Consider the following 56619-nt stretch of genomic DNA (forward strand, 5'->3'; position numbering starts at 1 on the left):
CAATGTTTACGTTTGGATTGTGAATCCAAGCAATTTCCGTCAAAAGACGGGGATATGCATGTATCTCATGCACTGGCTTTTAACACACTGTTGAGTTCTCAAGAAACGGACGCGTACTTCCTCACTCGAAACCGTTCAGGCTTTTCGCTCGGAGGCGTTCATTTCGTTGTGTCTTAATTCTTTCAGCCGTTCAAGTCCCTGTCAAATTGACCCGACTTGCTCGATCTGTAGGAATTAATCCGTGCCCCGCTTCCGGGACAACCCCTCTAACTTACCAGCCCATCCGGAGTGATACGAACATCCACCGGAGTGAAGGAGGAGAAGAAGGGTTGCGCCGTACCGCGTCGGCTCTTCAAGATTAGCAGCGCTCCCGACCCCTCGAGCCGGATCGCCGTCTTCAACGGACACAGATCGATCACGACCGAACATAGACTCCCCACGTGAGCAGCAACATGCCGCCAGTGGCGAAGAAGGTTCCGACGAAGCGCACCCACCACGGTGACAGCGTCATCGACGAGTACGCCTGGCTCAGCAACAAGGAAGATCCAGATACCACCGCCTATCTGGAGGCGGAGAACGAATTCCTCAAACAGGAGACCGCTCACCTCTCCGATCTTCAGGAGCAGGTGTTCCAGGAGATCAAGGGCCGCACTCAGGAAACCGACCTGTCCGTGGCCAGCCGCAAGGGCACCTGGTGGTACTTCTCGCGTACGGAGGAAGGCAAGCAGTACTCCGTCTCCTGCCGCGTCCCCGCGGCGGGCGACGCGCCTCCGGAGATCACCCCTGGAGAAAAGCTCGACCGCGAGCAGGTGATTCTCGACGGCAACGAACTCGCCGGCGACAGCCCGTTCTTCTCGATCGGCACCAGCTCCGTCACGCCCGACGGCACGATGCTGGCCTACTCGGCCGACTACAAGGGCGACGAGCGATTCACGCTCAGGTTCAAGAATCTGGAGACAGGCGAGGTGCTCCCCGACGAGATCGAGGACATCTTCTACGGAGGCGCCTGGTCGGCGGACGGCTCGACGTTCTTCTACACGCGCGTCGACGAGGCCTGGCGTCCGTACCAGGTCTACCGGCACACCCTCGGCACCGAGGAGGACGTGCTGGTCTACGAGGAGACCGACGAGCGTTACTGGGTCGGCATCGGGCTCACGCGGAGCGAGAAGTACCTGATGCTCGGCGCGGGCAGCAAGATCACCAGTGAGGTGCGCATTCTCGACGCCACCGACCCCACGGGTGAGTTCAAGGTGGTGCGCCCCAGGAAGACGGGCGTCGAGTACGGCGTCGAGCACGCGGGCGACTTCTTCTACGTGCTCCACAACGAGGACGCCGAGAACTTCGAGCTGGCCACCGCGCCGCTCGACGATCCCGGCAACTGGACCCCGCTGATCGCCCACCGGGACGACACCAGGCTCCTGGAGGTCGACGCGTTCTCCGACCACGCCGTGGTGCACTTCCGCCGCGACGGGCTGACCGGTCTGCGGGTCCTCCCCTATCCGAACCATCCCGACGTGCAGGACTGGCGCGAGCGGGCAGAGGCCGCCGAACGGAACGCGTACGAGATCGACTTCCCCGAGCCGCTCTACGACGTCGGCCCCGCGGGCAACCCTGAGTTCACCACGACCAGGCTCAGGCTCGCGTACACGAGCATGATCACCCCGCCCAGCGTGTACGACTACGAGCTCGACACGCACGAGCTGATCCTGCTCAAGCGGCGCCCCGTGCTGGGCGGCTTCGACCCGGCCGACTACGAGCAGTTCCGCGAGTGGGCCACGGCCGAGGACGGCACGAGGATCCCCGTGTCCATCGTGAAGCGCAAGAACGCCGCCAAGCCCGCCCCGACCGTGCTGTACGGGTACGGGAGCTACGAGACCTCCCTCGATCCCGCCTTCTCGGTCCCGAGGCTCTCGCTGCTCGACCGCGGGTTCATCTTCGCCGTCGCGCATGTCAGGGGCGGCGGCGAGATGGGCCGCCGCTGGTACGAGGAGGGCAAGCTCACCAGGAAGCGCAACACGTTCACCGACTTCGTGGCCGCGGCCAGGCACCTGAAGGCGACCGGCTGGAGCGAGCGGATCATCGCCAGGGGCGGCTCTGCCGGCGGCCTGCTGATGGGCGCGGTGGCGAACCTGGCGCCGGAGGAGTTCGCGGGCGTGGTGGCCGAGGTGCCGTTCGTCGACGCACTGAACACCATCCTCGACCCGTCGCTCCCGCTGACCGTGATCGAATGGGACGAGTGGGGCGACCCGCTGCACAACCCCGACGTCTACGCCTACATGAAGAGCTACACGCCGTACGAGAACGTGGACGACAGGCCGTACCCGCCGATCCTGGCGATCACCAGCCTGAACGACACCCGCGTGATGTACCACGAGCCGGCGAAGTGGATCGCCAGGCTGCGGGCGACGGCGAGCGGCGGGCCGTTCCTGCTCAAGACGGAGATGGGCGCCGGGCACGGCGGCCGCAGCGGGCGTTACGACGCCTGGCGCGAGGAGTCCTTCGCGCTGTCGTGGATCATCGAAAGGGGCACCTCATGACCGTTACAGGGCTTCGTGCCGCTGGAGGTAGGTGAAGGAGGCCCAGCCGGGCAGCACCGGAAGCCAGAACGTGAGGAGCCGGTGCAGCAGCACGGCAGAGGTGGCCAGCTCGGCCGGCACGCCCGCCACGGTCAGCCCCAGCGCGAGCGCGCCCTCGACCGCGCCCAGCCCGCCGGGAGTGGGTGCGGCAGAGCCGATCGCGTTGGCCGTGAGGTAGACGACGGCGACGGCGGTGAAGCTGATGTCACCGCCGAACGCCGCCACACAGGCGTCCAGGCAGACCACGAACGCGATGGTGATCATGAGCGTGCCCGTGCACGCCTCGATCACCTTGCGCGGCGACTGCAGCACGTCGAGCAGCCGCGGCAGCACGTTCGAGAAGAGTTTGCGCATCCGCGAGGTGACGATCCTGCGCAGCGGCGGCACCCCGAGCACCACCACGACCATCACGGCCACTGCCAGCAGCACCAGGACGAGCCCGCGCGACGGCGTGAACGAGGTGTTGGTGTTGGAGCCGGTGATGTAGGCGAACAGCGCCAGCAGCGCGATGTGGAAGACCAGCATGATCAGCTGCGAGGCCCCTACGCTGGCCACCGCGCTGGCCGGCGAGATGCCGCGTTTCTGCAGGTAGCGGGTGTTGATGGCGACGCCGCCGACGGCCGCGGGCGTGACGAGCTTGACGAACGAGGACGCGAACTGCACGAGCACCGTGCGCCAGAGCGGCAGGTGCTCGGGCACGAACCCTCTCAGCATCAGCGCGGCGGCCACGAAGCTGACGAACGACGCGACCAGCGCCAGCCCCGACCAGGCCCAGTTGGCCGTGGTGACGACCTGGTAGACGTTGACCTGGCTGAGCTGGGAGAGCAGGAAGTAAGCGGCCAGCGTGCTGGCGATGATCGTGATCAGGGTGCGCGGCCTGAACCGCTCGAGGCGTACCTCCTCGACCTTGCCCTGCGGCTTGAGCGCGACGATCTGCTCGCGGATGCCGGGCAGCACGTGCTTGGCCTTCGACAGGGCCGCGCGGGTCTCCCGGGTCAGCGCGATCTGCTGGAGCAGCGGCATGGCGGCGGCCAGCGTGTCCGGCCCCATGACGGCCGCCGCGGCCCGCACCGAGCGCTCGGGGCCGACCCGCAGCGCCAGGTAGGTGAGGAGCTGGGCGACGTCGAGCCTGAGCAGCAGGTCTCCGGCGGCGATCTCGCCACTGCGCGCGTCGGTCAGCACGACGCGGCCCGCCCGGTCGAGGTGGACGCTGTCGCCGGTGAGCCGCCGGTGCGCCAGGCGCTGCACGTGCAGCAGCTCGACCTGCTCCCAGATCTGGGCGAGCAGGTCGTCGTCGATCTGCTCGTCGGGCACCTCGTCGAGCGGGCGCGTCTCGATGTGCTCGTACGCGAGCAGCGCCGCCTCGGTGCCGATCTCGCTGGTGCCGAGCAGCCGGGGCGTGCTGGCGCCGGCCGCCTGGGCCGCGTACGCCATGAGCGCCTCCCGTTCGAGCTCGGCGCGCAGCGACCTGATGGCCCTGCGCCGGGTCTCGGAGTGGAGCCTGATGCGCCGCCACAGCCGGTACGGCAGCCCGGCCACCTGCCGGTCGCGGTCGAGCACGGTGACGTCGAGGTGGGCGCCGTCCTTGAGCCCGATGGCGTAGCGGCGGCTGCCCTGGTGGTCGTCCTCGATACGGCGGGCCGAGACCACCGGGAACGACAGCTTGCGGAGCGCGGCCACCACGGCGCTCCCCGCCGGCCTGGTGTTGGGGCTGCCGACGCCGTAGAGGGTGGCGTAGCCGATGGCCATGCCGACCAGCACGGTGACGATGGCGCTTGGCAGGGTGATCTGCCTGCCGGAGAAGAACGCGAGGATGTAGAGGGCGATCGTGGTCCACATCAGCATGCGCCACGTGGGCCGGCGCGAGATGCGGACGGCGGTGGCGTACGCGACGACCGAGGTGAGCAGCGTGTTCAGCGGCTCGATCGTCCTGTTGCCGGTCAGCAGCAGGCGCAGGTCGTCGGCGTTGCCCGCCACGAGCCACTGCCCGAGCAGGAACGATCCGGCCATGCCGACGATCGCGGCGATCAGCCCCTCCGCGACCCGCAGGCCGTCGCGGTGGAAGACCCGCTCGACCGCGAACGCCGCGGGCACGATGAGCACGGCCGCGCCGCCGAGGAACGCGGCGACCCTGCTGAGCAGGGGCACCAGCTGCGCGCCCTCCTTGACGTCCTGCTCGAGCCCGATGAGGGTCTGCTTGGCGACCAGCATGAGCAGGATGGCCGCACCGAGCACGATGAGCGTGGCGAAGAAGCGCAGCAGGTCGGATGGACGGCGTAGACGCTGGGGCAGCAGCGGCTCTACCACGTAGATGTCGCTTTCCGCGCGTGACTCAGCCACGGCTGGATCCCCCTCCGCGAGGTCCTCCGTGTCATCTCGTTCCCTGATTTCGGCCACCGACAGAGATTCTGCACCTTCCCGGCCCGACCGTACGATCTCCAGGATTCCAGTCTGCTAAATCGTCCCCGCAGTCGTCGCACCGGGCAGGCTACACGGATTTCCAGAACGTAGTCTGTGAGCCATGTCGGGCGAGCTGAGGGTTTTGGGGGCGTGTCCGCTGGACTGCCCGGATACCTGTTCCTGGATAGTCACCGTGGAGAACGGCAAGGCCGTCAAACTACGCGGAAACCCCGACCAGCCCTACACCAGAGGCGCCCTATGCGTGAAGGTCAACCGTTATCTGGAGCACGTTCAGGCGGATGACCGCATCCTCTACCCGCTGCGCCGCACGGGCCCCAAGGGGTCCGGCCAGTTCGAGCGCATCACGTGGGAGGAGGCGCTCGACGAGATCTCCGTACGGCTGCGCGGCATCGTCGAGGAGCACGGCGGCGAGGCCATCTGGCCCTACCTCGGCACGGGCACGCTCGGCTACCTGCAGGGCTGCGAGGGCGTGGCCGGCAGGCGGTTCTGGAACGTGCTCGGCGCCTCCAAGCACTGGCTCAACATCTGCTCGGCGGCCGGCAGCAGCGGCCTGACCCGTACGAACGGCACCGCGGGCGGCATGGACCCGGAGAACTTCGCGCTGGCCAAGCTGATCCTGCTCTGGGGCACGAACACGCTGACCAGCGGCCACCATCTGTGGAAGTTCATCCAGGACGCGCGGGCGAACGGCGCGCACGTCGTGGCCATCGACCCGATCCGCACCAGGACGGCCGACCAGGCAGACGAGTACCTGGCGATCAGGCCGGGCACGGACGCGGCGCTCGCGCTCGGGCTGCTCAACGTCGTGCTGGCGGAGAACGCGCAGGACGAGGAGTTCCTGGCCGAGCACACCGAGGGCTGGGAGGACTTCCGCCAGGAAATCCTGAAATATCCGGTCGAGACTGTGGCTGAAATCACCGGCATTCCGGCTGAGGCCATCCACAGCCTGGGGATGCGGCTCGCGCACACCCGCCCCACCGCCATCCGCGCCACCCAGGGCCTCCAGCGTCACGAGGGCGGCGGCACCGCGCTGCGCACGATCGCGGCGATCCCCGGCGTCACCGGCGACTGGCGCCACCCCGGGGGCGGCGTGGCGTACTCGACCAGCGGCCACGTCCACCTCGACATCGACACGCGCGACGACCTGCTGGCCAAGCCGGTCCGCACCCTGGTCATGACCAAGCTCGCGTCCCAGCTGGACGACGTGAAGTGCCTGTGGGTGTACGCGGCCAACCCGGCGGGCTCGAGCCCCGACGCGAACGCGATCAGGCGGCAGCTCGCCCGCGAGGACCTGTTCACGGTGGTCATGGAGCAGTTCCCGACCGACACCGTGGACTACGCCGACATCGTGCTGCCGGCGACCATGCAGACCGAGCACCATGACCTGCACGCCGGGTACGGGCATCTTTACCTGCTGTGGAACGAGCCCGCCGTGGCGCCGCCCGGCGAGTGCCTGGCCACGACGGAGACGTTCCGGCGGCTGGCGGCCCACATGGGGATGACCGAGCCGTCGCTGTTCGACTCGGACCTGGAGCTGGCCGAGCAGCTGCTCTCCAGCGGGCACCCGTCGCTGGAGGGCGTCACGCTCGACCGGCTGCGCAAGGAGGGCTGGGTGCGGATGAACTATCCCAAGCCCTTCACGCCGTTCGCCGAGGGCTTCCCGACGCGGTCCGGCAAGCTGCGCTTCCCTCCGGCAGGCAAGGCGTACACGCCGTCCCACACGACCCTTGCGCGGGGGCGCTCGCCGTACCCGCTGGCGCTGGTCACGCCCGCCTCGCACACGTTCCTCAACACCATCTTCGGCAACAACCCCGAGCTGCGGCGGCGCGCCAAGGACCCGGTGGTGCTGGTCAACCCGGCCGACGCGGCGGCGCGCGGCCTGGTGGGCGGGCAGCGCGTACGCGTGCACAACGACGGCGGGGAGTTCCTGGCGGACGTGGAGATCAGCGACCGTGTGGCGGCCGGGGTGGTGGCCTCCCCGAAGGGCCGCTGGCCGAAGCTCACCCCGGGCGGCGCCAACCCGAACGCGGTCGTGGCGGAGCGGGACGGGGACATGGGCAGGGGCCCCGGCTTCCACGACAACCTGGTCGAGATCAGCCCTTGTGCCGCGGCTCAGCTCAGCGAGAGCTTGTAGCCCACGTGGGAGGCCGTGAAACCGAGGTTGTCGTAGAAGCGGTGCGCGTCCGTACGTGACTTGTCGGAGGTCAGCTGCACGATCGCGCAACCGCGCTCCCGCGCCCTGTCTATGGCCCACTCGATCATCCGGCGGCCGAGACCCTGGCCGCGGGTGGCGGCGGCGACCCTGACGGCCTCGATCAGGCACCGCTCCGCGCCCAGCCGCGACAGCCCGGCCAGGTACGTGAGCTGCATGGTGCCCACCACCTCGCCGTCCTGCTCGGCCACGATCAGCTCGTCGTACGGGTTGGCGTCCACCCGCTCGAACGCCGCCAGGTAACGCTCGTCATGCGGGTCGCCCTCACGCGTGGCGCCGAGATGGTCGTCGGCGAGCATCGCCACGATCGCGGGCACGTCCTCCTTGCGGGCGGGGCGGAAGAGCACTTTCCCTGTTTGCTGCATGTCCGAATGATGTCAGGGACGGCTCAGGGCTCGGGCTACCGCATCGCATCAGGCCTCGCCTCTCCTGCTGCCCTCTCCATCAGCCGAACTGACGCCGGATCTCCTCGGCGAATCCCGGCACACCTGCCCGCTCCAACGCGGTCAACAGCCCCCATATAGACCTCGGCTCTCGCTTGTAGCAGGCGGCCTGCTCGGCAAGAGTGTGCATGACAAGCCGGGGTTCGGCGTCCAACAATCCGAGGAGAAACCCGTCCGGGCTGAGCAGCTCGATGTCATACGGCGCACGAGAGGCGGCCGGGAAATCCTTGACGTTGAAGGTGACCAGTGCATCTGCCCTGGATGACACGGCCGCGGCCAGCACATGCCGATCCTTGGGATCACACGTCATGTCCGGGAGGAACGACTGGTAGCCGACCACGTCTGCTCCCTCGAAGGCGGCCTGCATCTCGGTCAGAAGGCGACGGACCACCTCGGCGGGGATGCCGGCCTCGGTGAGGTTACGGCCCAGCTCTTCAAGGATGTCCTCCGACCACAGCGGACGAAAGAGCGTGGCCTCGGCCAATCGCAGCAGCGTGTCGCGCAGGTAGGCCGGATACAGCACGCAGGTATCGAGAACCACGCTGTAGGACATTGCGTTCTCCGCGAAGTGGGGGTGTCATCGTCAACGGGTGGATCGCGGAGTCGCGGTCACCTCATACAGATCGGCTTCCTCGGAGAATTCCACCATCCGGTCCAGCGCGGCCCTGCGCAGGTGATGCCGCCGCTCGCGATAGGCCAGCACATCGCGCAGCAGGATCCGCCGATGCCGGCCGGGCTGGCTGTAGGGGATCTCGCCGCGTTCCAGCAGCCGCACCACCGTCGGGCGGCTCACCCCCAGCAGGTCCGCGGCCTCCTGAGTGGTCAACGTCTGATGATGCGGGGCAATCGTCACCGCTTGACCTGCCGCCATGGCCAGCACGACCAGCCGCAACACGTCGAAAACCTCATCGGGCAGCACGACCCGCTCCCCAGCCGGACTCACCAGCTCTGCGCGTCCACTCGCCGCATGCCGCACCAAATCGGCCAGGCGGTCCAACGGCACCCCGGGCGGTAGCACGGTTCGCTCGGCCACCTCCACCGTCATGATGTCCCTCCCATCTTCACTGCCCACCTTACCCATGAAACGAACAAAACGAAACACGGCGGAACGAACGATGGGAGGGCTGAGAAATCACGTCATGGACCGCATCGGGCATCGTGGGCAGGGGTGATAGTCCCTCTGGACACATCCCGGAAGGTTACTTCCTTGCTAGAAGGCCTCCTCGGGAAGCTCCATGAGCTCCTGCCCGGTGGAGTCCAGCACGCGCCGCTCGGTGGCCAGCCGGGGCAGCACGGTCTTGGCGAAGAACGAGGCCGCGGCGACCTTGCCGAGGTAGAACGGGTCCTCGCCCTCGGTCAGCTTCTCCAGCGCCACCTCTGCCTGGCGCAGCAGCAGCCAGCCGATCACCAGGTCGCCCAGCGCGAGCAGGAGCCGGGTGGTGTTCAGCCCGACCTTGTAGACCTCGGTGGGCGTCTCCAGCGAGGACAGCGCCCAGCCCGCCATGGTGTCGCCCATGGCCTTGACCTCGGCGACGGCCTCGGCGAGCAGCTTGCGCTCCTCCTTCAGCCGGCCGTTGCCCGCCTCCGAGCCGGCGAACTCGCCGATCTCGGCCAGCAGTGACCCGACCGCTGCGCCCTGGTTGCGCAGGATCTTCCGGAAGAACAGGTCGAGGCCCTGGATCGCGGTCGTGCCCTCGTACAGGGAGTCGATCTTGGCGTCTCGGATGTACTGCTCGATCGGGTAGTCCTGCAGGTAGCCGGAGCCGCCGAGGGTCTGCAGCGAGCGGGAGAGCAGCTCGTACGACCGCTCGGAGCCGACGCCCTTGACGATGGGCAGCAGCAGGTCGTTCATGTCGTGGGCGTGCCGGTCGTCCGGGTTGACGAGGAGGGTGTCCTGGAACGTGGCCGTGTAGAGCACCAGGGCCCGCATGCCCTCGGCGTACGACTTCTGCAGCATGAGCTCGCGCCGCACGTCCGGGTGGTGCGTCACGGTGACGCGCGGGGCGGTCTTGTCGGCCATCCGCGTCAGGTCCGCGCCCTGCACGCGTGCCTTGGCGTACTCCAGCGCGTTCAGGTAGCCGGTGGAGAGCGTGGCGATGGCCTTGGTGCCGACCATCATGCGGGCGTGCTCGATCACCATGAACATCTGCCTGATGCCCTCATGCACGTCGCCCACGAGGTAGCCGACCGCCGGGTGCTTGTCGCCGAACGTGAGCTCGCACGTCGTGGAGACCTTCAGCCCCATCTTCTTCTCGACGTTCGTGACGTAGGCGCCGTTGCGCTCGCCGAGCTCGCCGGTCTCCAGGTTCACGAGGAACTTCGGCACCAGGAACATCGACAGCCCCTTGGTGCCGGGGCCGTGGCCCTCGGGACGGGCCAGGACGAGGTGGAAGATGTTCTCGGCCATGTCGTGCTCGGCGCTGGTGATGAAGCGCTTGACGCCCTCGATGTGCCAGGTGCCGTCCTCCTGCCGCACCGCCTTGGTACGCCCCGTGCCCACGTCGGATCCGGCGTCCGGCTCGGTGAGCACCATCGTGGCGCCCCACTCGCGCTCGATGGCCAGCTCCGCGAAGCGCTTCTGCTCGGGCGTGCCGACCTTCCACAGCGTGTAGGCGAAGTTGGGCCCCGCCCCGTACATGTAGAGCGCCGGGTTCGCACCGAGCACCAGCTCGGCCGTGGCCCAGGCCAGGCTCCTCGGGATGCCGGGGCCGCCCAGTTCGGCGGGCAGGTCGAGGTTCACCCAGCCGCCGTCGACCAGCGCCTTGTACGACTTCTTGAAGCCATCGGGGATGGTCACCGAGCCGGTCGCCGCGTCGAACACGGGCGGGTGCCTGTCGCCCTCCTCGAAGGAGTCGGCGAGGACGCCGGTGGCCAGCCTGCTGACCTCGTCCAGGATGCCGCGGGCAACCTCCTCGTCCAGATCCACAAAGGGCCCTGTGCCGAGGATCTCGCGCCTCCCGAACACCTCGAAGAGGTTGAACTCCAGGTCACGCACGTTGCTCTTGTAGTGGCCCATGGGTGTCGATCTCCTTGAACCGAGGTTTCTGTACTGGCGAGTAACCTTACTCTGAAATGCTACCCGCGGGTAACCCGTGCTATGCATGGCATGCTGCTCTCCATGGACGCCGAAGAACTCGCCGCGAGATGGCGAGAGCGCCTGGATTCCTGGGCCATTCCCCCCGAGATCATGGCCGAGGCCCCCGTTGATCCGTGGGGCCATTCGCCCGAGCGGTTCGGCGCCCGTACCGACAGAGCGCTTGCCGAGCCCGACGACGGCCCCACCATGACCCGGCTCTTCGAGGCGCTGCCGGACATGGGCACGCTGCTCGACGTGGGCTCGGGTCCAGGAGCCGCGTCCCTGCCGCTGCACGAGCGCATCGGCCACCTGTACGCGGTCGACACCTCGGCCCCCATGCTGGAGGGGCTGACGGCCAGGGCGGAGAAGCTCGGGGTGCCGGTCACGGCGATCGAGGGCCGCTGGCCCGACGTGGCCGGCCAGGTGCCCGTGGTCGACGTCGCCGTCGCCGCGCACGTGGTCTACAACGTCCCCGACCTGGCGGGCTTCCTGCGCGCACTCGACGACCGCACGCAGGGGCGGGTGGTGCTGGAGTTGCCCCACCGCCATCCGATGAGCTGGATGACGCCGCTGTGGCAGCACTTCCACGGGGTGGACCGGCCGGTGCGGCCCATCGCCGAGGACTGCGTGGCGCTGGCGGCGGCGCTCGGCTTCGCGGTGCAGGTGGAGGAGCGGGAGGCCCCGCTGGAACGATTCACGTCGCTGGAGGAGCTGGCGACGAGCGTGTGCCGCCGGGTGTGCCTCGACCCGTCAAGGGCGCAGGAGGTGGCGGACACCGTGCTGGAGCTGGGCATGTGGCCGGTGCCCCGCGACCGGTGGGTCACGATCTGGTGGGAATGACCCCGTTGAGCGGCACGCGCTCAGAACCCTCGAGGTCGGCACCGCGTACGCCGTCTGGACCGGCGTCGGCGCCGCGGGCACCGCGGTGCTCGGCATGATCGCCATGGGGGACGAGGTCTCGTTGCCGCACCTCATCTCGATCGCGCTGATCCTGGTCGGGGTCGTCGGGCTGCGGATTCTCGCTTGACGTCGCAAGCCGCTTCCGGCTTAGGTGGCTGCGTGATCGAAATCCACGCCGTCACCGTCGACGCCGCCGACCCGTACGAGATCGCCAGCTGGTGGAGCAAGGCGACCGGGCTGCCCCTCGGCGAGGGCGACAAGCCGGGCGACGACGAGGTCATGCTGCGCACCGAGCAGGACCCGTTCCTGCTGTTCGTCCGCGTGCCCGAGGGCAAGACCGTGAAGAACCGGGTGCACTTCGACGTCAACGGGACCGCGGGCAGGACCCGTAACCAGGAGGTCGAGCGGCTGATCGGGCTGGGCGCGACCGTCTTCGACGACCAGCGGCAGCCCGACGGCACCGGCTGGGTGATCATGCGTGACCCCGAGGGCAACGAGTTCTGCGTGTGCCGGAGTCAGGCGGAGAGGGAAGCGCAGGCTGACCCCACGCACTGACGTCACTGGGCGGATCGGGCGCGGCCCTGCATGACGAGCGTCAGGACGCCGGCGATCAGGTAGACGAGCGCGCCGTGCCACAGGGCCTGCACGGCCGAGCCGAAGACCCCCTCGCTGTCGAGCACGAGCTGCACCGGATAGTCCAGCACGGCCGTGATGCCCGCGGGCAACAGCGCGAACCGCCACGGGTGCCGCAACGACCAGAGCCTGGCCTGGCGGGTCACCCGGTCGCCCTCCTCCGGCTTGGCGACCGCGCCGATCGCGGCGATCAGGGCGAACAGGCTGATGCCCAGGCCCAGCGCCCACACCAGATCACCACCGCCGGTGAGCAGGCCCAGGCCGAAGCTGGCCGCGGTGACGGCGCCGCCGCCGATGGCGGCGGCCTTCCAAGGGGCGCCGCGGAGTGCGGCGCCCGACAGCGAGATCTCATCGCGTCGGCTGATTTCGTTCATGTCATCCATGCTGCATTTTCCGGACACCCAGGGGCATCGGGGACGAACCCTGATTTCAACCCTGGGAGTTGCGGCCAGCGCCAGAGCCTGCCGTAAAAAGGACCCGTACGGGTACCGTCGCGGCATGACCTCCAGTACTCATGACCACCCCCTGGCGCCTCCCCGGGTCGAAGAGGTGTCCGACGGCGTCTACGCCTACATCCAGCCCGACGGGAGCTGGTGGATCAACAACACCGGCTTCCTGGCCGGGCGGCGCGGCGTGATCTGCGTCGACGCCTGCTCGACCGAGCGCCGTACGCGGGCGTTCCGCGAGGCCATCAGGAAGGTCACCGACCGGCCGATCACCACGCTGATCAACACCCACCACCACGGCGACCACACGTTCGGCAACTGGCTCTTCCCCGAGGCCACGATCGTCGGCCACGAAGGCGTGCGCGAGCAGATCCTGGCCGAGGGCGTCCCCACGTACCTGCCCGCGTGGTCGCCCGAGGTCGAGTGGGGCGAGATGCGGGTGACGCCGCCGTTCCTCACCTTCACCGACCGGGTCACCGTGCACTCCGACGACCTGCGGTGCGAGGTCAGGCACGTCGGCCACGCCGCGCACACGACGAACGACTCGTACGTGTGGATTCCCGAGCGGCGGCTGCTGTTCTCCGGCGACCTCGTGTTCAACGGCGGCACGCCGTTCATGCTGATGGGCTCGGTGGCCGGGGCGCTGGACGCCCTCGACCAGCTCAGGGCGCTGGGGGCGGAGACGGTCGTGCCGGGGCACGGAGAGGTGTGCGGGCCGGAGGTGTACGACCGGGTGGCTGCCTACCTGCGGTTCGTACAGGAGACCGCCGTGCGAGGCCGGGCGGCGGGGCTGTCGCCGCTGGACGCGGCCAGGGAGGCCGATCTGGGCGAGTGGGGCGGGCTGCTCGACTCCGAGCGCATCGTCGGCAACCTGCACCGCGCCTACGCCGAGCTCGACGGGCAGCCCCTCGGCGCCCCGATCGACCTGGCCACCGCCGTGCTCGACATGATCACCTACAACGGCGGCAAGCCGCTTTCGTGCCTCGCCTGAGAAGCCACGGGTGTGATCACTGATACCCGGGTATGACCGTGGCTGTACCAGCCGTTTGCGTGGAGGTCGTCATGGGTGTCGGGGTCAGCATCTTCTTCCTCACGCTTGGCGCCATCCTGAGGTTCGCGATCGAGCCCGATGTGTTCGGCAAGAGCGTCCACATGGACGTCGTCGGGCTCATCTTCATGATCGTCGGCGGCATCGGCGTGGTGTTGAGCATCGTGCTGGCGCCCAGGAGGGGGCGCACCTCCGATGACAGGCTGATGCGCCGCGAGAACAACCCGCCGGAGATCTAGGGGATCCAGGAGATCTAGAGGCTCAGCTGCACCGCGGCGCGCATGGCCAGGATCGGCTTGATGTGCTGCGCGATCACCGCCTGGTGCTGCGGGTGGTCGCGGTAGACCAGGTAGTCCTCGACGCTGTCGAAGTCGGCCACCACCCCGTAGTCGTGGTTGCCCTGGTTGATGCCCGCGTCCGCGCCCACCGTGTACGAGCGGAGCTGGGGAATGACGCCGGGCAGCTTGCGCAGCTCGGCCGTCACCGTCTCCTTCTGCTCGTCGGTGGCGGCGTCGGTCCAGGTGAACAGCACGATGTGGCGAATCATGCGATCAACCTTATCGGCGGTGTATCAAACCCGTCCGACGTGACTCTGTACGTGGTGGGTACGGGTGTCCCGGGCCTACGGCGATCGCCGGGGGAGGGGTCCTCCCGGCGGTCGCCGTGGTTCTCTCCCCTGCTAGCTCCAGGCCAGCATGCGCAGCGGGTCCTCCAGCATGGCGCCCACGTCGCGCAGGAACATCGAGCCCAGCTCGCCGTCCACGATGCGGTGGTCGAACGAGAGGGCCAGGGTCGTCACCTTGCGCACCGCCAGCTCGCCGTCCACCACCCACGGCATGTCCCTGACCTGGCCGAAGGCGAGGATGGCCGCCTCGCCGGGGTTCAGGATGGGGGTGCCGGCGTCGATGCCGAAGACGCCGATGTTGGTAATGGTGAAGGTGCCGCCCGCCATCTCGGCCGGCTGGGTGCGGCCTGCCCTGGCCGTCTCGGTGAGCTGGGCCAGCTGCTTGGCCAGGTCAGGGAGTGACAGGGCGTGGGCGTCCTTGACGTTGGGCACCACCAGGCCCCTGGGGGTGGCGGCGGCTATCCCCAGGTTGACGTAGCGCTTGACCACGATCTCCTGGGCGGCCTCGTCCCACGATGAGTTGATCATGGGGTGCCGTTTGACGGCGGTGAGGACCGCCTTGGCCACCAGGAGCAGCGGGGAGACCTTGACCTCCGCGAAGTCCTGGAAGGTGCGCAGGCGCCGGACCGTCTCCATCGTGTTCGTCATGTCGAGCTGGAGGAACTCGGTGACGTGGGGGGCGGTGAAGGCGCTGGCGACCATGGCCTGGGCGGTCATCTTGCGCACGCCCTTGATGGGGATGCGCTCCTCACGCCCGATCTCGGGCCGCTCGGGCGCTGCCACGGGCTCCTTGGCCTCCGCCGCGGCGTGGACGTCGTCGCGGGTGATGGAGCCCTGGGGGCCGGTGCCGGCGATGCCCGCCAGGTCCACGCCGAGGTCCTTGGCCAGCTTCCGTACCGGTGGCTTGGCCAGGACGGATGTCCGGGTGGAGGGCGGGGCCGGGTGGTCGTCCACCTCCACGCGGGCCGGGTTGGCCACCGGGGTGGCCGGGATGCCGGCCGGCTGGCGCTTGCGGGGACGGCGCTTGGTGGCGCCGGTCTTGACGCCGTAGCCGACCAGGACCGCCTGGCGCTCCTCCTTCGGGGCCGGGCTGCCGTGGGCGCCCGGCTCGACGGCGCCCTCCGCCGGCGGATTGGGCACCATGTCCTCGGCCGCGGCCTGGGCCTGCTCCGAGGGCTCGGACGTGTCGATGGCGATGATGGGTGCGCCGACGTCGACTGTCTGGCCCTCGTCGGCCAGCAGATCCGACACCGCCCCGTCCCACGGGATCGGGAGCTCGACGATCGACTTGGCCGTCTCGATCTCCACGACGATCTGGTTGACCTTGACCGGGTCACCCGCCTTGACGTGCCAGCGGACGATCTCGGCCTCCGTCAGCCCTTCACCGACGTCGGGGAGCTTGAACTCGCGTCGCATGATCAAATCCCCCTCAGTACCCGAATGCCCGGTCGACGGCGTCGAGCACCCGGTCCAGGTCGGGCAGATAGTGCTCTTCCAGCCGCGACGGAGGGTAGGGGGTGGAGAAGCCGCCGACCCGGAGCACCGGCGACTCCAGGTGGTAGAAGCACTGCTCCGTGATCCTGGCCGCCAGCTCGGCGCCGAACCCGCTGTTGACCGGGGCCTCGTGGACGACCACCACCCGCCCGGTACGGCGGACGGAGTCCATCACGACCGGCTCGTCCAGCGGGTTGAGCGAGCGCAGATCGACCACCTCGATCGAGCGGCCGTCGTCCTCGGCGGCCGTGGCCGCCTCCAGGCACGTCTTGACCATGGGGCCGTAGGCCAGCAACGTGACGTCGGTCCCCTGGCGGACGACCTTGGCGGCGTGCAGCGGCGGCCACCAGTCCGTGGCGGAGGTGTCGATGTCGGCCTTCTCCCAGTAACGGCGCTTGGGCTCGAAGAAGATCACCGGGTCGTCGCTGCGGATGGCCTGCTGGATCATGGTGTACGCGTCGGCCGGGTTGGAGCAGGCCACGACGCGCAGCCCGGCGGTGTGGGTGAAGTACGCCTCGGGCGACTCGCTGTGATGCTCGACCGCGCCGATGCCGCCACCGCACGGGATGCGTACGACCACGGGGAGCTTGATCGCGCCCAGCGAGCGCATCGGCATCTTGGCGAGCTGCGTGATGATCTGGTCGGCGGCCGGGAAGACGAACCCGTCGAACTGGATCTCGCACACCGGCCGGTAGCCGCGCAGCGCCAGCCCGATCGCGGTGCCGATGATGCCCGACTCGGCCAGCGGCGTGTCGATGACGCGGTCCTCGCCGAAGTCCTTCTGCAGGCCGTCCGTGACGCGGAAGACGCCGCCCAGCTTGCCGACGTCCTCCCCCATGATGAGGACCTTGGAATCGTCCTCCATGGCCTTGCGCATGCCCTCGTTGAGCGCCTTCGACAAACTCAGGATCGTCATCGGGCAAACCCCTCCAGGTACGCGGCGAACTGGGCGCGCTCCTGGTCCATCAAGGCGTGGGGCTCGCGATAGACGTGGTCGAAGATGTCCAGCGGCCCGGGGTCGGGCATGGCCAGGCAGCGCCTGCGCAGGTCGGCCCCCAACTGGTCGGCCTCGGCGTCGACGGAGTCGAAGAACGACGGGTCGGCGTGCTCGTTCTTGAAGAGGTAGGACCTGACCCGCTCGATCGGGTCCTTCAGCTTCCACGCCTCCAGCTCGCTTGCCACGCGATAGCGCGTCGGGTCGTCGGTGGTGGTGTGCGCGCCCATCCGGTACGTGAACGCCTCGATGAGCGTCGGCCCCTGGCCGGTGCGGGCGGCTTCCAGGGCCTTCCTGGTCACCGCCAGGCAGGCGAACACGTCGTTGCCGTCCACCCTGATCCCGGGGAAGCCGAAGCCCGAGGCACGGCGGTAGAGCGGGATGCGGGTCTGCTTCTCCAGGGGCTCGGAGATGGCCCACTGGTTGTTCTGGCAGAAGAACACGATCGGCGCGTTGAACACGCTGGCCCAGATGAACGACTCGTTCACGTCGCCCTGGGAGGTGGCCCCGTCACCGAAGTAGACGATGGTGGCCGCGTTCGCGTCGTCACGCTGGATGCCCATGGCGTAACCGACCGCGTGGAGAGTCTGGCTGCCGATCACGATCGTGTAGAGGTGGAAGTTGTGCTCGTCGGGGTCCCAGCCGCCGTGGTTCACGCCCCTGAACAGGCCGAGCAGCTTCAGCGGGTCCACATCGCGGCACCACGCCACACCGTGCTCGCGGTAGGTGGGGAAGGCCATGTCTGTGTCGGTCAACGCGCGGCCCGAGCCGATCTGGGCCGCCTCCTGGCCCAGCAGTGAGGCCCAGATGCCCAGCTCACCCTGGCGCTGCAGCGCCACGGCCTCCAGGTCGATGCGCCGGACGAGGACCAGGTCACGGTAGAGCGACCTGACCTCCTCGTCGGTCAGGTCGATGTCATAGTCGGGGTGCTCGACCCGCTCGCCCTCGGGGGTGAGCAGCTGCACGAGCTCCGGAGGTGCGTCTGCACCACGAGAGGCTTCAGCTGTCACTTGCCACTCCTGTGCGTCGTAGGGGCAGGTCTTCGATGGGGTTGCCACCTTAGGCCAGCCGTTCATGCGAGGAACCATATGGTGGTGGTTCGTACGCGTTTGGGGCCATGGTGGCAGACATCACAACCCTCCGCGCAAGCCCCATGTCCTCCCCGTTCCCGTTGTGTCGTCAGCCACACGCGCCGGTAGGCTGTGCTTCCCAGTCACCCACCGCATCCAGGAGGAACGCAGTGGCCCGCGTCATCGTGGACGTCATGTTGAAGCCCGAGATCCTCGACCCGCAGGGCCAGGCGATCGCCAGGGCACTGCCCAGGCTCGGCTTCTCCGGCGTCTCGGCCGTGCGCCAGGGCAAGCGCTTCGAGATCGAGCTCGACGGCCCGGCTGACGAGACGGCGCTCGCCGAAGTCCGTAAGATGGCCGAGACCCTGCTGGCCAACACGGTGATCGAGGACTACAGCGTCCGGGTTGAGGGGTAAGGGAGATAAGATCCCCAGGTTTCCCCTTGGTCGGTTAAAGCCGGGTTCGGGCATGCCACAATGCCACGGGCATGCCAACACTAAATAACAACAGGGTGATTTTGCGGTTAGCCCCGTTTTCACAGGGAAACCTACTCCAGGTGACATTCTGGCGCCCGGAGGAGTCCGGTGGATATTGAGTTCTCGTTGGCACTGCCTCGGGATGCGATCGGCATACCGATGGTCAGGCGAGTGCTGGGCGATGCCATGCGTTCACTGAACGTGAGCGAGACGTGCATCGCCGACATGCTGCTCGCCGTCTCCGAGGCGTGCTCAAACGCGGTGCGGCACGGGGGTCCCGCCAACCGCTACGAGGTGACCGCGGCGATCGGCTACGGCCGTTGCGACGTACGCGTCGCGGACAACGGCGTGGGCCTGCCGACGATGCCGCTGCACTTCCCCCCGCCCGACACGGAGAACGGCCGCGGCCTGCTGATCATGCGCTCCGTGGTCGACGAGATCTCCTTCGGCATCACGCCCGGCCGGGGCACCACGGTCCACCTGCGCAAGCAGCTCGCCTGGGACGACGAGGCCGATGCCCGTCCCCGCGAGCTGGCAGCCGTCTGACCTGGATCTCCGCCGGACCAACGAGCCGATGCGGACCACGCGACAGCACCCGATAACCTGAGTACACCGCCGCCGTCCGACAGACGGTGGCGCGTGCGCGCGCATTCCTCGGAGGGGACGACTGTCATGAGCGCTGCCCGTGTGGGCGTAGTCACGTTTCCAGGAACTCTCGACGACCAGGACGCCGCCAGAGCCGTGCGCCTCGTGGGTGCCGAGGCGGTCCCGCTGTGGCACGCCGACCACGACCTGAAGGGAGTCGACGCGGTCTTCCTGCCCGGCGGCTTCTCCTACGGCGACTACCTGCGCTGCGGCGCCATCTCGCGGTTCGCGCCGCTCATGGAGGAGCTCATCCCGGCCGCGAAGGCCGGGCTGCCCGTGCTCGGCACCTGCAACGGCTTCCAGATCCTCTGCGAGGCCCACCTGCTGCCCGGCGCGCTGACCCGCAACGGCTCGCTCCACTACGTCTGCCGCGACCAGCAGCTCAGGATCGAGCAGACCGCGACCGCGTGGACCAACTCGTTCGGCCAGGGCCAGGAGATCGTGCTGCCGATCAAGCACGGCGAGGGCCGCTACGTGGCCTCAGACGACACGCTGGCCGCGCTCGAAGCGGGCGGTCACGTGGTCGTCCGCTACCTCGGCAACCCCAACGGCTCGCTCAACGACATCGCGGGCATCCGCAACGAGGCAGGCAACGTGGTCGGCCTCATGCCGCACCCGGAGCACGCGGTCGAGGAGCTGGTCGGCGCCCCGAGCACCGACGGCCTCGGGTTCTTCACCTCCATTCTCAAGAAGCTGGTGAACGCATGAGCACGGACAGTGTGAAGCGGGCGGGCGAGACGCCCGAGGAGCCGATGCCCTTCGCCGAGCTGGGGATGAAGCAGGACGAGTACGACCGGGTCAAGCAGATCCTCGGTCGCCGTCCCACCGGCTCCGAGCTGGCCATCTACAGCGTCATGTGGTCCGAGCACTGCTCGTACAAGTCGTCCAAGGTGCATCTCAAGCAGTTCGCCACCAAGGCGCCCAAGTCCGAGGCGCTGCTGGTGGGCATGGGCGAGAACGCGGGCGTGGTGGACATCGGCGACGGCTGGGCGGCCACGTTCAAGATCGAGTCGCACAACCACCCGTCCTACGTCGAGCCGCACCAGGGCGCGGCCACCGGCGTCGGCGGGATCGTGCGCGACATCATGTCGATGGGCGCCCGCCCGATCGCCGTCATGGACTCGCTGCGCTTCGGCGGCGCGGACGCCGTCGACACACGCAGGGTGCTGCCCGGCGTGGTCGAGGGCATCAGCCACTACGGAAACTGCCTGGGCCTGCCCAACATCGGCGGCGAGGTCGTCTTCGACCCCTGCTACATCGGCAACCCGCTGGTCAACGCCCTGTGCGTCGGCCTGCTGCGGAAAGACCAGATCAAGCTGGCCACCGCGCCCGGCCCGGGCAACAAGGTCGTGCTGTTCGGCGCGTCCACCGGCCCCGACGGCATCGGCGGTGCTTCGGTGCTGGCGTCGGCGACGTTCGAGGACGAGTCGCACGCCAAGCGGCCCGCCGTGCAGGTGGGCGACCCGTTCATGGAGAAGCTGCTCATCGAGTGCTGCCTGGAGCTGTACGCCGCCGACGTCGTCGTCGGCATCCAGGACCTCGGCGCGGCCGGGGTGTCGTGCGCCACGACCGAGCTGGCCGCCAAGGGCACCGGCGGCATGCGCGTCGACCTCAACCTCGTCCCGCTCCGCGACCCCTCGCTCAGGCCCGAGGAGATCCTGATGAGCGAGTCGCAGGAGCGGATGATGGCCGTCGTCAGGCCCGACGACATCCCGGCGTTCATGGCGATCTGCGAGAAGTGGGACGTCCCCGCCACCGTCATCGGCGAGGTCACCGACACCGGCCGCCTGGTCATGACCTGGGACGGCGAGGTCATCGTCGACATCCCGCCGGGCACCGCGGCCGACGAGGGGCCCGTCTACGAGCGCCCGTACCACGAGCCCTCCGGGCAGGCGGCGCTCAACGCCGACACGCCCGACGGGCTGGAGCGGCCCGCCGACCTGCGGGCCACGCTGCTCCAGCTCCTCGGCTCGCCCAACCTGGCCTCCAAGGAGTGGGTGACCTCCCAGTACGACCGCTACGTCCGCGCCAACACCGTGCTGGCCCAGCCGGCGGACGCGGGGATGGTGCGCATCTCGGAGGCCATGGCGGGAGCGGAGCCGACGACCAGGGGCATCGCGCTGGCCACCGACGGCAACGGCCGCTACGCCAAGCTCGACCCGTACGCGGGGGCGCAGCTGGCGCTGGCCGAGGCCTACCGGAACGTGGCCGTGACCGGCGCCAAGCCCCTCGCCGTGACCAACTGCCTCAACTTCGGCTCCCCCGAGGACCCCGAGGTCATGTGGCAGTTCGCCGAGGCCGTGCGCGGCCTGGCCGACGCGTGCAGGACCCTTGGCGTGCCGGTGACCGGCGGAAACGTCTCCTTCTACAACCAGACCGGCTCGACCGCCATCAACCCCACGCCGGTCGTGGGCGTGCTCGGCGTCATCGACGACGTGGCCCGGCGGGTGCCGTCCGGGTTCACCGCCGAGGGGCTGAAGGTCGTGCTGCTCGGCGAGACGCGCGAGGAGTTCGGCGGCTCCGAGTGGGCGCACGTCGCGCACCGCCACCTGGGCGGGCTGCCGCCGCGGGCGGATCTGGCGGCGGAGCAGGCGCTGGCGACCGTGCTGGTGGAGGCCGCCAGGCGAGGGCTGCTCGAGGGCTCGCACGACCTGTCGGACGGCGGGCTGGCCGTCGCGCTGGCCGAGTCCTGCCTCGCGCGGGGCGTCGGCGCCTCGGTGGTGCTGAGCGGGGACGCGTTCACCGACCTGTTCAGCGAGTCCTCCGCGCGGGCGCTGGTCGCGGTGCGGCCGGAGGCCTACGAGGAGTTCGCGTCGCTGTGCGGGCGGCACGACGTGCCCTGCTACGGGCTGGGCACGACCGGTGGCGCGTCGCTGGTGGTCGAGGACGCGTTCGAGGTGCCGGTCGAGGAGCTGCGGGAGACGCACTCGGCGGCGCTGCCCGCGCTGTTCGGCTGACGATCGCGTAAGACGGCCGGTACGGGATTCCGTACCGGCCCTCGTCGCGTGTTACGCGGTCACCTTTGTGCGTAAAACGACGCATTGGCGGCCGCGATCACCCGTGGATAATCGGGTCTGTGTCGACCCCGTACCTGCCTCCGGCCACGCATCCCGTGCGTGGCGTGGTCTGGGGCATCCACCTGGTGCTGCCGCTGCTGGGCCTCTGGCTCCTGCTGACGCACCCGGACGTCAACATCCCCTGGCAGCACAACCCCAGCCACTTCTGGATGATCATCACGGTGGCCGGGCTCAACGTGGTGCTGGGCGTCATGATCAGCGAGGCGTCGCGGCGGCGGCAGGACGCCCGGCTGTTCCTGGTCTCCATGGTCTTCCTGAGCAGTGCCGGGTTCTTCTTCCTGCACGGGATGGCCACCCCGAAGATCATCCTGCCGACCGGCTCGCTGGGGTTCGACCTGGGCCAGCAGGCGGGGCTCACGATCGCGGCGGCGTTCGCGTTCGCCTCCGCGCTGCCGCTGGGCGAGCGGGCGGCCACGGCCGTGCTGGCTTCCCAGCACTTCGTCCGCGCGGTGCTCTTCGGCTTCATGGCCGTCTGGGGGCTGGTGTCGCTGATCCCGGGGCTGACGCCGCTCAGCGAGCCGCCGCCCGCGTCGCCGGTCCCCTGGCTGGCCTGGGCGTCCATTCCCGGCCTCCTGCTGTACGGCGCGGCGAGCGTGATGATGTTCCTGCTGCATCGGCGGCGGCCGTCAGCGATGCTGATCAGCCTGATCACGGCGTACGCGCTGCTGGCCGAGGCCATGGTCGCGGGGATGTCCCAGCTCAACTGGCACCTGTCCTGGTGGATGTGGCACCTCCTGCTCACGCTGGCCTTCGTCTTCGTGGCCTACAGCGCCCACCTGCAGTTCAGGCGGGAGGGGTCGAGCGCGGGGCTGTTCGACTCGGTGGCGCTGTCGGCGACCGTGGCGCGCATCCAGCAGGACTACGACCGGGCGCTGGAGGAGCTGGTCGAGCACGTACGCCGGGGCGAGCCGCTGGCCGCGACCCGGCTGTCGGGCAAGTTCCGGCTGAACGAGGGCCAGGCCGCGGTGCTCGACCGGGCCGGCGAGGCGCTGGCCAACGAGCGCGAGCTGTCCGAGCGGCTGGCCGCCCTGGTGGCGGTGAGCGCCCAGACCAAGGTGGGGCTGCCCGAGGGCCAGTTGCTGGCCACGGCGCTGGAACGGGTGCGCCAGGCGTACGGTGACGTGAAGATCGGCCTGGTCGCGGAGGGCAAGGCGCAGATCGGCTCCCGCGAGTACGAGTTCGCCGGCAACCAGCCCGTCAGGCGCAACAACCTGCTCGCCTTCCCCCTGACGGTCAAGGGCCACCTGGCGGGCGTGCTGGAGGTGCCCGTCGGCCGCACCCCGCAGGACGAGGCGCTGGCCGCCACCCTGGCCGGGCAGTTGTCCATCTCCCTGGAGAACGCCCGCCTCTACCAGGAGCTCGACACGCTCTTCCGGCAGTACATGTCGCCCGACGTGGCCAACGCGCTGCTGGCCGACCCGGCGCAGGCGGCACTCGGCGGCGAGCTGAAGGAGCTGACCGCGCTCTTCGCCGACCTCAAGGGCTTCACGAGCTTCTCCGAGAAGGTCACGCCCGGCGAGATCGTCGAGATGCTCAACCGCTACCACACGGCCGCCGTCCCCTGCATTCTCAACAACGGCGGCACGATCGTGCAGTTCGTCGGCGACGCGCTGCTGGCCCTGTTCAACGCCCCCGCCACGCAGGCGGGCCACGCCAGGGCCGCGTGCCGGGCCGCGCTGGACATGCAGCGGGCCGCCGCCGAGGTGGCCGAGGAGATGGCGTGGAAGCGGGTGGACGACGTCGAGTGGCCGACGTTCAGGGTGGGCGTCAACACGGGTCCCGCCCTGGTCGGCAACATCGGCAGCCCCGAGCTGCGGGGCTTCAACGCGATGGGCGACTGCGTGAACGTGGCGGCCAGGCTGGAGGGCATCGCCGAGCCTGGCACGGTCGTCATCGGGGAGACGACGCTCAGGCAACTGGGACGTGGCGCGTCGGTGAGCCCCCTGGGCCGGCTCAGCCTCAAGGGCAAGGAGGAGCTCGTCGCCGCGTACGTTCTGACTGATTTGCAATAGAAGGGTGACTCTCGTACCGACATAATCGGGCGCATGGAGCCTGAGTCCGGCGAGTTCCTGTCCATGCTCACCGACGAGGAGGTCGCCGCCCTGCGCGCGGCCGGCCGCCTGCGGCGGTGGGATCGCGGCGCGACCGTGATCAACGAGAGCGACACGTCCGACTGGGTGCTCGTGCTGCTGGAGGGCCGGGTCAAGTGCTCGTCGCACACGAGCGCCGGCACCGAGGTCGTGCTGGCCGTGCGCGGCCCCGGCGCGTTGCTCGGAGAGATGTCGGCCATCGACGGGTCGCCGCGCTCGGCCACGGTGACCGCGCTGGAGCCGATCTCGGGCATCGTGGTGCGGGACTTCTCCTCGTTCCTGGAGTCCCACGGGCGCATCGCCGTGCTGCTCATGCAGCTCGTCACCGCCAAGCTGCGGGACGCGGACAGGAAGCGCATCGAGTACGGCGCGTTCGACACCACGGGCCGGGTCGCCACGCGCCTGCTCGAGCTGGCCGAACGCTACGGCCAGCAGACCAACAGCGGGGTACGCGTGGCGCTGCCCCTGTCGCAGGACGAGCTGGCCGGCTGGACGGGCGCCTCCCGCGAGGCCGTCAGCAAGGCGCTGCGCACGCTGCGCGACCGGGGACTGATCGAGACCGGACGGCGGCGCGTGGTCATCCACGACCTCGACGGACTGCGGAGGCGGGCCCGATGAGGGCCGACGTACGCCGTACGTCATAGTGGAGGGCATGGTCGCCGAGGACAGTCGCTTACGTTACGCCTGGCGCGTGTGCGCGGTCACCAGCCTGGGGCTCGTCCTCATCGGCATCGCCGGCAGCACGCTCAACGTCGCGCTCCCGGCGGTCGTGCGGCACTTCCACGCCAGCGCGCTGGAGTCCGGCTGGATCCTGCTGGCGTTCCTGCTGGTCAACACCGCTTCGCTGGTGTTCTTCGGCCGGGTGGCCGACCTGCTCGGCAGACGGGAGGTGTATCTGGCGGGGTTCGCGCTGTTCACGGTGGCCTCGCTGCTGGCCGGGCTGTCGCCGGGCGTGTGGTTCCTGATCGCGATGCGCGTGCTGCAGGCGGTCGGAGCGGCGATGATCCTCGCGAACGGCACAGTGATCATCACGGACGCGTTCCCGCCCGACCGGCTCAGCCAGGGCATGGGCGTCTACATCGGCACGCTGTCGGTGGCGCAGCTGGCCGGACCCACGCTGGGCGGCCTGATCGCGGAGACGGCCGGCTGGCAGTGGATCTTCTGGGTGAACGTGCCGGCCGGGCTGGTCGCGTTCGGCGTGGGCGCGGCGATCTTACGCAGGATGCCGAAGAGGCCGAAGGAGCCGGTGGACGCGCTGGGCAACGTGCTGTTGTTCGCGGCGCTGTCGGCGGCGCTGCTGGCGCTGTCGGAGGCGGGCTCTGGCGGGCTGTCCAGCCCCGTGGTGCTGGCCGGCGCCGGGGTCTTCCTGGTGCTGCTGCCGCTGATCGCGCTGGCCGAGCGCCGCTCTGCCAACCCGGTGCTGGACTTGCGGCTCTTCGCCGGGCGGCTGCTGGCGTACGCGAACCTGGCCTCGTTCTGCAACGCCCTGGCGCGCTCGGCGCTGATCCTGGTGGTGGCGCTGTACTTCCAGGCGGCGAGGGGGCTGGACGCGTTCGCGGCGGGGCTGAGCGTGCTGCCCGTGCCCGTCGGGATCGGCCTGGCCTCGCCGATCACGGGGGTGCTGGGGCGGAGGGTGTCGCCGTACGCGCTGTCCATCGGCGGCGCGTCGATGAGCGCTCTGGGGCTCGGCACGCTGATGCTGACGGCCGATCCCGCCACGCCGTACTGGGTGATCGGGATCGGGCTGTTCGTGGCGGGCTGCGGCAGCGGAACGTTCCTGACCGGCAACACCACCCAGGTCATGCGGGCGCTGCCGAGCGGGAGCCTCGGGGTGGTCAACGGCTTCCGCGTCATGATCATGAACATCGGCATCGTGATCAGCGTCGGCCTGTCACTCAGCGTCCTGACCAGCTCCGTCGGACCCTCGCTGCGGGCCCAGGTGTACGCCGGGACGCTGTCCACGCTGTCGCCGGTGGCGGTGGGGCAGCTGATGGAGGGGTTCCAGCGGACGTACGCGGTGCTCTTCGCGGTCGCGCTGACCGGTGCCGTTCTTGCGAGCCTCGCCCGACCATGTGTTACAAAATGTGTTACACTTTAGCTATGGGAGTACTCAACGTACGCACTGATGAAGCGATGGAGACGGCTCTCCGCGCCCTGGCGGGCGAGACCAGAAGCCGCTCCGAGGCGGTTCGCTACGCCATCCTCCACACTTACAAGGAGATGCTGCTCCGGCAGGCATCGGCCGATGCTGATCGACTGCGGAACGACCCGGACGACCAGGCCGAGATGCTCGCGATCCAGCGCTTCATGGGCGTAGTGGAGTGATATTCCGAGGCGCAATCTATGAGATCAAAGCACTTCCGGGGACTCGCGATCATGAGCAACAGGGCCGCCGCTACGCAGTGATCATCCAGTCGGATCACTTCGCCACCAGCACGGTCACTGTCGCCATGACCTCGTCAAGCGCCGGACCTGCGATCTATCGCCCGGAGATCGAGTTCAACGGCACGAAATCGCGCATTCTGACGGACCAGATCTATTCCGTGTCGCCGTCGAGGCTCGGCGATTTCAAGGGCGCGCTCGAAGCACACGAAACCGCAGAACTCGATCGCGCCCTGATGCTGAAACTCGGCCTCATCTGAGGGCGGCGGCCAGCCTGGACTCCACGTCGCGGTAGCGGGTGACCGGGATGAGGTGCACGCCCGCGAAGGCACCGGACTCGCGCAGGGCGAGAACCTGCTCGCAGGCCGCCTCTACCCCCGCCATGCGGTCGGCGGTCACCCTCCGGATCAGGTCCTCCGGCAGGTCGATGTCCGGGATCGTGCTCGCCAGCATGCGGGCGTGGCGCTCGCTGGCCAGGACCATGACGCCCGCGTAGACCGGCACGTCGACCGGGTGGGCGTCGCGCCAGCGCAGCTGCGCCTCCAGCGAGAAGCCGACCTGGAGGAACAGGAAGTCGGCCGCGCGCTTCCACGCGGGCAGCGAACGCATCGAGGCCGCCGCGCCCAGGCGGAAACCCGGGGAGAACTCGCGAGCCTCCTCGATCATCGAGCGCACGGTGAGGTCGCTCGTGCGGTTGCCGCTGGTCGGCTTGTCGCCGTAGACGAAGAGGAACTGCTCCACTCCGTACGCCGCCGCCGTCAGCAGGTCGCGCCGGAAGCCGAGCAGATTGCGGTCGCGCGAGTTGAGACAGGCGATGCCGCGCCCGCCCATCGCCTCGACCTCGTGGGCCACCGCCACGCTCGACACGGTCGCGCGGCCGATGTGGTTGTCGGGGATGAGGAACGAGTGGGCGATCTTGCTCATCGTGCCGATCTGGTGCCTGACGTGCTTGAGGTCGGGCTTGGTGGGCGGTTCGATCTCGCAGATCAGCTCAAAGGTCACGAGCACGACCCTAACGTCTGGCCGCCAGCGCCTCTATGCCGCTGAGCACGAGCTCGACGCCGAACGTGTCGTACAGCCCCGCGTCCATCCCACCGACCAGCGGGGCGGCCATCTCCACCAGGTACGGATACTTCTCGGCGGGCAACGACTGCAGGCCCGCCCGCTTGGCCCGGACGATGTGCTCCTCGCCGGGCCGGACGTGCACGGGAGCGTCGGCGATGGCGATGGCGCTCTGCAGCAGGTATTTGCTGATCAGGCAGCTCTCCTCCACACCGAACCCCGCCGTGCGGGCCAGCCCCAGCGCCTGGTCCCAGACGGCCAGATAGTTCGACACCGCGATCACGTCGACCTGCTCGAACACGTGCTTGGCGCATGGATGCACGCGCAGCGTCCCGACGAGGCCCACCACGAGGTCGCGCAGCTGCTCCTGCCACGGGCGATCGTCGGCCGGCTTGGGTGCGAAGCCGGCGATCAGGTGGTCGGCCATGCCGACGAGCAGCATCTCCTTGTTCTTGTAGTGCCAGTAGAGGGCCATCGGGGTCACGCCCAGGTCGGTGGCCAGGCGCCGGATCGTCACGGCGTCGAGCCCTTCGGCGTCGCCGATCTCCAGTGCCCGCTCCGCGATCGCCTGCGCGGTCAGTTTTCCCATCACGGTTGACAACTATACGCCGTACAAGTTCAACTATACGACGTACAAGTACGGCGTATAGGAGGAAATTTCGTGAGATGGTGGGCGCTGGTCGCGGTGACCTTGGGCACCTTCATGACCTACTTGGACAACAACGTGGGCAACGTCGCGTTGCCGACGATCCAGCGGGAGCTCGGGCTGACGATCTCCGGGCTTGAGTGGATCGTGAGCTCGTACATCCTGGTCTTCGCCGGGCTCATGCTGGTCGGCGGCCGGCTCGCGGACGTGTTCGGGGCCCGCAGGGTGTTCCTCGGCGGGTTGGCCGTCTTCACGCTGTCCTCACTGGCCGCCGGGCTGGCCGGGTCGGGAGCGACCTTGATCGCGGCGCGGGCCACGCAGGGCGTCGGGGCGGCGCTGCTCACGCCCACCGCGCTGACGCTGATCACCCAGATCTTCCCCGACCCGGGCGAGCGCGGGCGGGCCGTGGGCATCTGGAGCGCCGCCGGGGCGCTTTCCATGGCGCTCGGGCCGATCACGGGCGGCTTCATCAGCCAGAACCTGCACTGGGGCTGGATCTACCTGATCAACGTCCCGATCGGGGTGGTGACCTTCGGCCTGGGGATGTGGGCGGTCAGACCCGCCTTCACCCGCGTACGGCACCGCATCGACCTGCCCGGCCTGGCCACCTCCGCCCTCGCCCTGTTCGCCCTGACCTACGCGCTCATCGAAGGCGAGGGCGCCGGCTGGACCTCGCCGGAGATCCTGGCCGCGTTCGGCGTGTTCGGGGCGGCGGCCGTGGCGTTCGTGCTGGTCGAGGCGCGGGCCGCCGAGCCGATGATCGCGATGTCGCTGTTCAGGGCCAAGGTGTTCACCGGCGGGCTGCTCACCAGCGGCATCTGGTCGTTCGGCGTCTTCGGGATCTACTTCTTCAGCGCTCTGTGGCTGCAGAACGTGCTCGGCTTCTCCCCCACCCAGGCGGGCGCGGCGTTCGTACCGATGGCCCTGGTCATGGCCGTGATCGCGATGTTGTCGCAGCGGATCAGCGCGCGCATCGGCATCGGCCCCACGGTGGCGCTCGGCATGGCGCTCATGGGGACGGCGATCTACCTGCTCTCCGGACTGGGCGCCGACGCCGACTACGCGGACGTGGCGCCCTGGTTCCTGCTGTACGGGCTGGGCGGCGGCATGCTGGTGCCCCTGACGGCCGCGATCCTCGGCGGCATGCCCAAGGGCAGGTCCGGCGTGGCCTCGGGCGTCCTGAACGTGTCACGCGAGGTGTTCGGGCTGCTCGGCGTCACCGTGCTGGGCGCGATCCTGAGCTCCAGGCAGGGCGGCAGCGACCAGCCGCCGCTGCTCGCCTTCCTGGACGCTTACCAGTTCACCCTGGTCATCGCGGCCGTCGTGGTGCTGGCGGCGATCCCGGTCGCGCTCTACTCGTTGCGAGGGAGCGCCGTCGCCTGGAGGAGCGGCGGGAGCGAAGCGACCAGAGCGGGGGAAGGCGACGGCATCGAGGGCGACCGAGCCCGCCTCACGAAGTGAGGCTATGAACACAGCCTCAGGCCGCCGCTACCGTGGGCTCGTCGAACTGAGTGCGGTACAGCTCCTCGTAGCGGCCTCCGGCGGCGAGCAGGTCGGCGTGCGTGCCGCGCTCGACCACGCGGCCGTCCTCGATCACCAGGATGAGGTCGGCGGCGCGGACCGTGGAGAGCCGGTGCGCGATCACCACGGCGGTCCGGCCTTCGAGCGCCTCCCCGAGCGCCGCCTGCACGGCCGCCTCGGAGGTGGAGTCGAGCGCCGCCGTGGCCTCGTCCAGGATCACCACCCTGGGCCTGGCCAGCAGCAGCCGGGCGATCGTCAGCCGCTGCCGCTCGCCGCCCGACAGGCGGTAGCCGCGCTCGCCCACCACCGTGTCGAGCCCGTCGGGCAGCGACTCGATCAGGGCGGCCAGCCTGGCCCTGGTGAGGGCGTCCCAGAGCTCCTCCTCGCTCGCCTCGGGCCTGGCCAGCAGCAGGTTGGCCCTGATCGTGTCGTGGAACAGGTGGCCGTCCTGGGTGACCATGCCGAGCGTGTCGCGGATCGAGTCGGCGGTCAGGTCGCGTACGTCCACGCCGCCGAGGCGTACCGCGCCCGAGTCGACGTCGTAAAGCCTGGGCAGGAGCTGCGCGATCGTGGACTTGCCCGCGCCGGACGAGCCGACCAGCGCCACCATCTGGCCGGGCTCGGCCTTGAACGAGACGCCGTGCAGCACGTCGACGCCGCCGCGCGAGTCGAGCGTGGCGACCTCCTCCAGCGAGGCGAGCGAGACCTTGTCGGCCGAGGGGTAGGCGAAGCGCACGTCGTCGAACTCGACCGGCACCGGGCCGTCCGGCACCTCGCGGGCGCCGGGCCTGTCCTGGATGAGCGGCTTGAGATCGAGGACCTCGAAGACGCGCTCGAAGCTGACGACCGCGCTCATGACGTCCACGCGGGCGCTGGCCAGCGCGGTCAGGGGCGCGTAGAGGCGGGTGAGCAGCATGGCCATCGACACGACCGCGCCGGGCGCGAGCTGGTCGCGCAGGGCGTAGAAGCCGCCGAGCCCGTACACCAGTGCCAGGGCGAGCGCGGAGACCAGCGTCAGCGCGGTGACGAAGGCCGACTGGGTCATGGCCGAGCGCACCCCGATGTCGCGCACCCGCCTGGCCCTGCGCGCGAACTCGGACGACTCGTGCGCGGGCCGGCCGAACAGCTTCACCAGCGTCGCGCCGGGCGCCGAGAAGCGCTCGGTCATCTGCGTGCCCATGGCCGCGTTGTGGTCGGCCGCCTCGCGCCGGAGCCTCGCGATCCTCGTGCCCATCCGCCGGGCGGGCAGCAGGAACACCGGGAGCAGCAGCAGCGCGAGCAGCGTGATCTGCCAGGAGATGCCGATCATCGCGATGAGCGTCAGCACAAGCGTCACGACGTTGCCCGCCACGCTGGACAGGGTGTCGGTGAAGGCCCGCTGCGCCCCGATCACGTCGTTGTTCAGGCGGCTGACCAGCGCTCCGGTACGGGTTCTCATGAAGAACGCGATCGGCATCTTCTGCACGTGGTCGAAGACGGCCGTACGCAGGTCGAGGATCAGGTCCTCGCCCAGGCCCGCCGACAACCACCGGTTCAGCAGCCCGAGCCCCGCCTCGGCGAGCGCCAGTCCCGCGATCGCCAGCGCCACCACGACGACCACGTCCAGGGGCTCGCCCTGGAAGATCGCGTCCACCACCCGGCCCGCGAGCAGCGGGGATCCCACCGCTAATCCCGCCATCACCACGCTGAGCAGCAGGAACAGAGTGATTCTTCGGCGGTGCGGCCGGGCGAAGCCGCCGATACGACGGAGCGTCGCCCTGGTGACAGGGCGACGCTCCTTCTGGTTGTTCATCGAGTACAGCTGGTGCCAGGCGGTCGTCTCCATGCTCATGGCATGGAACGGTATTGCCTCAAGTTAACTTGAGGTCAAGCGCCGATCTTCTTGCCCTGGCCGTGCCAGACCACGGCGACCGACGGGCGCGGCTGGGTGCCGTCGGGCCAGCGGCTGGAGGGGTTCTCCGGGCTGGCGCCGTCGGTCTCGCCCGGGTGCTGCACCGCCACGAACACGCTGCGCTGGTCCTGGGTGACCAGCGGGCCACAGGTCTCCGCCCCGACCGGGACGGTGAGGAACTGGCGCAGGTGGCCGCGCTCCCGTCCCCGCACCGGCATCACGAACATGCCGTCGTTGCTGCCGAGCTGGTTGCCGTCCGTGGAGATCCACAGGTTGCCGTCCCTGTCGAACGTCACGTTGTCCGGGCACGAGATCGGCGAGACCTTGGTCTTGTCGTAGCCGGCGAAGTAGGTGGTGGCGTCGTTCGGGTCGCCGCAGACCAGCGGGAGCGACCAGGCGAACGTCTTCTCGCCCGCGTCGTTCCGCTTCTCGACGATCTCGAGGACGTGGCCGTGCTTGTTCGACGGGCGCGGGTTGGCCTCGTCCACCTGGGCCGCGGTGCGGTTGGTGTTGTTGGTCAGCGCCACGTACACGCCGCCGGTGACGGGGTTGCGCTCCATGTCCTCCGGGCGGTCCATCTTGGTCGCGCCCACCTTGTCGGCGGCCACGCGCGTGTAGACGAGGACCTCGGCGGCGGTCATGCCGGCCACGAACGACTTGTCGCCGGAGACCAGCGGGATCCACTCACCCGAGCCGTCGAACTCGCCGTCGGAGGGCAGCTTGCCGCTCCCGTCGATCTCGGTCTTCGGGCTGTCGCCGGTGAACTTGGCCACGTACAGGGTGCCCTCGTCCAGCAGCGTCCGGTTGTGCCGGTCGAAGCCCGGGATGTAGCGGTCCTTCGAGACGAACTTGTAGATGTACTCGAAGCGCGAGTCGTCACCCATGTACACGACCAGGCGGCCGTCGCGGGCCAGCGTCGTGTTGGCGGCCTCGTGCTTGAACCGGCCGAGCGCGGTCCGCTTGATCGGCGTGGAGTCCGGGTCGAACGGGTCGATCTCCACGATCCAGCCGAACCTGTTGGCCTCGTTCGGGTGCTTGGCCAGGTCGAAGCGCTCCTCGACCCGGTCGAACCTGCGGTTGCCGGACGGCGTGCCGGTGGTGATCGTGTAGCGGGAGATGTACGGCTTCTGCGCCGCGGGCACCTTGTCGCCGTTGACGAAGTACTGGTCGATGTTCTCCTCGGCGGTCAGCACGGTGCCCCACGGGGTGGTGCCGCCCGAGCAGTTGTTCAGCATGCCGATGGGCTTGCGGCCCGCGGGGTCGGCGGCCGTCTTGAGCAGGTCGCTGCCGGCCGCGGGGCCGGAGAAGGTCATGGGGGTCTGAGCGGTGATGCGGCGGTTGTAGCGGCGGCGTCCCTTGGTGACCAGCTTCCACTCGCCGGCGCCGTTCGCCCGCTCGATCTCCACGACCGAGCCGCCGTGCGCGGCCAGCCCGATCTTGATCTGCTCCTCGGTCGCGGCGGCGCCGCCGGTGTAACCGCGGAACATCAGGCTCTCGTCGGTGTACTCGTGGTTCACCCAGAGCAGGGCGCGGTCGCGGCCCATCGGGAAGAGCGTGACGTAGTCGCAGTTGTAGCCGAACTGCCTGTTCTGCGCGTCGGCGCTCTGGTTGTCGAAGTCGAACGCGGGCGCGTCGGGCAGCACGGGGTCGCCCCAGCGCACGACCACGGACGAGCGGTAGCCGTCGGGGATGGTCAGAGCGTCATCGGTGTTCGGCTTCACCGGGGTGAAGCGGATGTCGCCGGTCTGCCGGCCCCTGGCCGCGGCCGCCGTCTCCGGCTCGTCGGCCATGGCCGGCGCGGCCCCCGCGATACCGGCGCCGGCCACGAGGGCGCCGAGCGCGCCGGCGCGCAGCACGCCGCGCCGCGACAGCGCCTCCTTCACCACATCGCCGAAGTAGGCGTTGGCAGTGGTGTTGGCCACGTCATGCGCGCACGCGTTGCCGCAGCGGAACTGACAGGTCAGCGCGGAGCGACCGCCTTTGTGCGGGGTCGAGAGCAACGGCAGCAGCCGGCGCCCCGCGTTGGGGTTCGCCACAGGTCCTCCATCTTTGTGCGCGGTTGTACCGCCGGGAGGTTACGGTTACCGGCGAAACTTGAGGTGAACGACGACCTCCGTCTTGATGAACGCTTCCAGGGAGACAATGGTGGGGTGCCACCACGCAAACCGGATCAGGAAAAGCTGAGATCAGCGCTCGACGGCCAACTCGTCGCCCTGGACGAGCCTCCCTACGACGGCCCCGCGTCATCGCTCCCCGACGCGCTCGTGGCCGCCGTGCTGGCCGCCTACGACCGCGGGATCCAGCCCGAGCGCGACGCGGCCAGGCAGGCGGTGCGCTATCTGCTCGACCGGCTGGCGACCGCCGCGCCGGGCAGGACCGTCGAGGTACGCGTCCCGCCCTACGCCGCCGTCCAGGCCATCGAGGGCCCCCGCCACACCCGGGGCACGCCGCCGAATGTGGTGGAGACGGACGGGCGCACCTGGATCGAGCTGGCCCTGGGCCGGCTGACCTGGGCAGAGGCCATGGCGAAAGGCCTGGTCTCGGCCAGCGGGGCGCGGGCGGACCTGTCGGAGCATCTGCCGCTCTAGCGGTTACCGGTCATCCAGGGGAACTTCTGCTCGAAGCACCTGTCGGCGAGCTGGCCCGGCAACTGCGCGCATTCCTGGACCACGTTCCAGAACCAGATGGCCACGATCGCGAAGAGGACGAGCGAGAGCGCGCTGATCACGATTCCTGCTATGGCGCGGCCCTTGCCGGCGCGCTTGGCGAGCGCCACGCAGCCGAAGACGATCGACAGGATGGCGGTGATCAGGCCGGTGAAGCAGACGAACACCAGGAACGGGCTGGCCACGCCGAGCACCAGCGACGCGGTGGCCAGGCCGCTGCCCGGCTGTGCCTGCTGGTACGGGGCGCCGTAGGGCGCTCCCGCGGGTGGCGGGCCGTAGCCGGGCGGGCCGCCGTACGGGCTGGAGGGCATGGTGCCGGGGACGGTCGGCTGCTGCTCCTGCGGCGCGCCGTACGCGCCGTGGTACGGCTCTCCGCCGGGCGTGCCCTGGCCGGGCGGCGGACCTCCCCCTGGCGGCGGAGTGACGCCCCCGGGCGGGGTCGCGCCGGACGGCGCGCCTTGTCCCGGTGGGGTGAAGGACGGCTGCTCGCCCTCCTCGTAGCGCGACGGCGTCGGCTTGCCCGGCGCCTCCCCCTCGCCGGGCGCGCCTCCCCAGCCGGGGTACGCCGGCGTGGCCCCGGGGACCGGGAACGCCTGGGTCTTCTCGGCGTCGCCACCGACGGGCGGCGGGGTCTCGGGCGAGGTCGGCAGATCGGGATGGGTCGGCTCACCGCCCGGCCTCGGCTCGTGCGTCGGCGGCACGTCAGGCGGCGGGACCACGGGCGGCACGGGAGCGATCGGCTCCTCACCCTCCCCAGGACGCTCCTCACCCTGGCCAGGACGCTCTCCGCCCTCCCCAGGACGCTCGTCCTCAGAAGGCTCCCCCTCGCGCCACCAGTCGGGCGCGTGCTGGCCGGGCTCTTCCTCTTCCCGACGGCCTTCGCTCGGGTCCTGCCCCGGGCGGGGCTCGTTCGGGTCCCCAGATGTGGTCACGTCTGCGTCTCCCCGACGGGTCTGCATGCCGGATACTTCACCCTTTCGCGGAGGGGGTCGGCTAAACCAGGCGACACGGTAAAAGGCCGCCCATACTTGCGTCTTCATCCGCCAAAACGGCAGGCGACGGCCGTGCGCCTGGGCCTGGGATCCGCCGCGAACCACAGCCGCTGATATCGCACCCGGGTGTGCGAGCACAGAAGCCGTCAACCTAGACTGAGGCATGTGCTGAAGGGCGACGGCCGGCTCGGCCATGACCTGGACCCCCATGACCGCGCTCCCAAGGACGCCTGTGGCGTCTTCGGCGTCTGGGCTCCGGGCGAGGAAGTTTCCAAACTCACCTACTACGGGCTGTACGCGTTGCAGCACCGCGGCCAGGAGTCCGCGGGCATCGCGGTCAGCGAGGGCAGCCGTATTCTCGTCTACAAGGACATGGGCCTGGTCTCCCAGGTCTTCGACGAGTCGGTGCTCGGCACCCTCCGCGGCCACCTGGCCATCGGCCACTGCCGCTACTCCACCACCGGGTCGAGCGTGTGGGAGAACGCGCAGCCCACGCTGAGCTCCACCGAGGTCGGCGGGCTCGCGCTCGCCCACAACGGCAACCTCATCAACACCCCCGAGCTGGCCCAGCGCCTGGCTCCGGGCTCCATCCGCGCGACGACCGACACCGAGGTCCTGACCACGCTGCTCGCGCAGGACCGCAGCCGTTCCGTCGAGGACACGGCGGCGGAGCTGCTGCCGCAGGTCAAGGGCGCCTACTCGCTCGTGTTCATGGACGAGAAGACGCTCTACGCCGCCCGCGACCCGCAGGGCATCCGCCCCCTGGTCCTGGGCCGGCTGGAGCGGGGCTGGGTGGTGGCCTCCGAGACGGCCGCGCTCGACATCGTGGGCGCCACGTTCATCCGCGAGATCGACCCGGGCGAGCTGCTCACCATCGACGAGAGCGGCGTCAGGTCGCGCAAGTTCGCCCTGGCCGAGCCGAAGGGCTGCCTCTTCGAGTACGTCTACCTCGCCCGCCCCGACACCACCATCGCCGGGCGTGGCGTGCAGGTCACCCGGGTCGAGGTCGGCCGCGTGCTGGCCCGCGAGCACCCGGTCGAGGCCGACCTGGTCATCCCCACGCCGGAGTCCGGCACCCCGGCCGCCGTGGGCTACGCCCAGGAGAGCGGGATCCCGTACGGGCAGGGGCTGGTCAAGAACTCCTACGTGGGCCGCACGTTCATCCAGCCCTCGCAGACCATCCGCCAGCTCGGCATCCGGCTGAAGCTCAACCCGCTGCGCGAGGTGGTCGAGGGCAAGCGGCTGGTGGTCGTGGACGACTCGATCGTGCGCGGCAACACGCAGCGGGCCATCGTCCGCATGCTGCGCGAGGCCGGCGCGCGGGAGGTGCACGTACGCATCTCCTCGCCGCCCGTGGCCTGGCCGTGCTTCTACGGCATCGACTTCGCCACCAGGGCGGAGCTGATCGCGGGGTCGCTGACCGTCGAGGAGATCCGGGCCTCGCTCGGCGCCGACACGCTCGGCTACATCTCCCTGGAGGGCCTGACCAAGGCCACCACCATCCCCGCGGAGCGCCTGTGCAGGGCCTGCTTCGACGGCTCCTACCCCATTCCCATCGACCAGGACAATGTGGGCAAGTTCGTGCTGGAGAGCAAAGCGTGAGTACGTATGAGGCCGCCGGCGTGGACATCGCCGCAGGTGAGCGCGCCGTCGACCTGATGAAGGACAAGGTGGCCGCCTCGCGGCGGCCCGAGGTCGTCGACGACGCCAGCGGGTTCGCCGGGCTGTTCGACGCCTCGGCGCTGCTGCGCTACCGGCGGCCACTGCTCGCCACCTCCACCGACGGCGTGGGCACCAAGGTCATGATCGCCCAGCGGTACGGCAAGCACGACACGATCGGCATCGACCTGGTCGGCATGGTCCTCGACGACCTGGTGGTGTGCGGGGCCGAGCCGCTGTTCATGACCGATTACATCGCCTGCGGGAAGGTGGTGCCCGAGCGCGTCGCCGAGATCGTCGGCGGCGTGGCCGAGGGGTGCCGCCTGGCGGGAGCCGCGCTGGTGGGCGGCGAGACGGCCGAGCACCCGGGGGCGATGGGGCCGGACGAGTACGACCTGGCCGGGGCCGGCACGGGCGTGGTCGAGGCCGACGCCATGCTGGGGCCCTCGCGGGTCCAGGCGGGCGACGCCGTGCTGGGGCTGGCCTCCTCCGGAATCCATTCGAACGGCTACTCGCTGGTGCGCCACGTGCTGCGCGAGGCCGCGCTCTCCCTCGACGCGGTGCTGCCCGAGCTGGGGCGGCCGCTGGGCGAGGAGCTGCTCGAGCCCACCCGGATCTACTCGCTCCACTGCCTGGAGCTGGCCAAGGCCGTCGACGTGCACGCCTACGCGCACATCACGGGCGGCGGCATCGAGGGCAACCTGTCGCGCTCGCTGCCGGGGCAGCTGGACGCCCTGCTGGACCGGTCCTCGTGGACCCCGCCGGCCGTCTTCGGCGTGCTGGCCGGGCACGGCGACATCGCGCAGGCGGACCTGGACCGCACGTTCAACCTCGGGGTGGGGATGGCGGCCGTGGTGGCCGCCGACTCCGCGGACGAGGCCGTCCGGGTGCTCGCAGCCCGTGGCGTGGACGCCTGGGTGATGGGTGAGATCGTCCCAGGGAACGGACGGGCGCGCTACCGGTAAAGCGAGCTGAGCCCCCGGCCCATCGATGGGCGGGGGCTCAACACGTGAAGAACGACCACGTGACGAAAGCCCCACGGTTGCCCGTAGGGCCCGACGAGCATGGACGAAGATCCGGCGCGGCCCCGCGCCAGATCTTCGTCACATCAACCAGAAGGACGGCTACCTACGACCGGAAGGACGGCCATCGTCGTCGTCTCCGGCGCCGTAGTCATCGGCGTAATCGGCATAGCGATCCGCCAGCTCATAGTTGAGGTCGTCGGCGTCGTCACTGCGGCTGGAGTCTCCGACCCCGAGTTCGTCGCGAAGACGGTCAAGATCCGTGCCACCGCTGTTGTACTTCAGCTGGCGAGCAACCTTGACCTGCTTGGCCTTTGCTCGGCCGCGCCCCATTGGCTCGACCCCCTCGTGTGGGGTCGTCCCCGACCCCTCGTCGCTAACGCACCACACACTGACGCCGCTCTCTTTGGGCGTCAGCCTATCGTTCGCCTATTACCGTACCTGTTTTGTGCCCAGCTCGGTACGCCGTATGGGCGCGGGGCGTCAGCGGCCCAGCCAAATGCCCCGAATACGCCCGACTTCCGACATTCTGCGCTCGGCTAGCCTATCCGCTGCGACGGCGGGAGGAACGCCCTCATCGGCCGCGATTCGGAAGATCTTCAGAGTCGTGTCATAGATCTGGGTCGCCTTCGACCTGGCTCTCTCCATGTCGAAGCCCTCGATCTCGTCCGCGACCTGGATCACACCCCCGGCGTTGACGACGTAGTCGGGCGCGTACAGGATGCCGCGCTCGGCGAGCTGCTTCTCCACGCCGGGATGGGCGAGCTGGTTGTTGGCCGCGCCGCAGACGATCTTCGCCCGGAGCCTGGCGACCATGGCGTCGTCGAGGACGCCCCCCAGCGCGCACGGCGAGAACACGTCGATGTCGGACGCGGTCAGCTCCGCCACGTCGGCCACCACGTCCACCTCCGGCCTGCGCTGGCGCACCCGCTCGACCGCCTTGGGATCGACGTCGCAGATCACCACCTCGGCGCCGTCTTCGCGCAGGAGCTCGACCAGGCGGTGGCCCACCTTGCCGACCCCTTCGACGCCGACCCGCCTGCCGTGCAGCGACGGCGTGCCGTACGCGCGCTCGGCCGAGGCCCGCATGCCCTGGAACACGCCGAAGGCCGTGAGGATGGAGGAATCACCCGCCCCGCCGTGCGCCTGGGTGCGGCCGGTCACGAAGCGGGACTCGCGGGCGACGACGTCCATGTCCTCGCTGTAGGTCCCCACGTCGCATGCTGTGATGTAGCGGCCGCCGAGCGACTGCACGAACCGCCCGTACGCGCGCAGCAGCGCCTCGCTCTTGTCGCGGGCCGGGTCGCCGATGATGACGGCCTTGCCGCCGCCCAGGTCGAGGCCGGCCAGCGCGTTCTTGTAGGCCATGCCTTTGGCGAGGTTGAGCACGTCGGCCAGGGCCGCGCTCTCGCTCTCGTACGGGTAGAACCGCGTGCCCCCCAGGGCCGGGCCCAGCGCCGTGTTGTGGATGGCGATGATGGCACGCAGGCCGCTCTGCTCGTCGGCGCAGAACACGACCTGCTCGTGGACGTCCTTGTGGGACGAGCCGAAGACGTCGGTCACTGTGGTGACTCCCTGTCCGGTCCGCCGCACCTTTGCGACGGAGATCACGTCTCAGCGTAGTAAGCCTCAACGGTGCACGCAGGTTCGCTTCGTGACACGATGCCTCCGTGCTGCCCTATGCCGCCTACCTCCGCGTCTATGAGCCACTGACCGCGTTCGCCGAGTCCGAGCGCAAGGTGTGGGCCGACTACGCCGACTCACGTGACCGCCCGCGACGCGCGAACGCGCTCAATGCGGAGCACGACGAGTCGGTGATGCGCCTCCTCGGCATGCCCCCTCAACCCGTTCCCGCCCAGGAGAGCCCCAACGCCTATCTGAGGCGCGTTGAGGACCGTCTATACGTATGCCCTTGGCAAACCCGTCTGCGCTCGTGGCTGGCCTTCTCAAGGCTGCGTGGCACCACTCCCGCGAAACTGATGGACCGCCTCGTGCCCAAGGCGATCGCGGAACAGACCGCGGACGACTTCGACCGGTACAAACGGCAGGCCGGTTCGTCCGCGTTGCGCACCCACATTCGCACCACGGCGTGGCATGTGCCGCCATCGTGGTTCGTGCCGTTTGATGGGAACGAGCGCTGGCTGGTGCTCGGTTCCTCCACTCCTGGACAGGACGTGACGACGACTACCGGACGTAACTTGATCTACGTCACCTCCATGGCGCAGGCCAGGAGGCGGACGGCTCGCGCGCTCGGCGTGCTGCGCAGGCACCTGGGGGATGTCGCGGCCAACTTCGACGTGGAGGACGTCGCCAGGTGGCTGGAGGAGTTCCATCCCCACTCCCTGGTCGAGCTCGACTACGGCGGGCTCGTTCGCCTCATGGACGATGACGCTCTGCAGGCGGACCAGTCGGTCGCCGAGCTGGCGGCCGCTCTCACGGGCCTGGACACGGGTCAAGAAGAACTTGCCTACGCCATGTACCAGAGGGTGATCCTCCGGTGGAAGTCAATGCAACAGCTGGAATCTGCCAACTGAGGCCCAATACGACCGTCTGACCTGCATGAGTAGGTCACGTCTCGCGGCTGCTCTCTTCTGCGAACTGAGTAGTTTGCCGTTTTCACTGCGATACCACGAACCGTGTCGCTAGAATCACCGAGCGTGACATCCCCATGGGGGCGGGCAGTTGGGTCAAAGAAGGGCTCGCCAATCGCTCTGCGTGGCGGTATGGTCACATCGGGTGATGCCGCATATGGCTCGGAAAAGCCGCACGCTCTGCGCCATAGGGGGACATCCGTGACACGCGCAAAGGCAGTCACAGGATCGCTAAGCCGGTCCACACGGAGGAGAGGCCGCACAAATGTCAGCTCGTACACCCGAGGCCGAGCCACTGCTCACGCCCGCCGAGGTCGCGACCATGTTCAGGGTCGACCCCAAGACCGTTACGCGGTGGGCAAAGGCGGGTAAGTTGACGTCGATTCGCACCCTCGGCGGTCATCGGCGTTACCGGGAGACCGAGGTCCGGGCACTGCTCGCGGGCATTCCGCAGCAGCGCTCGGAGTGAATGAGGGGTCGTCACGAACCTCAGGGGGGTTTGGTGAGCCAGGCCGACGGCCTGGTCCACCACTGTGACGACAACGTCGCACGGGAGAGGTGGCGCCGCCCGCCCGGCGCCATTCTTCTCGCTACACCAAGCGTTCGAGCAGCCTGGCCACGTCGCCGTCGTGCGCGGCGGCCACGCGGAGCAGCGCGACCATGTGATCGACGAGCAGCTTCTCCAGCGTCGGCCGTTCGATGTCGCGATGCTCGAGCCAGTCGAGGCCGGACGTCTCCACTGAGGCGATCCACGACCGCAGGGTCATGCGGAGCACCGGGCTCGGCTCGTCGACGTTCATCTGCTTCTGGATCAGGCGGAAGAGGCGCTGGCGCACACCGTCGACGATCTCCCCGATCTCGCCCGCCCTGTTGGCGGGGCCGCCACGCAGCAACGCGGCGAAACCGGTCGCGTGCTCCTCGACGAAGTCGAAGTAGCGTCTGAGCCCCGAGGCCAGCTCGTCGAGCGGCCTGCCGCCCTCTTGGGGACGCAGCCGGGACTCCAGCTGCTCCGCCGCGCTCCTCAGCGCGGCCACATAGAGCTCCTGTTTGCCGCCGAAGTAGTGGTAGACCAGGGCCCGCGAAGCTCCTGCCGCGGAGGCCACGTCGTCGATCGAGACGTCTTCCGCGTCACGGGTGCTGAACAGCTCGAGCGCGGCCGCCATCAGCTCCTCGCGACGCCGGTCGACGCTGAGCCTGCGCCGCGCCGGCCGTGCCGTCTCGGCTGACTTCCCGGGTGTCACACCTGCACAGTAGCCGACGCCATGCCATCGGCTGACGTGTGGATATCCGGTCAATATCGGCATCCCTGCGGCAATCAGTGACGGAGGCCGTACCCTGCGGCTAACTCGATCGTTTGGTCAGACAGGTGCCCATATCCGCATCGCGGGGGAGACACATGTCAGGACCGCCCGTCAACACTTCAACCATTACTGAGCTCAGAGAGGTAGACACGCTGCCTCGGCCCAGACCGACCATTCGCAACGTCGCCGAACGAGCCGGCGTCTCGAAATCGCTGGTCTCTCTCGTACTGCGCGGATCCCCGCACGTGAGCGAGCACCGGCGCCAGGCCGTGCTGCAGGCCGCCCGCGAACTCGGCTACCGGCCGAACGCGGTCGCGCGGAGCCTGGTGGAAGGCCGTACGCATCTGGTGGGCGCGCTCGTCGCCGACCTGCACAATCCGTTCTACGCCGAGTTCCTCGACGGCCTGCAGGAGAGCCTGCACGGCGACGGGCTGCGCATGCTCATCGGGAACAGCCAGTGGGACCCGGCCTTCGAGGACGAGGCCGTCGAGGCCTTCCTCGAGCTCCGGGTGGACGGGCTGGTCCTCCTGGGCATCCCGCCGACCAGCGAGACGCTGATCGAGGCCACCGCCTACACCCCGACCGTCGTCGTAGGGGAACGTGACATCGAGCTCGACGGCGTCGACATCGTGGTCGACGACGACCAGCTCGGCGCCCGCCTGGCCATCGATCACCTGGTCGAACTGGGCCACAAGCGCATCGCGCACATCGAGGGCCGCCGGTCGTCGCGCTGCGAGGGCTACCTCGTGGCGATGCGCAGGCACTCGCTGGCGCCGTACATCATGGTCGAGGCCGCGGACTCGACCGAGGAGAGCGGCAAGGAGGCGGCGCTCGCGCTGCTGACCCGCGATCCAAGGCCCACGGCGATCTTCGCCGCCAATGACGTGGTGGCGCTCGGCGTGCTGGCGGCCGCGGGCGAACTGGGCCTGAGCGTCCCGGGAGACCTCTCGGTCGTCGGCTACGACAACACGCACCTGGCGGCCTCACATCACGTGTCGCTCACCTCCGTCGACCAGGCCCGCCGCTCCATGGGCAGGTCTGCGGCAGCGCTGCTGAGCGACCGGATCGGGGACCCCGCCAAGGTCTCCCGCATGCGGGAGATCCACCCCGAGCTGATCGTGCGACGGAGCACGGGCCCCGCTTGAGACGAATGAGAAATCTGCAAAGCTGACTGCCGCTGAGGCGAGGATCACGCAAGCGACGGTAGGGCGGCAGTCTGCTGGGCAGGTTTCTTGTTCGCAGAGCCCCAAAGCTGGGTCAAGCCGCGCGGAGACGTGGCCGCGCGGCTGTTTACTCGTCAGGGTCATGCTAATTGTGGCCGGATTCACTCCGGTCACGATCTGATCCGGGGGAACAGTCATGCGTGATCCGGAACTGGTGTCTTGCGCCCAGCGCGCGGCGGCCGAGCTCGAGCGTGCCTGGGGGCACTGGCGGGCGGGAAGGGGCCGGGGCAACGACGGCACCGCGGAGTCGGTCGCCAGCTACGTCGCCCACTCCCTCGACCACCCGTGGGGGCGGCCCCGCGTCGTCCTCGGGCTCGACGCCGAGGACGCGCGGGAGCTGGCCGCCCTGCTGGAGCGGCAGGAGGTCGGCGAGCACGTCTGGTGAGTGCGTGCGCTCGCAGAGGACGCACGGCCCACTCGACCCCGCCGCGATCGGCATAAAACCGGTTTGTGCCCCGGGCTTGTCGTAAGTTGGATGCCATGCGTGCTCTGCCAGCCTCAGTACTCGCCGTTTGCGGCCTGATCGCCTCCGCGTGTGGCGGCACCGGCTCCGGTGGCGCCGCCGCAGGTCAGGCCGCTCCCGCGACCGTCGTGGAGCAGGCCCCCGCCAAGCAGGCCCCGCCAAGCGCCAAGCCGCTCGAGGGCAAGGTCGTCGTGATCGACCCCGGCCACAACGGCGGCAACTACCGCGATCCGAAGGCCATCAACCGCAAGGTCAACGTGCTGACCCAGTGGAAGGCCTGCGACACGACGGGCACCCAGACCAACAGCGGCTACACCGAGGCCGCCTTCACGTGGGACGTCTCACAGCGGCTCGTCAAGATCCTCGAGGAGCGCGGCGCCAAGGTCGAGCTGACCAGGCCAAGCAACAACGGCGTCGGCCCCTGCATCACCCAGCGGGCCGCGATCGGCAACAAGGCCGACGCCGACGCGGCGATCTCCATCCACGGCGACGGGTCGGCCCCGGGCAACCGCGGCTTCCACGTCATCATGCCGAAGAAGATCAACGGCCCTGTGGACAAGGTCGTGGGCGCCTCGAGCAAGCTGGGGATCGACGTACGGAACGCCTACGCCAAGGGCACCGGCATCCCGTACTCCAACTACATCGGCCGCAACGCGCTCGACTACCGCAACGACCTCGGCGGGCTCAACCTGTCCACGGTGCCGAAGATCTTCATCGAGTGCGGCAACATGCGCAACGCCGGCGAGGCGGCCAAGATGCAGGATCCGAAGTTCCGGCAGAAGGTCGCGGTGGCGCTGGCGAACGGATTGCAGCACTATCTCAAAGCATGATTCCTCGCCCAGAGCTGCTCACCGAGCTTTCCGGTTCCTTCGAGCTGACCTCGGGTGCGACCGTGTCCGGCGACCTGGTCGACGCCGTACGCCGCGCGCTGCCCAGGCTGGACCTGCGTCCCGGCGACTCGGGTGAGATCGACGTACGACGGGATCCGGGGCTGGGCGAGGAGGCGTACCGGCTGACGGTCGGCTCGCGGGGCGTGGAGATCGTGGCCGGCGGGCGTGCCGGGGCCTTCTACGCGGCGCAGTCACTGCACCAGTTGCTGCCCGACGCCTCCTACCGCTTCTCCACCGCAGCCTCGTGGCCCGTGCCCGGGATGCGGATCGAGGACGCGCCGCGGTTCGCCTGGCGCGGGCTGCACCTGGACGTGGCGCGACATTTCTTCCCCAAGCGGGAGATACTCCGCCTGATCGACCTGATGGCGGTGCACAAGCTCAACCGCCTCCATCTCCATCTGGTTGACGACCAGGGGTGGCGGGTGGAGAGCCGGGCGTACCCGCTGCTGCACGAGGTCTCCTCGCACCGGCCGCGCACGATGACCAACTTCCACCGGGGGCCGGTGGCGTACGACGAGATCCCGCACGGCGGCCACTACACGCTCGACGACCTGGCGGAGATCGGCGCCTACGCCCGCGCCCGGTGCGTCACGATCGTTCCCGAGATCGACGTGCCGGGGCACGCGTCGGCGATCCTGGCGGCGTACCCGGCGCTCGGGGCCACCGGGGAGCCGTACGACGTGCTCGACCGGTGGGGCATCTCCCCCGCGATCCTGTCGCCGCTGCCGCCGACCGTCGAGTTCCTGACCACGATCTTCGACGAGCTGATCGGGGCGCTCGGCGAGACGCCCTACGTGCACATCGGCGGCGACGAGGTCGTGCTGGACCACTGGAGCGAGTCGGCGGAGATCGTCGCGTACCGCGACTCGCTCGGGCTGGCCTCGTCCAACGACCTGCAGGCGTGGTTCCTGCGGCGGCTCGCGGACGCGCTGGCCGAGCGGGGCGCGCGGGCCGTGGTGTGGGACGAGGCGTTCGTCAGCGGCGGGCTGCGCCAGGACACCCTGGTCATGCCGTGGCGGGGCATGGGCGTGGGCCGGCGGGCCGCCGCGGCGGGTCACGACGTGGTGGCGACCCCGGTGTTCCCGCTGTACTTCGACTACGCGGAGTCGTCCTCCGCCGACGAGCCGATGGCCATCGGGGACGCGATCACCGTCTCCGACGTGGCCGCCTTCGACCCCGCGCCCGCCTCGTGGACGGACGGGGAGCGTGCCCGGGTCGTGGGGATGCAGGCGCAGCTCTGGACCGAGCGCGTGCCGGACGCCCGTACGGTGGACTACCGCCTGTGGCCGCGGGCCTGCGCCCTGGCAGAGGTGGCCTGGGCGGGGTCGTCCTCTGACGGCTTCACCGGGCGGCTGGCGGAGCACCTGGGGCGGCTGGACGCGATCGGGGTGGAGTACCGGCCCCTCGCGGGGCCGCACCCCTGGCAGCGGCGGCGCCCGCACCGGCCGGGCGTGGTGAACGTCTCCGACGTGATGGCCCGCATCGACGCCATGACCCACGACGCGGAGTCGACCCGGCCGAGCCTGTGACTCAGGGTGCCGGGCGGTCGTTGAGAATGCGCTGGAAGAGGCGGTGGTCCTGCCACCTGCCGTCGATCGCGAGGTAGCGCTCCGCGGTGCCGTAAGGCTCGAACCCGGCCTTGAGCAGCACGTTCTGCGAGGCCACGTTGTCCAGCAACGTGCCCGCCGCGATCCTGTGCAGCCCGAGCTCCTGGTCGGCGATGCGACACACCTCCCGCACGGCCGCGGTGGCCAGGCCGCGGCCGGTGTAGTCGGCGTCGATCCAGTAGCCGAGGTCGGCGCTGAGCCAGGGGCCGCGGACGATGCTGTTGAGCGTCATGCGGCCCACGATCTTGTCGCCGTCCACGAGCACCCAGGGCATCGTGCGGCCCTGCGCCTGCTGCTCCAGCAGGTCCTTGAGCCGCATGGCCTGGCCCGGCAGGGTGAAGAAGTCCGCGGGCCTGCGGGGCTCCCATGGCTTCAGATGGTCGCGGTTGCGGGTGTAGGCGTGCAGGAGGGCCTCGGCGTCCTGCACGGCGGCAGGTCGCATGACGACGCCGTCCGAAAGGGGCACTTCTTCGATCACCCGCCTAGATTAGGCCGTGCGGCCGATGGCCTCGGTGATGGACTTCAGTCCGTGGCGGCGTACGCGCCTGGAGAGCTGCCGGTGGATGCGCGAGGCCCAGAGCGGGCCGCCGTAGATCCAGCCCGTGTAGCCCTGGACCAGGGTCGCCCCGGCCAGCAGGCGCTCCCATACGTCGTCCACGTCCTCCACGCCGCCCACCGACACCAGCGTGAGCCGGTCGCCGACCTTGGCGCGCAGGCGCCTGAGCACCTCCAGTGAACGGCCCTTGAGCGGGCGGCCCGACAGCCCACCCGTCTCGCCGCCGTGCCTGATCGTGGTGTTGGTGGCGATGATCCCGTCCAGGCCCAGCTCCACCGCCAGGTCGGCGACCGCGTCCACGTCCTCGTCGGCGAGGTCGGGCGCGATCTTCACCAGCAGCGGCGTGGGGCGGGGCGTGGCGTCCGCGACCTCCTTGACCGCGGTGAGCAGCGGCCGCAGCAGCGAGACCGCCTGGAGGTCGCGCAGGCCCGGCGTGTTGGGCGAGCTGACGTTGACCACGAGGTAGTCGGCCAGCGGGGCGAGCTCCTTGGCGCTGGCCACGTAGTCGGCCACGGCCCCCGACTCGGGCACCACCTTGGTCTTGCCGATGTTCACCCCGACCACGACGGGGACGCCGCGGGCGCGGCGCAGCCTGCGGGCGGCGGCCACGGCCCCGGCGTTGTTGAAGCCCATCCGGTTGATCAGGGCGCGCTCGCGCACCAGCCTGAACAGGCGCGGGCGCGGGTTTCCCGGCTGGGCGTGCGCGGTGATCGTGCCGACCTCGACGTGGCCGAAGCCGAGCGCGGCGATGGCCTCGGCACACGCGGCGTCCTTGTCGAACCCGGCGGCCAGCCCGAGCGGGCCGGGGAAGTGCACGCCGAACGCGGTCACCCGCAGGGCCGGGTCGTGCGGGGCGAGCGCCCGGTGGAGCAGCCGCTTGAGCACGGGCAGCCGGGCGAGGAGCGCGAAGGCGCTCACGGTGAGATGGTGCACGGCCTCGGCGTCGAAACGCCGCAAGACCTGCGTGAACACGAGGCGATACATCACGGGTCAGGCTACCAACCCGGCCTCGTGGGCGATGATCGCGGCCTGCACGCGGTTGCGCACGTCGAGACCGGTGAGGATGGCGCTCACGTACGCCTTCACCGTGCCTTCGACGATGTGCAGCTCGCGGGCGATCTCGGCGTTGGACATGCCCGCGCCGAGCAGGGCGAGCACGTCGCGCTCGCGGTCGGTGAGCGCCTCGATGCGGTCGCGGGCCCTGGCGCCCTTGGCCATCCTGCCGCCGGCGAGCTGCGCGATCACCCGCTGCGCGACCTTCGGCGACAGGTACGCCGCCCCCTCGGCCACCGCGTGGATCCCGGCGATCAGCTCGCGTGGGTCGCCCGACTTGAGCAGGAACCCGCTCGCCCCCACGTCGAGCGCCTTGGCGATGTAGTCGTCCTCCCCGAATGTGGTCAGCATCACCACGGCCGTCCGCGGCGCGACCCTGCGCAGCTCCCCCGCCGCGGCCAGCCCGTCGAGCCTCGGCATGCGGATGTCGAGCAGCGCCACGTCGGGGCGGTGGCTGATGGCCAGGTCGACGGCCTGCCTGCCGTCGCCCGCCTCGGCCACCACCTGCAGCGACGGGTCGGACTCGAGTATCGCCTTGACCCCGGCGCGGATCATGGCCTCGTCGTCGGCCAGGAGTATGCGGATCACACCTCTATATTGGCCGACCCTATATTGGCCTGCATGGCACAGGTGAAGGTGTACGGGCGCAGGGACGTGTGGGCCGGACGGCAGCGGGAGATCTCCGATCTGGTGCAGTCGTGCCTGGTGAGCGCGTGGGGCCTGCCGCCGGAGAAGCGGTTCCACCGGTTCCTGCTGCTGGACGGGGACGACTTCGTCTGCCCGGGGCGCAGTGACAATTACCTCATCATCGAGGTGATCTGCTTCACCGGGCGCAGCGACGACGCCAAGCGGGCGCTGATCCGGGAGATCTACGACAAGTCCGGATACGACCCGGAGGACGTGGAGATCACCATCATCGAGATGCCCAAGACGAACTGGGGCATCCGCGGGGTGCCCGCCGACGAGCTGACCCTCTCGTACAAGGTCGATGTCTAGCGGACGGTATGGTCCGACTCATGAGCACTCACTATGACGTCGTCGTTCTCGGCGCGGGTCCGGGAGGGTACACGGCCGCGGTCCGCGCCGCCCAGCTCGGACTGCGCACCGCGGTCGTCGAGGAGAAGTACTGGGGTGGCGTCTGCCTGAACGTGGGCTGCATCCCGTCCAAGGCGCTGCTGCGCAACGCCGAGCTGGCCCACATCTTCAACAACGAGGCCAAGACGTTCGGCATCAGCGGCCAGGTCAGCTTCGACTACGGGGCGGCCTTCCAGCGCAGCCGCAAGGTGGCCGACGGGCGGGTCAAGGGCGTTCACTACCTGATGAAGAAGAACGCCATCACGGAGTACGACGGGCGCGGCACGTTCCTGGACGCCAACACGATCCAGGTGAACGGCGAGACGATCACGTTCTCCCACTGCATCATCGCGGCGGGGGCGACCACTCGTCTGATCCCCGGCACGCAGCTGTCGGAGCGCGTGGTGACGTACGAGGAGCAGATCCTCACCGAGGAGCTGCCGCGCAGCATCATCATCGCGGGCGCCGGCGCGATCGGGGTGGAGTTCGCGTACGTGCTGCACAACTACGGCGTCAAGGTGACGATCGTGGAGTTCCTCGACCGGATCGTGCCGCTGGAGGACGAGGAGGTGTCGGCCGAGCTGGCCAAGCGCTACAAGCGGCTCGGCATCGAGGTGCTGACCTCGACCCGCGTGGACGCCATCGAGGACACCGGCGCCTCAGTCAAGGTCACCGTCACCAGGGGCGACCAGACGCAGGTGCTCGAGGCCGACAAGGTGCTGCAGGCCATCGGGTTCCAGCCGCGTGTCGACGGCTACGGCCTGGAGAAGACGGGCGTGGCGCTGACCGACCGGGGCGCCGTCGCGGTGGACGGGCGCTGCCGTACGAGCGTGCCGCACATCTTCGCCATCGGCGACGTCACCGCCAAGCTGATGCTGGCGCACGCCGCGGAGTCCATGGGCATCATCGCCGCCGAGACGATCGCCGACGCGGAGACCATGGAGCTCGACTATGTGATGATCCCGCGCGCGACGTACTGCCAGCCGCAGGTGGCGAGCTTCGGCTACACCGAGGCGCAGGCTCGTGACCTGGGCTACGACGTGAAGGTGGCGAAGTTCCCGTTCACGGCGAACGGCAAGGCGCACGGGCTGGGCGACACGGCCGGGTTCGTCAAGATCATCAGCGATGACACGCACGGCGAGCTGCTCGGCGCCCACCTGATCGGGCCCGAGGTCACCGAGCTGCTGCCGGAGCTGACGCTGGCCCAGCAGTGGGACCTGACGGTGCACGAGGTCGCGCGCAACGTCCACGCGCACCCCACGCTCGGGGAAGCCGTCAAGGAGGCGATCCACGGCCTCGCCGGCCACATGATCAACATGTAGCGGCCGGGAGCACCGCCGGAGGTGGACAGGCATTTCCGGGTCTCGCTCGGCGATGCCTGTCCGGCACCACGGCGATCACTCCCAGAGGTGGAGCGCCGCGCCCAGGAGGGCCACGGCGAGTGCGCAGGCCCAGCCGCGGACGCTGTTCCAGCGGGTCCAGCGGGGCGAGTAGCCCGGCCAGTCCACGCTGCCCGCGTCGAGCGCGTTGTTCAGCGGCACGTTGACCACGGCCGTCACCACGATCGAGCCGAGGAAGCCGGCCACCGCGGCCGCGATGGCCAGGACGCCCGGCAGGCCGGCCCCGGCCAGCAGCAGGAGGATCCCGGCGGCCAGCGCGACGACCGGCGACAGCGTGAACGTGGGCAGGAACCTCGGGTTGAGGATCTTCCTGTTGACGCTGCGCATGGCGACGGCCGCCTGGTCCTTGTCGATGGCGTCGAGAGCCGGCGCCACCGCCGTCGAGAACGCGAAGTACAGGCCGGACATCAGGCCGTTGAGCACGAGGGCGAGGATCGCCACGATGGCCGCGAGTAAGTCCATGCCGCAATGATCCTCCGCAGGCGAGATCACTTCCACGGAGTTTGTCATGGGTGCTTGCTAGCGTGCCGGGCGACGAGTGGCGCGACTTCTGACGAGTCCAGATTGAGCGCTTTCTCACGAGATCTTCAGAATTCGTACAGGAACCTCTGAAGGAGCCGGGAGAGCTTGGAGACGACCGGAGATCTTCTCGTACCCGGATGGTGACCCCCGCATGGCCTCCACTTCGACCTCGACCACGCCAGAACTGGCTGCCCGCCCCGGCCTGGTCCGCCTCGGCCTGCTGGGGCTGGTCGCGATCGGCATCCTGGGCGCCGCTCTCGAGCTCGCCTTCGAACGCCACTGGCAGAGCCCGGTGCAGCTGATCCCGTGGGCGGCCCTGGCGCTGCTCGGGCTCGCGCTCGCGCTGCTCCTCCTGCGTGACTCCCCTCGGGCGACCACCGTGGTACGCGTGATCGCGCTGGTCGTCCTGCTCGCGTCCGCGTACGGCGTCTTCATGCACGTGTCCGTCAACCACGGCGCGGGCGCGGCCGATCCCGCGTGGGACGCTCTCTCCCCGCTCACCCAATGGTGGTACGCGCTCACCAAGTCGGTCGGCCAGGCGCCGCCGCTCGCGCCCGGCATGCTCGCCCAGAGCGCGCTCCTGCTCACGCTGGCCACGCTGACGTCCCGGCACCGCATGAACGGCCGCTGAACGCCCTTGTGCAAATTTCGGAACCTTTCCCTCATTTTTCGCGTCACACCCAAACAGGCGAGTGTGACTTGTGAGGCTGGTGAGGTTCCGGTGACGTTAAGACGGATATTCATAGCGGCTGTGGCGATGAGCGCCACAGTGTTCAACGGGGCGGCGGCCGAGGCGGAGCCCCGCCCGGCGACTCCGGCGGTCACCGCGTCCACTCCCGCCGTCACCAGGCCGGCGGCGGTCGAGAAAGAGCCCGAATGCCTTCGGCTCAAGGGCGCGGAGGCGTGCGTGGGGCCGGACGGGAGCGATCGGCCGGGCATCACGATCGAGGACACGGCGAACGACCACTTCCATCCCGCCGTCGAGTACTACCTCAACGGCTACCTGGGCACCAAGTACGTCATCCACAATCTGGGACGAGGGGGCGAGGTCCGAGGAAACCGAGAAATCGGGAGGATCGTGACGTTCCGGGCGGCTCTTTACGAAGGGAATCATCGGGTCAAGTTCGGCCGGTGGAAAACCGTACGCAATATGACGAAATATCCGATTAAGCGGGAAACTCGGGTCACGCCCGCCGAGGCCCGTGCCCGAGCCAAGACCTGCACCTCCACCAGGGGCGCCGCGACCGTGTGCTTCGGCGAGCAGAACACGTTCGTCTTCGCCTGTGACACGGGCGCCGACAAGTACCAGGCCCGCGCCCAATACTTCATCGCCGGAGACCCGAGCGCGCGTTTCGAGATCCACCAGCTGGCCGGGGTGAACACCTGCGGCAAGGCCGAGCACGGTGACCTGGCCGTCAGCATGTACCGCGCCTCGGTGTACAACCACAACCGGCGGGTCGCCACCAGGCTGTACAAGTACAACTAGGCGAAGGGCCTGATGATCTCGCGCACGACCGCGGCGCACTCAGGCGCGTTGTCGTCGTGCGCGATGCTGCTCAGCAGCTCGCGCAGGTGGAACACCGGCATGCGGTCCCGCCAGCCGCCGTCCAGGCGCGCCGTGTCCGCGTACACCTCGAAGAACCGGTCCGCGGCAGGCGACCGCGGAGAGCACCAGAGCATGCTGAGGTCGGCCTCCGCCCAGCTGTAGGAGACGGCCGGATCGATCAGCGCCGGGCCGCCGGCCTGGCCGCAGAGGATGTTCTCGCGCCACAGGTCGCCGTGCGTCAGCACCGGTGACTGTGGCGGGAGCAGCTCGGGGAGCGCGGCGCAGAGACGTTCGAGCGCCCGGCGCTCCTCGCGGTCGAAGGCCGCCTCCACCAGCGGCTCCGGCAGCCAGCGCAGGATCCTGCGCTGGGCGAAGAAGGCGTGCCCGTCCTCGTCCCAGGTGTTGTCCTGGCGCAGCCGCCCCAGCCAGCCGTCCCGATGCCAGCCGAACCGGTCGGCCGTGGCGGTGTGGAGGGTGGCGACGGTGTGCGCCAGCCTCTCCCAGAAGCGCTCGTCGTCGTCGCGGCGCGGCGGCAGGGGTTCGAGCACGAGCAGATCGGCGGTGGCCGCCAGCACCTCGGGAGTGGTGGCGCCGCCCAGCTCGCGCAGCGCCCGCAGCCCTTCGGCCTCGACCTCGAACAGGTCCTGTACGGGCGTGCGCAGGGTCTTCGCGAACACGCGCGTTCCGTCGCGCAGGGTCGCGAGGCCCGCCAGCGCCACCACTCCCCCATTGGCCGTCTCCGCGGACACGGCGTCGAATCCGGCTTCCCGCAGCCGTACGAGTAGAAGATCCACATCTGAAAGTTTCACCATTGTTTGACGGGTTGGCGAGACCCCCTCATGATCATGGTGCCTCCTGGTCAGGAGGAGGCGTCGAGTGAATTCCGCTGACCAGGCGAGGTACGCCGATGCCCCGAACGTTGTTACGAGCCGCGTCCGCCTTACTGCTGACGCTGACCACCCTGAACGCCCCCGCGGCGTACGCCGACGACGTCGCCCCTGTCGCGGTGACCGTCAACGCGCGCGCCGCTCTCGCGACCGTCCCCGAAACCGGCATCGGTTCCAACCATGCGATCTGGGACACGAACCTGGGCACTGACGAGACCGCCGACCGGCTCAAGGACGCGGGCGTGCAGCTCCTGCGTTACCCGGGCGGCTCCTACTCCGACATCTACCACTGGGCCGACCACACCGCTCCAGGCGGCTACGTGGCTCCCAACACCGACTTCGACACCTTCATGCGCGGGGTACGGCGTACCGGGGCGCAGGCGATGGTGACCGCCAACTACGGCACCGGCACCGCCGAGGAGGCCGCGGCCTGGGTGCGCCAGGCCAACGTCACCAAGGGCTACGGCATCAGGTACTGGGAGATCGGCAACGAGAACTACGGCAACGGCCACTACGGCGCCGCCTGGGAGGCCGACAACCACGCCGACAAGAGCCCGGCCGAGTACGCCCGCCACGTCGTGGCCTACGCGGACGCCATGAAGGCGGTCGACCCCACCATCAAGATCGGCGCGGTGCTGACCACGGCCGCCAACTGGCCCGACGCCATCGTCGCCGACGGCGACAGCGGCAGCTGGAACAAGGTCGTCCTGTCGATCGCCGGACCGAAGATCGACTTCGCGATCGTGCACTGGTATCCGGGCGCCCTGGACAAGACCGGACACGTGCCCGACATAGTCCAGCTCACCCGGCAGCAAATCGCGAAGTACGCAGGGGCCGGCTCCGAGCGGATCGGCATCGCCATGACCGAGTTCAACACCGGGTCGAACAGCAACGGCACGAACACCCAGCCCGGCGCGCTGGCCGCCGCGGACTCGTACGCGACGCTGCTGGCGAACGGCGTGTTCACGGTCGACTGGTGGAACGTGCACAACGGCATCGGCACCGTCACACAGGTCGAGGGGCACACCGACTACGGCGACTTCGGCCTGCTGTCCAGCGGGACGTGCACGTCCGACGGCAGCGTCTGCGAGCCGGCGCTCAACACGCCCTTCGCGCCGTACTACGCGCTCCAGATGGTGAGCAAGTTCGCCCGCCCGGGTGACCAGTTCGTCCGGGCCGCGACCGACCAGGCGAAGGTCAGCGCGCACGCCGCCCGCCGGCCCAACGGCGACCTGGCGGTCATGCTGATCAACACCTCGTCGGACACGTCATACCCCGTCGCGATCGACTACACGGGCTACAGCCCCGCCTCGGGGGCGCCCACCGTGCTGACGCACACCAACGGCGCGACCGCCATCACCACCTCGAGCACCGGCAGCGCGACGAGCCAGACGCTGCCGCCGCTCTCCCTGACCACGCTCATCCTGCACCCCGCCACACCCCAGACCGGCGGCCCCGGCGCGCCAGGGCAGCCCACGGCCGCTCAGGTGACGGACAAGACCGCCACGATCTCCTGGCCCGCCGCCTCCCCCGGCTCGCGCCCGATCGTCAAGTACGAGCTCCACCGCCAGAACGGAGGCATCAGCGAGCAGCTCGGGGAGACCACCGGGACCTCGTTCACGGTGCACAACCTCAAGCCGGGCACCCGCTACACGCTCAACGTGATCGCGAGGGACAGCGGCGGCGGCCTCTCCTGGGCCTCGCCACCGTTGACGTTCACCACCGGCACGCCCGCGGCGAGCTCCTGCTCGGCACGGCTCACCGTGCAGACCGACTGGGCCAGCGGCTACGTCGGCGCCATCGACATCACCAACAACGGCGCCCCGATCAACGGCTGGACCCTGAACTTCAGCTGGCCCAGGACGTGGCAGAGCCTGGGCAGCGGCTGGAGCGCCGTCTGGACGCAGAACGGGCCGGACGTCAAGGTCGTCAACGAGTCCGGCAACGGCTCCCTCGCCACGGGGGCGTCCACCACGATCGGCTTCGTCGGCAACTACAGCGGCCCGAACGTCCTGCCCGACGTCTTCACCCTCAACGGCACCGTCTGCACGACCCAGTAGCCACGCGACCGTGGGGCCGCTCCTCGGGGAGCGGCCCCACGGGTCCTCAACCAGCGTGCCTGGCGGATGATGTCCCGCTCATGAAGAACTCGATCTGGCTCACGGCCGCCAGAGCGGAATCGGGGGCGTCCACGCGAAGGCTCCACGTGGTGAAGGGCATGGGACGCACACCTTCCAGCCGTGGGTCGTAGATGACCTTGTCGCCCTCGTACTCGAAGGTGATGGCGTAGGGCTGGCCGGAGAAGGCCCACAGTTCGCCACCTGGTGCCCGATCCTGGAAGCCGCCGCCGGCATGCAGTTCGACCGAGACCTGGCTATCCCCCGTGCCCACCAGCCACACGCGGACGCAGCTCAGGCGGACGAGGTCGTGTTTGGCGAAGAGCGGCTCCCCCGGCTCCAGAGCGAACTTTCCCTCCTTCCTCGACACAAGGTCGGCGAAGAGCTCCTTGTGGTCCGCCTTCTTCAGGACCAGCGTCCGCTTGAAGTCGCCGATCACAGGCGGTCTGACGTCTGAGATCGCCTGGTCGACACCCGCCAGGGCTTCGCTCATCTGCGCGGCATCGGTCGGGACGGCCACGGGCGGCATGCCCGGCGGCCAGGCCAGATGCTCGCAAAAGTACGCTGCCCGGTACCTGTGGAGGGCAGTGAAGAACGACTGCCTCAGCTCGTAGAGCCGTGCGTCGCGGAGCGAGCGCAGGAGCTCGACCGCCTCGTCCTTCCGGGACAGATCGTTGCGGAGCGCGGCGAGCGTGGCCTGCTTCTTCTTGATGCCGTCCTTGCGGATGAGCAGGGTCCCGAGCGCGCGCACCTGCTGGGCGAGCAATGCCTGCTGCTCGCAGAAGGCCCGCTGGTAGATCGAGTATTTCTGCACCGTGGTTCGATACGCGAGCACCGCGTCGACGACCGACTTGGTCGCCTCGGGATCACGGGTGATCTTCTCGAACTCCGCACCGGTCTCTGCGTCGAAGCTGTCCCACACGGCTTTGGACTCGATGACGGTGGGTACGCCCGCGGTCTGGCTGACCAGTTCCCCGATCTTCTCCACTGTGTTCAGCGGCTGGTTCACCTTCATGAGGGTTTGGGCGGCCGAGAGGATCCTCGTCGCTGCGGGCCCCATCGACTTCATGCTGTCCTGGAGTGCCTTCTTGTCGTCGTCGCTCCCGGACTCGTAGCCCCGGTACAGCAAGTACGGCGACGCGTAGAGGATCATGACCGTCGGCAACAGCCTGCCCGTGAACTTCGCCGCTTGCCCGAACTTCGACATGGTATTGAAGAAGGTCGCCGGATTCGCGGAGGCCACCGCCCCGGCCGCGGCCGGGTTGCCGACCACGCCACTGATCGCGACTCCGATCTGGACGACGCCCATCACGATCTCGAAC

General features: G+C 69.3%; 54 protein-coding genes and 1 pseudogene (1 of these 55 only partly in view). 31 read left to right on the forward strand and 24 right to left on the reverse strand.

What is annotated here, in order from left to right; translation table 11 throughout:
- The first annotated feature begins 440 nt into the window (after nucleotides 1–440).
- Complete coding sequence (locus ABN273_RS38750; protein ID WP_349454195.1) at nucleotides 441–2537, forward strand: S9 family peptidase; 2097 nt, start codon at nucleotides 441–443, stop codon at nucleotides 2535–2537.
- A gap of 3 nt (nucleotides 2538–2540) precedes the next feature.
- Here the strand turns inward: ABN273_RS38750 and ABN273_RS38755 are convergent, their stop codons facing one another.
- Nucleotides 2541–4916: a flippase-like domain-containing protein gene (locus tag ABN273_RS38755; RefSeq protein WP_349454196.1), complete on the reverse strand. Its 2376-nt coding sequence runs from the start codon at nucleotides 4914–4916 to the stop codon at nucleotides 2541–2543.
- A gap of 181 nt (nucleotides 4917–5097) precedes the next feature.
- Between ABN273_RS38755 and ABN273_RS38760 the strand changes: the two genes are divergently transcribed.
- Nucleotides 5098–7131 carry a molybdopterin-containing oxidoreductase family protein gene (locus ABN273_RS38760; protein WP_349454197.1) on the forward strand — a complete coding sequence of 678 codons (2034 nt, stop codon included), beginning with the start codon at nucleotides 5098–5100 and terminating at the stop codon, nucleotides 7129–7131.
- Here ABN273_RS38760 and ABN273_RS38765 read toward each other — a convergent pair.
- The 4 genes from ABN273_RS38765 to ABN273_RS38780 all read right to left on the reverse strand — a co-directional run bounded on the left by ABN273_RS38765 (nucleotide 7110) and on the right by ABN273_RS38780 (nucleotide 10668).
- Complete coding sequence (locus ABN273_RS38765; protein WP_349454198.1) at nucleotides 7110–7574, reverse strand: GNAT family N-acetyltransferase; 465 nt, start codon at nucleotides 7572–7574, stop codon at nucleotides 7110–7112. The genes ABN273_RS38760 and ABN273_RS38765 overlap by 22 nt on opposite strands.
- Nucleotides 7575–7653: 79 nt before the next feature.
- Nucleotides 7654–8205: a PIN domain-containing protein gene (locus ABN273_RS38770; RefSeq protein WP_349454200.1), complete on the reverse strand. Its 552-nt coding sequence runs from the start codon at nucleotides 8203–8205 to the stop codon at nucleotides 7654–7656.
- 30 nt (nucleotides 8206–8235) lie between these two features.
- Entirely contained in the window at nucleotides 8236–8697 is a 462-nt protein-coding gene (locus ABN273_RS38775) for a helix-turn-helix domain-containing protein (RefSeq protein ID WP_349454202.1), read from the reverse strand.
- 165 nt (nucleotides 8698–8862) lie between these two features.
- Nucleotides 8863–10668 (reverse strand): acyl-CoA dehydrogenase, encoded by a 1806-nt coding sequence (locus ABN273_RS38780; RefSeq protein WP_349454204.1) that lies wholly within the window; start codon nucleotides 10666–10668, stop codon nucleotides 8863–8865.
- Nucleotides 10669–10770: 102 nt separating this feature from the next.
- On the opposite strand from ABN273_RS38780, the gene ABN273_RS38785 reads away from it, so the two are divergent.
- From ABN273_RS38785 to ABN273_RS38795, 3 genes and pseudogenes are all read left to right on the forward strand, one after another.
- Entirely contained in the window at nucleotides 10771–11568 is a 798-nt protein-coding gene (locus ABN273_RS38785; RefSeq protein ID WP_349454205.1) for a class I SAM-dependent methyltransferase, read from the forward strand.
- Between the two features lie 28 nt (nucleotides 11569–11596).
- Nucleotides 11597–11755, forward strand: a pseudogene (locus ABN273_RS38790) (DMT family transporter); the annotation flags it as partial.
- 32 nt (nucleotides 11756–11787) lie between these two features.
- Nucleotides 11788–12183 (forward strand): VOC family protein, encoded by a 396-nt coding sequence (locus ABN273_RS38795; RefSeq protein WP_349454207.1) that lies wholly within the window; start codon nucleotides 11788–11790, stop codon nucleotides 12181–12183.
- A 2-nt stretch (nucleotides 12184–12185) separates the two neighbouring features.
- Here ABN273_RS38795 and ABN273_RS38800 read toward each other — a convergent pair whose 3' ends face one another.
- Nucleotides 12186–12635: a hypothetical protein gene (locus ABN273_RS38800; RefSeq protein WP_349454209.1), complete on the reverse strand. Its 450-nt coding sequence runs from the start codon at nucleotides 12633–12635 to the stop codon at nucleotides 12186–12188.
- Nucleotides 12636–12759: 124 nt separating this feature from the next.
- Here ABN273_RS38800 and ABN273_RS38805 point away from each other — a divergent pair, with 124 nt between their 5' ends.
- Both ABN273_RS38805 and ABN273_RS38810 read left to right on the forward strand, forming a co-directional pair.
- Nucleotides 12760–13698, forward strand: a complete 939-nt coding sequence (locus tag ABN273_RS38805; protein WP_349454211.1) for an MBL fold metallo-hydrolase — start codon at nucleotides 12760–12762, stop codon at nucleotides 13696–13698.
- Between the two features lie 71 nt (nucleotides 13699–13769).
- The gene (locus ABN273_RS38810; RefSeq protein WP_349454212.1) at nucleotides 13770–13994 is read left to right on the forward strand and encodes a hypothetical protein; all 225 of its coding nucleotides are present in this window, start codon (nucleotides 13770–13772) and stop codon (nucleotides 13992–13994) included.
- Between the two features lie 14 nt (nucleotides 13995–14008).
- Here the strand turns inward: ABN273_RS38810 and ABN273_RS38815 are convergent, their stop codons facing one another.
- The 4 genes from ABN273_RS38815 to pdhA form a co-directional block, all read right to left on the reverse strand.
- The gene (locus ABN273_RS38815; protein WP_349454214.1) at nucleotides 14009–14302 is read right to left on the reverse strand and encodes a Dabb family protein; all 294 of its coding nucleotides are present in this window, start codon (nucleotides 14300–14302) and stop codon (nucleotides 14009–14011) included.
- Between the two features lie 132 nt (nucleotides 14303–14434).
- Nucleotides 14435–15796, reverse strand: a complete 1362-nt coding sequence (locus tag ABN273_RS38820) for a dihydrolipoamide acetyltransferase family protein (RefSeq protein ID WP_349454216.1) — start codon at nucleotides 15794–15796, stop codon at nucleotides 14435–14437.
- Between the two features lie 13 nt (nucleotides 15797–15809).
- On the reverse strand, nucleotides 15810–16790 hold the full coding sequence (locus tag ABN273_RS38825) for an alpha-ketoacid dehydrogenase subunit beta (protein WP_349454218.1): 981 nt from the start codon (nucleotides 16788–16790) through the stop codon (nucleotides 15810–15812).
- Nucleotides 16787–17878 carry a pyruvate dehydrogenase (acetyl-transferring) E1 component subunit alpha gene (gene pdhA, locus ABN273_RS38830; protein ID WP_349454220.1) on the reverse strand — a complete coding sequence of 364 codons (1092 nt, stop codon included), beginning with the start codon at nucleotides 17876–17878 and terminating at the stop codon, nucleotides 16787–16789. Before pdhA ends, ABN273_RS38825 begins: the two co-directional genes overlap by 4 nt.
- A gap of 230 nt (nucleotides 17879–18108) precedes the next feature.
- On the opposite strand from pdhA, the gene purS reads away from it, so the two are divergent.
- From purS to ABN273_RS38875, 9 genes are all read left to right on the forward strand, one after another.
- Nucleotides 18109–18354: a phosphoribosylformylglycinamidine synthase subunit PurS gene (gene purS / locus ABN273_RS38835; RefSeq protein WP_349454222.1), complete on the forward strand. Its 246-nt coding sequence runs from the start codon at nucleotides 18109–18111 to the stop codon at nucleotides 18352–18354.
- A 219-nt stretch (nucleotides 18355–18573) separates the two neighbouring features.
- Nucleotides 18574–18960, forward strand: coding sequence for an ATP-binding protein (locus tag ABN273_RS38840; protein ID WP_349454363.1), 387 nt, complete (start codon nucleotides 18574–18576; stop codon nucleotides 18958–18960).
- A 126-nt stretch (nucleotides 18961–19086) separates the two neighbouring features.
- Nucleotides 19087–19767, forward strand: a complete 681-nt coding sequence (gene purQ, locus ABN273_RS38845) for a phosphoribosylformylglycinamidine synthase subunit PurQ (RefSeq protein WP_349454223.1) — start codon at nucleotides 19087–19089, stop codon at nucleotides 19765–19767.
- Nucleotides 19764–22016: a phosphoribosylformylglycinamidine synthase subunit PurL gene (gene purL / locus ABN273_RS38850; protein WP_349454224.1), complete on the forward strand. Its 2253-nt coding sequence runs from the start codon at nucleotides 19764–19766 to the stop codon at nucleotides 22014–22016. The genes purQ and purL overlap by 4 nt, the downstream gene beginning before the upstream one ends.
- Nucleotides 22017–22135: 119 nt before the next feature.
- On the forward strand, nucleotides 22136–24148 hold the full coding sequence (locus ABN273_RS38855; RefSeq protein WP_349454225.1) for an adenylate/guanylate cyclase domain-containing protein: 2013 nt from the start codon (nucleotides 22136–22138) through the stop codon (nucleotides 24146–24148).
- Nucleotides 24149–24181: 33 nt separating this feature from the next.
- The gene (locus tag ABN273_RS38860; RefSeq protein WP_349454226.1) at nucleotides 24182–24844 is read left to right on the forward strand and encodes a Crp/Fnr family transcriptional regulator; all 663 of its coding nucleotides are present in this window, start codon (nucleotides 24182–24184) and stop codon (nucleotides 24842–24844) included.
- 34 nt (nucleotides 24845–24878) lie between these two features.
- The gene (locus ABN273_RS38865) at nucleotides 24879–26324 is read left to right on the forward strand and encodes an MFS transporter (RefSeq protein WP_349454228.1); all 1446 of its coding nucleotides are present in this window, start codon (nucleotides 24879–24881) and stop codon (nucleotides 26322–26324) included.
- 2 nt (nucleotides 26325–26326) lie between these two features.
- Nucleotides 26327–26551, forward strand: coding sequence for a hypothetical protein (locus ABN273_RS38870; protein ID WP_349454229.1), 225 nt, complete (start codon nucleotides 26327–26329; stop codon nucleotides 26549–26551).
- Nucleotides 26548–26868, forward strand: coding sequence for a type II toxin-antitoxin system PemK/MazF family toxin (locus ABN273_RS38875; RefSeq protein WP_349454231.1), 321 nt, complete (start codon nucleotides 26548–26550; stop codon nucleotides 26866–26868). The genes ABN273_RS38870 and ABN273_RS38875 overlap by 4 nt, the downstream gene beginning before the upstream one ends.
- Here the strand turns inward: ABN273_RS38875 and ABN273_RS38880 are convergent.
- Entirely contained in the window at nucleotides 26861–27610 is a 750-nt protein-coding gene (locus tag ABN273_RS38880; protein WP_349454233.1) for a methylenetetrahydrofolate reductase, read from the reverse strand. The two genes, ABN273_RS38875 and ABN273_RS38880, sit on opposite strands and share 8 nt — an antisense overlap.
- Nucleotides 27611–27620: 10 nt before the next feature.
- Nucleotides 27621–28259 (reverse strand): TetR/AcrR family transcriptional regulator, encoded by a 639-nt coding sequence (locus ABN273_RS38885; RefSeq protein WP_349454364.1) that lies wholly within the window; start codon nucleotides 28257–28259, stop codon nucleotides 27621–27623.
- Nucleotides 28260–28331: 72 nt separating this feature from the next.
- On the opposite strand from ABN273_RS38885, the gene ABN273_RS38890 reads away from it, so the two are divergent.
- Entirely contained in the window at nucleotides 28332–29777 is a 1446-nt protein-coding gene (locus ABN273_RS38890; RefSeq protein ID WP_349454235.1) for a DHA2 family efflux MFS transporter permease subunit, read from the forward strand.
- A 16-nt stretch (nucleotides 29778–29793) separates the two neighbouring features.
- On the opposite strand, the gene ABN273_RS38895 is transcribed toward ABN273_RS38890, so the two are convergent.
- Together ABN273_RS38895 and ABN273_RS38900 are read right to left on the reverse strand one after the other, a co-directional pair.
- Nucleotides 29794–31668, reverse strand: a complete 1875-nt coding sequence (locus ABN273_RS38895; protein ID WP_349454237.1) for an ABC transporter ATP-binding protein — start codon at nucleotides 31666–31668, stop codon at nucleotides 29794–29796.
- Between the two features lie 35 nt (nucleotides 31669–31703).
- Complete coding sequence (locus ABN273_RS38900) at nucleotides 31704–33764, reverse strand: PhoX family protein (RefSeq protein WP_349454239.1); 2061 nt, start codon at nucleotides 33762–33764, stop codon at nucleotides 31704–31706.
- Between the two features lie 114 nt (nucleotides 33765–33878).
- On the opposite strand from ABN273_RS38900, the gene ABN273_RS38905 reads away from it, so the two are divergent.
- On the forward strand, nucleotides 33879–34316 hold the full coding sequence (locus ABN273_RS38905; RefSeq protein WP_349454241.1) for a sterol carrier family protein: 438 nt from the start codon (nucleotides 33879–33881) through the stop codon (nucleotides 34314–34316).
- Here the strand turns inward: ABN273_RS38905 and ABN273_RS38910 are convergent.
- Nucleotides 34313–35326 (reverse strand): DUF4190 domain-containing protein, encoded by a 1014-nt coding sequence (locus ABN273_RS38910; protein ID WP_349454242.1) that lies wholly within the window; start codon nucleotides 35324–35326, stop codon nucleotides 34313–34315. The genes ABN273_RS38905 and ABN273_RS38910 overlap by 4 nt on opposite strands.
- A gap of 225 nt (nucleotides 35327–35551) precedes the next feature.
- Here ABN273_RS38910 and purF point away from each other — a divergent pair, with 225 nt between their 5' ends.
- Both purF and purM read left to right on the forward strand, forming a co-directional pair.
- Nucleotides 35552–36988 carry an amidophosphoribosyltransferase gene (purF, locus tag ABN273_RS38915; RefSeq protein ID WP_349454244.1) on the forward strand — a complete coding sequence of 479 codons (1437 nt, stop codon included), beginning with the start codon at nucleotides 35552–35554 and terminating at the stop codon, nucleotides 36986–36988.
- Entirely contained in the window at nucleotides 36985–38010 is a 1026-nt protein-coding gene (gene purM, locus ABN273_RS38920; protein ID WP_349454245.1) for a phosphoribosylformylglycinamidine cyclo-ligase, read from the forward strand. Before purF ends, purM begins: the two co-directional genes overlap by 4 nt.
- Nucleotides 38011–38169: 159 nt before the next feature.
- Here the strand turns inward: purM and ABN273_RS38925 are convergent, their stop codons facing one another.
- Nucleotides 38170–38400, reverse strand: a complete 231-nt coding sequence (locus tag ABN273_RS38925; protein ID WP_349454246.1) for a DUF3073 domain-containing protein — start codon at nucleotides 38398–38400, stop codon at nucleotides 38170–38172.
- A gap of 150 nt (nucleotides 38401–38550) precedes the next feature.
- A complete protein-coding gene (locus ABN273_RS38930; protein WP_349454248.1) occupies nucleotides 38551–39630 on the reverse strand; it encodes a Glu/Leu/Phe/Val family dehydrogenase in 1080 nt (359 codons plus the stop codon).
- Between the two features lie 107 nt (nucleotides 39631–39737).
- Here ABN273_RS38930 and ABN273_RS38935 point away from each other — a divergent pair, with 107 nt between their 5' ends.
- Both ABN273_RS38935 and bldC read left to right on the forward strand, forming a co-directional pair.
- Nucleotides 39738–40601 carry a DUF8083 family protein gene (locus ABN273_RS38935; RefSeq protein WP_349454249.1) on the forward strand — a complete coding sequence of 288 codons (864 nt, stop codon included), beginning with the start codon at nucleotides 39738–39740 and terminating at the stop codon, nucleotides 40599–40601.
- Nucleotides 40602–40923: 322 nt separating this feature from the next.
- Complete coding sequence (gene bldC, locus ABN273_RS38940; RefSeq protein ID WP_013133571.1) at nucleotides 40924–41127, forward strand: developmental transcriptional regulator BldC; 204 nt, start codon at nucleotides 40924–40926, stop codon at nucleotides 41125–41127.
- 121 nt (nucleotides 41128–41248) lie between these two features.
- Here the strand turns inward: bldC and ABN273_RS38945 are convergent, their stop codons facing one another.
- The gene (locus ABN273_RS38945) at nucleotides 41249–41899 is read right to left on the reverse strand and encodes a TetR/AcrR family transcriptional regulator (protein ID WP_349454250.1); all 651 of its coding nucleotides are present in this window, start codon (nucleotides 41897–41899) and stop codon (nucleotides 41249–41251) included.
- Nucleotides 41900–42054: 155 nt separating this feature from the next.
- On the opposite strand from ABN273_RS38945, the gene ABN273_RS38950 reads away from it, so the two are divergent.
- From ABN273_RS38950 to ABN273_RS38965, 4 genes are all read left to right on the forward strand, one after another.
- A complete protein-coding gene (locus ABN273_RS38950; protein ID WP_349454251.1) occupies nucleotides 42055–43104 on the forward strand; it encodes a LacI family DNA-binding transcriptional regulator in 1050 nt (349 codons plus the stop codon).
- 214 nt (nucleotides 43105–43318) lie between these two features.
- Nucleotides 43319–43567 (forward strand): hypothetical protein, encoded by a 249-nt coding sequence (locus ABN273_RS38955; RefSeq protein WP_349454252.1) that lies wholly within the window; start codon nucleotides 43319–43321, stop codon nucleotides 43565–43567.
- A gap of 95 nt (nucleotides 43568–43662) precedes the next feature.
- Entirely contained in the window at nucleotides 43663–44475 is an 813-nt protein-coding gene (locus ABN273_RS38960; protein ID WP_349454253.1) for an N-acetylmuramoyl-L-alanine amidase, read from the forward strand.
- Nucleotides 44472–46064 (forward strand): beta-N-acetylhexosaminidase, encoded by a 1593-nt coding sequence (locus ABN273_RS38965; RefSeq protein WP_349454255.1) that lies wholly within the window; start codon nucleotides 44472–44474, stop codon nucleotides 46062–46064. Before ABN273_RS38960 ends, ABN273_RS38965 begins: the two co-directional genes overlap by 4 nt.
- Nucleotide 46065: 1 nt before the next feature.
- On the opposite strand, the gene ABN273_RS38970 is transcribed toward ABN273_RS38965, so the two are convergent.
- From ABN273_RS38970 to ABN273_RS38980, 3 genes are read right to left on the reverse strand one after another with little or no spacing between them, the layout of a single operon-like run.
- On the reverse strand, nucleotides 46066–46620 hold the full coding sequence (locus ABN273_RS38970) for a GNAT family N-acetyltransferase (protein WP_349454256.1): 555 nt from the start codon (nucleotides 46618–46620) through the stop codon (nucleotides 46066–46068).
- 9 nt (nucleotides 46621–46629) lie between these two features.
- Complete coding sequence (locus tag ABN273_RS38975) at nucleotides 46630–47682, reverse strand: quinone-dependent dihydroorotate dehydrogenase (RefSeq protein ID WP_349454257.1); 1053 nt, start codon at nucleotides 47680–47682, stop codon at nucleotides 46630–46632.
- Between the two features lie 6 nt (nucleotides 47683–47688).
- Complete coding sequence (locus ABN273_RS38980) at nucleotides 47689–48339, reverse strand: response regulator (RefSeq protein ID WP_349454259.1); 651 nt, start codon at nucleotides 48337–48339, stop codon at nucleotides 47689–47691.
- Nucleotides 48340–48372: 33 nt separating this feature from the next.
- On the opposite strand from ABN273_RS38980, the gene ABN273_RS38985 reads away from it, so the two are divergent.
- Both ABN273_RS38985 and lpdA read left to right on the forward strand, forming a co-directional pair.
- The gene (locus ABN273_RS38985; RefSeq protein WP_349454260.1) at nucleotides 48373–48747 is read left to right on the forward strand and encodes a tautomerase family protein; all 375 of its coding nucleotides are present in this window, start codon (nucleotides 48373–48375) and stop codon (nucleotides 48745–48747) included.
- Nucleotides 48748–48767: 20 nt separating this feature from the next.
- A complete protein-coding gene (gene lpdA, locus ABN273_RS38990) occupies nucleotides 48768–50147 on the forward strand; it encodes a dihydrolipoyl dehydrogenase (RefSeq protein ID WP_349454261.1) in 1380 nt (459 codons plus the stop codon).
- A gap of 75 nt (nucleotides 50148–50222) precedes the next feature.
- Here lpdA and ABN273_RS38995 read toward each other — a convergent pair whose 3' ends face one another.
- Entirely contained in the window at nucleotides 50223–50687 is a 465-nt protein-coding gene (locus tag ABN273_RS38995) for an anthrone oxygenase family protein (RefSeq protein ID WP_349454262.1), read from the reverse strand.
- Between the two features lie 211 nt (nucleotides 50688–50898).
- Here ABN273_RS38995 and ABN273_RS39000 point away from each other — a divergent pair, with 211 nt between their 5' ends.
- Together ABN273_RS39000 and ABN273_RS39005 are read left to right on the forward strand one after the other, a co-directional pair.
- Nucleotides 50899–51378 carry a hypothetical protein gene (locus ABN273_RS39000; protein WP_349454264.1) on the forward strand — a complete coding sequence of 160 codons (480 nt, stop codon included), beginning with the start codon at nucleotides 50899–50901 and terminating at the stop codon, nucleotides 51376–51378.
- A gap of 126 nt (nucleotides 51379–51504) precedes the next feature.
- Nucleotides 51505–52233, forward strand: coding sequence for a hypothetical protein (locus ABN273_RS39005; protein ID WP_349454265.1), 729 nt, complete (start codon nucleotides 51505–51507; stop codon nucleotides 52231–52233).
- Here the strand turns inward: ABN273_RS39005 and ABN273_RS39010 are convergent.
- Nucleotides 52230–53087, reverse strand: coding sequence for a fructosamine kinase family protein (locus ABN273_RS39010; RefSeq protein ID WP_349454266.1), 858 nt, complete (start codon nucleotides 53085–53087; stop codon nucleotides 52230–52232). The genes ABN273_RS39005 and ABN273_RS39010 overlap by 4 nt on opposite strands.
- 113 nt (nucleotides 53088–53200) lie before the next feature.
- Between ABN273_RS39010 and ABN273_RS39015 the strand changes: the two genes are divergently transcribed.
- Nucleotides 53201–55240: a cellulose binding domain-containing protein gene (locus ABN273_RS39015; protein ID WP_349454267.1), complete on the forward strand. Its 2040-nt coding sequence runs from the start codon at nucleotides 53201–53203 to the stop codon at nucleotides 55238–55240.
- Between the two features lie 46 nt (nucleotides 55241–55286).
- On the opposite strand, the gene ABN273_RS39020 is transcribed toward ABN273_RS39015, so the two are convergent.
- Nucleotides 55287–56619: the 3' portion of a hypothetical protein gene (locus tag ABN273_RS39020; protein WP_349454268.1), read on the reverse strand. 1094 nt of this gene lie beyond the right edge of the window; only the last 1333 of its 2427 coding nucleotides appear in the window; its start codon lies off the right edge, out of view — the gene reads right to left on this strand; its stop codon occupies nucleotides 55287–55289.

It is taken from the genome of Nonomuraea sp. B19D2 (genome assembly GCF_040137845.1).
Classification (GTDB): Bacteria; Actinomycetota; Actinomycetes; order Streptosporangiales; family Streptosporangiaceae; genus Nonomuraea.

Excerpts from the sequence above, each read along its gene's own strand:
- ABN273_RS38785 (WP_349454205.1), top strand. The coding sequence starts at position 10,771 with ATGGACGCCGAAGAACTCGCCGCGAGATGGCGAGAGCGCCTGGATTCC.
- ABN273_RS38760 (WP_349454197.1), top strand. The coding sequence starts at position 5,098 with ATGTCGGGCGAGCTGAGGGTTTTGGGGGCGTGTCCGCTGGACTGCCCG.
- ABN273_RS38860 (WP_349454226.1), top strand. The coding sequence starts at position 24,182 with ATGGAGCCTGAGTCCGGCGAGTTCCTGTCCATGCTCACCGACGAGGAG.
- ABN273_RS38770 (WP_349454200.1), bottom strand. The coding sequence starts at position 8,205 with ATGTCCTACAGCGTGGTTCTCGATACCTGCGTGCTGTATCCGGCCTAC.
- ABN273_RS38805 (WP_349454211.1), top strand. The coding sequence starts at position 12,760 with ATGACCTCCAGTACTCATGACCACCCCCTGGCGCCTCCCCGGGTCGAA.
- ABN273_RS38765 (WP_349454198.1), bottom strand. The coding sequence starts at position 7,574 with ATGCAGCAAACAGGGAAAGTGCTCTTCCGCCCCGCCCGCAAGGAGGAC.
- ABN273_RS39015 (WP_349454267.1), top strand. The coding sequence starts at position 53,201 with ATGCCCCGAACGTTGTTACGAGCCGCGTCCGCCTTACTGCTGACGCTG.
- bldC (WP_013133571.1), top strand. The coding sequence starts at position 40,924 with ATGTCAGCTCGTACACCCGAGGCCGAGCCACTGCTCACGCCCGCCGAG.
- ABN273_RS38820 (WP_349454216.1), bottom strand. The coding sequence starts at position 15,796 with ATGCGACGCGAGTTCAAGCTCCCCGACGTCGGTGAAGGGCTGACGGAG.
- ABN273_RS38985 (WP_349454260.1), top strand. The coding sequence starts at position 48,373 with ATGGCACAGGTGAAGGTGTACGGGCGCAGGGACGTGTGGGCCGGACGG.
- ABN273_RS38870 (WP_349454229.1), top strand. The coding sequence starts at position 26,327 with ATGGGAGTACTCAACGTACGCACTGATGAAGCGATGGAGACGGCTCTC.
- ABN273_RS38780 (WP_349454204.1), bottom strand. The coding sequence starts at position 10,668 with ATGGGCCACTACAAGAGCAACGTGCGTGACCTGGAGTTCAACCTCTTC.
- ABN273_RS38885 (WP_349454364.1), bottom strand. The coding sequence starts at position 28,259 with ATGGGAAAACTGACCGCGCAGGCGATCGCGGAGCGGGCACTGGAGATC.
- ABN273_RS38815 (WP_349454214.1), bottom strand. The coding sequence starts at position 14,302 with ATGATTCGCCACATCGTGCTGTTCACCTGGACCGACGCCGCCACCGAC.
- ABN273_RS38995 (WP_349454262.1), bottom strand. The coding sequence starts at position 50,687 with ATGGACTTACTCGCGGCCATCGTGGCGATCCTCGCCCTCGTGCTCAAC.
- ABN273_RS38925 (WP_349454246.1), bottom strand. The coding sequence starts at position 38,400 with ATGGGGCGCGGCCGAGCAAAGGCCAAGCAGGTCAAGGTTGCTCGCCAG.
- ABN273_RS38975 (WP_349454257.1), bottom strand. The coding sequence starts at position 47,682 with ATGTATCGCCTCGTGTTCACGCAGGTCTTGCGGCGTTTCGACGCCGAG.
- ABN273_RS38960 (WP_349454253.1), top strand. The coding sequence starts at position 43,663 with ATGCGTGCTCTGCCAGCCTCAGTACTCGCCGTTTGCGGCCTGATCGCC.
- purQ (WP_349454223.1), top strand. The coding sequence starts at position 19,087 with ATGAGCGCTGCCCGTGTGGGCGTAGTCACGTTTCCAGGAACTCTCGAC.
- ABN273_RS38965 (WP_349454255.1), top strand. The coding sequence starts at position 44,472 with ATGATTCCTCGCCCAGAGCTGCTCACCGAGCTTTCCGGTTCCTTCGAG.
- purL (WP_349454224.1), top strand. The coding sequence starts at position 19,764 with ATGAGCACGGACAGTGTGAAGCGGGCGGGCGAGACGCCCGAGGAGCCG.
- ABN273_RS38775 (WP_349454202.1), bottom strand. The coding sequence starts at position 8,697 with ATGACGGTGGAGGTGGCCGAGCGAACCGTGCTACCGCCCGGGGTGCCG.
- ABN273_RS39000 (WP_349454264.1), top strand. The coding sequence starts at position 50,899 with ATGGCCTCCACTTCGACCTCGACCACGCCAGAACTGGCTGCCCGCCCC.
- ABN273_RS38840 (WP_349454363.1), top strand. The coding sequence starts at position 18,574 with ATGGTCAGGCGAGTGCTGGGCGATGCCATGCGTTCACTGAACGTGAGC.
- ABN273_RS39005 (WP_349454265.1), top strand. The coding sequence starts at position 51,505 with ATGAGCGCCACAGTGTTCAACGGGGCGGCGGCCGAGGCGGAGCCCCGC.
- ABN273_RS38950 (WP_349454251.1), top strand. The coding sequence starts at position 42,055 with ATGTCAGGACCGCCCGTCAACACTTCAACCATTACTGAGCTCAGAGAG.
- ABN273_RS38810 (WP_349454212.1), top strand. The coding sequence starts at position 13,770 with ATGGGTGTCGGGGTCAGCATCTTCTTCCTCACGCTTGGCGCCATCCTG.
- lpdA (WP_349454261.1), top strand. The coding sequence starts at position 48,768 with ATGAGCACTCACTATGACGTCGTCGTTCTCGGCGCGGGTCCGGGAGGG.
- ABN273_RS38800 (WP_349454209.1), bottom strand. The coding sequence starts at position 12,635 with ATGAACGAAATCAGCCGACGCGATGAGATCTCGCTGTCGGGCGCCGCA.
- ABN273_RS38955 (WP_349454252.1), top strand. The coding sequence starts at position 43,319 with ATGCGTGATCCGGAACTGGTGTCTTGCGCCCAGCGCGCGGCGGCCGAG.
- ABN273_RS38825 (WP_349454218.1), bottom strand. The coding sequence starts at position 16,790 with ATGACGATCCTGAGTTTGTCGAAGGCGCTCAACGAGGGCATGCGCAAG.
- ABN273_RS38865 (WP_349454228.1), top strand. The coding sequence starts at position 24,879 with ATGGTCGCCGAGGACAGTCGCTTACGTTACGCCTGGCGCGTGTGCGCG.
- ABN273_RS38895 (WP_349454237.1), bottom strand. The coding sequence starts at position 31,668 with ATGAGCATGGAGACGACCGCCTGGCACCAGCTGTACTCGATGAACAAC.